The organism is Bordetella genomosp. 4, assembly GCF_002261185.1.
Taxonomy (GTDB): domain Bacteria; phylum Pseudomonadota; class Gammaproteobacteria; order Burkholderiales; family Burkholderiaceae_B; genus Bordetella_A.
In genome coordinates, this window is the sequence record NZ_NEVQ01000012.1 from 456,752 (window position 1) to 501,059 (window position 44,308).

The 44,308-nt window shown below is 58.8% G+C and carries 43 protein-coding genes and 1 pseudogene (1 of these 44 only partly in view); 21 read left to right on the forward strand and 23 right to left on the reverse strand.

The window, feature by feature from the left end:
* The 6 genes in view from CAL20_RS10065 to CAL20_RS10090 are tightly spaced (each overlapping or abutting the next) and all read right to left on the reverse strand, a layout consistent with a single transcriptional unit that may run on beyond the window.
* Positions 1 to 184: the start of an ABC transporter ATP-binding protein gene (locus CAL20_RS10065; RefSeq protein ID WP_094837765.1), read on the reverse strand. It extends 836 nt beyond the left edge of the window; the window shows 184 of its 1,020 coding nt (coding positions 1–184); the start codon lies at positions 182 to 184; its stop codon lies beyond the left edge, outside the window.
* Entirely contained in the window at positions 181 to 1,185 is a 1,005-nt protein-coding gene (locus CAL20_RS10070) for an ABC transporter ATP-binding protein (protein ID WP_373558290.1), read from the reverse strand. Before CAL20_RS10070 ends, CAL20_RS10065 begins: the two co-directional genes overlap by 4 nt.
* On the reverse strand, positions 1,185 to 2,087 hold the full coding sequence (locus CAL20_RS10075) for an ABC transporter permease (RefSeq protein ID WP_094820598.1): 903 nt from the start codon (positions 2,085 to 2,087) through the stop codon (positions 1,185 to 1,187). The genes CAL20_RS10070 and CAL20_RS10075 overlap by 1 nt, the downstream gene beginning before the upstream one ends.
* On the reverse strand, positions 2,084 to 3,064 hold the full coding sequence (locus tag CAL20_RS10080; protein ID WP_094820599.1) for an ABC transporter permease: 981 nt from the start codon (positions 3,062 to 3,064) through the stop codon (positions 2,084 to 2,086). Before CAL20_RS10080 ends, CAL20_RS10075 begins: the two co-directional genes overlap by 4 nt.
* Positions 3,061 to 4,521, reverse strand: coding sequence for a flavin-containing monooxygenase (locus CAL20_RS10085; RefSeq protein ID WP_094820600.1), 1,461 nt, complete (start codon positions 4,519 to 4,521; stop codon positions 3,061 to 3,063). Before CAL20_RS10085 ends, CAL20_RS10080 begins: the two co-directional genes overlap by 4 nt.
* Entirely contained in the window at positions 4,518 to 5,498 is a 981-nt protein-coding gene (locus tag CAL20_RS10090) for a LysR family transcriptional regulator (RefSeq protein WP_094820601.1), read from the reverse strand. The genes CAL20_RS10085 and CAL20_RS10090 overlap by 4 nt, the downstream gene beginning before the upstream one ends.
* Positions 5,499 to 5,760: 262 nt before the next feature.
* On the opposite strand from CAL20_RS10090, the gene CAL20_RS10095 reads away from it, so the two are divergent.
* Entirely contained in the window at positions 5,761 to 5,994 is a 234-nt protein-coding gene (locus CAL20_RS10095) for a putative hemolysin (protein ID WP_094820602.1), read from the forward strand.
* Positions 5,995 to 6,011: 17 nt separating this feature from the next.
* On the opposite strand, the gene CAL20_RS10100 is transcribed toward CAL20_RS10095, so the two are convergent.
* The gene (locus CAL20_RS10100) at positions 6,012 to 6,638 is read right to left on the reverse strand and encodes a DUF2239 family protein (protein ID WP_094820603.1); all 627 of its coding nucleotides are present in this window, start codon (positions 6,636 to 6,638) and stop codon (positions 6,012 to 6,014) included.
* A gap of 165 nt (positions 6,639 to 6,803) precedes the next feature.
* On the opposite strand from CAL20_RS10100, the gene guaB reads away from it, so the two are divergent.
* Positions 6,804 to 8,264 (forward strand): IMP dehydrogenase, encoded by a 1,461-nt coding sequence (gene guaB / locus CAL20_RS10105; protein ID WP_094837767.1) that lies wholly within the window; start codon positions 6,804 to 6,806, stop codon positions 8,262 to 8,264.
* 89 nt (positions 8,265 to 8,353) lie between these two features.
* On the forward strand, positions 8,354 to 9,946 hold the full coding sequence (gene guaA, locus CAL20_RS10110; protein ID WP_094837768.1) for a glutamine-hydrolyzing GMP synthase: 1,593 nt from the start codon (positions 8,354 to 8,356) through the stop codon (positions 9,944 to 9,946).
* Between the two features lie 144 nt (positions 9,947 to 10,090).
* Here guaA and CAL20_RS10115 read toward each other — a convergent pair whose 3' ends face one another.
* Positions 10,091 to 11,020, reverse strand: coding sequence for a LysR family transcriptional regulator (locus CAL20_RS10115; protein WP_094837769.1), 930 nt, complete (start codon positions 11,018 to 11,020; stop codon positions 10,091 to 10,093).
* Between the two features lie 115 nt (positions 11,021 to 11,135).
* Between CAL20_RS10115 and CAL20_RS10120 the strand changes: the two genes are divergently transcribed.
* A complete protein-coding gene (locus CAL20_RS10120) occupies positions 11,136 to 11,900 on the forward strand; it encodes a 3-oxoacyl-ACP reductase family protein (protein WP_094837770.1) in 765 nt (254 codons plus the stop codon).
* Positions 11,901 to 11,996: 96 nt separating this feature from the next.
* Positions 11,997 to 12,611, forward strand: a complete 615-nt coding sequence (locus CAL20_RS10125) for an NADPH-dependent F420 reductase (protein WP_094837771.1) — start codon at positions 11,997 to 11,999, stop codon at positions 12,609 to 12,611.
* A 94-nt stretch (positions 12,612 to 12,705) separates the two neighbouring features.
* Here the strand turns inward: CAL20_RS10125 and CAL20_RS10130 are convergent, their stop codons facing one another.
* A complete protein-coding gene (locus CAL20_RS10130; protein WP_218830703.1) occupies positions 12,706 to 13,449 on the reverse strand; it encodes an SDR family oxidoreductase in 744 nt (247 codons plus the stop codon).
* A gap of 532 nt (positions 13,450 to 13,981) precedes the next feature.
* Here CAL20_RS10130 and CAL20_RS10135 point away from each other — a divergent pair.
* Positions 13,982 to 14,407, forward strand: coding sequence for a winged helix-turn-helix transcriptional regulator (locus CAL20_RS10135; RefSeq protein WP_094837772.1), 426 nt, complete (start codon positions 13,982 to 13,984; stop codon positions 14,405 to 14,407).
* Positions 14,408 to 14,450: 43 nt separating this feature from the next.
* On the forward strand, positions 14,451 to 14,630 hold the full coding sequence (locus CAL20_RS25870) for a zinc-binding dehydrogenase (RefSeq protein WP_373558291.1): 180 nt from the start codon (positions 14,451 to 14,453) through the stop codon (positions 14,628 to 14,630).
* 208 nt (positions 14,631 to 14,838) lie between these two features.
* On the opposite strand, the gene CAL20_RS10145 is transcribed toward CAL20_RS25870, so the two are convergent.
* The 7 genes from CAL20_RS10145 to aceE all read right to left on the reverse strand — a co-directional run bounded on the left by CAL20_RS10145 (position 14,839) and on the right by aceE (position 22,329).
* Positions 14,839 to 15,345, reverse strand: a complete 507-nt coding sequence (locus CAL20_RS10145; RefSeq protein ID WP_094837815.1) for a flavin reductase family protein — start codon at positions 15,343 to 15,345, stop codon at positions 14,839 to 14,841.
* Between the two features lie 104 nt (positions 15,346 to 15,449).
* On the reverse strand, positions 15,450 to 16,478 hold the full coding sequence (locus tag CAL20_RS10150) for a methionine synthase (RefSeq protein ID WP_094837774.1): 1,029 nt from the start codon (positions 16,476 to 16,478) through the stop codon (positions 15,450 to 15,452).
* A 26-nt stretch (positions 16,479 to 16,504) separates the two neighbouring features.
* On the reverse strand, positions 16,505 to 17,491 hold the full coding sequence (locus tag CAL20_RS10155) for a DUF1852 domain-containing protein (RefSeq protein WP_094837775.1): 987 nt from the start codon (positions 17,489 to 17,491) through the stop codon (positions 16,505 to 16,507).
* Between the two features lie 225 nt (positions 17,492 to 17,716).
* Positions 17,717 to 18,229 carry a GNAT family N-acetyltransferase gene (locus CAL20_RS10160; protein ID WP_094837776.1) on the reverse strand — a complete coding sequence of 171 codons (513 nt, stop codon included), beginning with the start codon at positions 18,227 to 18,229 and terminating at the stop codon, positions 17,717 to 17,719.
* Positions 18,226 to 18,552, reverse strand: a complete 327-nt coding sequence (locus CAL20_RS10165) for a hypothetical protein (protein ID WP_094837777.1) — start codon at positions 18,550 to 18,552, stop codon at positions 18,226 to 18,228. Before CAL20_RS10165 ends, CAL20_RS10160 begins: the two co-directional genes overlap by 4 nt.
* Positions 18,553 to 19,048: 496 nt before the next feature.
* Positions 19,049 to 19,525, reverse strand: coding sequence for an NUDIX hydrolase (locus CAL20_RS10170; protein WP_094837778.1), 477 nt, complete (start codon positions 19,523 to 19,525; stop codon positions 19,049 to 19,051).
* A gap of 116 nt (positions 19,526 to 19,641) precedes the next feature.
* Entirely contained in the window at positions 19,642 to 22,329 is a 2,688-nt protein-coding gene (gene aceE, locus CAL20_RS10175) for a pyruvate dehydrogenase (acetyl-transferring), homodimeric type (protein ID WP_094837779.1), read from the reverse strand.
* Positions 22,330 to 22,496: 167 nt separating this feature from the next.
* Here aceE and CAL20_RS10180 point away from each other — a divergent pair, with 167 nt between their 5' ends.
* Entirely contained in the window at positions 22,497 to 22,937 is a 441-nt protein-coding gene (locus tag CAL20_RS10180; RefSeq protein ID WP_094837780.1) for a MarR family winged helix-turn-helix transcriptional regulator, read from the forward strand.
* Positions 22,938 to 22,973: 36 nt separating this feature from the next.
* Here CAL20_RS10180 and CAL20_RS10185 read toward each other — a convergent pair whose 3' ends face one another.
* Entirely contained in the window at positions 22,974 to 24,089 is a 1,116-nt protein-coding gene (locus CAL20_RS10185; protein WP_094837781.1) for a transketolase-like TK C-terminal-containing protein, read from the reverse strand.
* A 103-nt stretch (positions 24,090 to 24,192) separates the two neighbouring features.
* On the opposite strand from CAL20_RS10185, the gene CAL20_RS10190 reads away from it, so the two are divergent.
* From CAL20_RS10190 to CAL20_RS10220, 7 genes are all read left to right on the forward strand, one after another.
* Positions 24,193 to 24,861, forward strand: a complete 669-nt coding sequence (locus CAL20_RS10190; protein ID WP_094837782.1) for a glutathione S-transferase family protein — start codon at positions 24,193 to 24,195, stop codon at positions 24,859 to 24,861.
* A gap of 4 nt (positions 24,862 to 24,865) precedes the next feature.
* Positions 24,866 to 25,189 (forward strand): DMT family transporter, encoded by a 324-nt coding sequence (locus CAL20_RS10195; RefSeq protein ID WP_094837783.1) that lies wholly within the window; start codon positions 24,866 to 24,868, stop codon positions 25,187 to 25,189.
* Positions 25,190 to 25,610: 421 nt separating this feature from the next.
* Positions 25,611 to 26,441: an N-acyl homoserine lactonase family protein gene (locus tag CAL20_RS10200; RefSeq protein ID WP_254923962.1), complete on the forward strand. Its 831-nt coding sequence runs from the start codon at positions 25,611 to 25,613 to the stop codon at positions 26,439 to 26,441.
* Between the two features lie 7 nt (positions 26,442 to 26,448).
* On the forward strand, positions 26,449 to 27,405 hold the full coding sequence (locus tag CAL20_RS10205; RefSeq protein ID WP_094837784.1) for an ABC transporter ATP-binding protein: 957 nt from the start codon (positions 26,449 to 26,451) through the stop codon (positions 27,403 to 27,405).
* On the forward strand, positions 27,402 to 28,115 hold the full coding sequence (locus CAL20_RS10210) for an ABC transporter permease (protein WP_094820619.1): 714 nt from the start codon (positions 27,402 to 27,404) through the stop codon (positions 28,113 to 28,115). Before CAL20_RS10205 ends, CAL20_RS10210 begins: the two co-directional genes overlap by 4 nt.
* Positions 28,112 to 29,488 (forward strand): GldG family protein, encoded by a 1,377-nt coding sequence (locus CAL20_RS10215; RefSeq protein WP_094837785.1) that lies wholly within the window; start codon positions 28,112 to 28,114, stop codon positions 29,486 to 29,488. Before CAL20_RS10210 ends, CAL20_RS10215 begins: the two co-directional genes overlap by 4 nt.
* The gene (locus tag CAL20_RS10220; protein ID WP_094820621.1) at positions 29,485 to 30,042 is read left to right on the forward strand and encodes an electron transporter SenC; all 558 of its coding nucleotides are present in this window, start codon (positions 29,485 to 29,487) and stop codon (positions 30,040 to 30,042) included. The genes CAL20_RS10215 and CAL20_RS10220 overlap by 4 nt, the downstream gene beginning before the upstream one ends.
* 76 nt (positions 30,043 to 30,118) lie before the next feature.
* On the opposite strand, the gene CAL20_RS10225 is transcribed toward CAL20_RS10220, so the two are convergent.
* Positions 30,119 to 30,988: a DMT family transporter gene (locus tag CAL20_RS10225; protein WP_256981407.1), complete on the reverse strand. Its 870-nt coding sequence runs from the start codon at positions 30,986 to 30,988 to the stop codon at positions 30,119 to 30,121.
* 322 nt (positions 30,989 to 31,310) lie between these two features.
* Positions 31,311 to 32,129 (reverse strand): YggS family pyridoxal phosphate-dependent enzyme, encoded by an 819-nt coding sequence (locus CAL20_RS10230; protein WP_254923963.1) that lies wholly within the window; start codon positions 32,127 to 32,129, stop codon positions 31,311 to 31,313.
* Positions 32,130 to 32,306: 177 nt separating this feature from the next.
* On the opposite strand from CAL20_RS10230, the gene CAL20_RS10235 reads away from it, so the two are divergent.
* Both CAL20_RS10235 and CAL20_RS10240 read left to right on the forward strand, forming a co-directional pair.
* Positions 32,307 to 32,777 (forward strand): Rrf2 family transcriptional regulator, encoded by a 471-nt coding sequence (locus tag CAL20_RS10235; protein ID WP_094837788.1) that lies wholly within the window; start codon positions 32,307 to 32,309, stop codon positions 32,775 to 32,777.
* Between the two features lie 105 nt (positions 32,778 to 32,882).
* A complete protein-coding gene (locus CAL20_RS10240) occupies positions 32,883 to 33,770 on the forward strand; it encodes an NAD(P)/FAD-dependent oxidoreductase (RefSeq protein ID WP_094837789.1) in 888 nt (295 codons plus the stop codon).
* A 9-nt stretch (positions 33,771 to 33,779) separates the two neighbouring features.
* Here CAL20_RS10240 and CAL20_RS10245 read toward each other — a convergent pair whose 3' ends face one another.
* From CAL20_RS10245 to CAL20_RS10255, 3 genes are all read right to left on the reverse strand, one after another.
* Positions 33,780 to 34,454: a glutathione S-transferase family protein gene (locus tag CAL20_RS10245; RefSeq protein WP_094837790.1), complete on the reverse strand. Its 675-nt coding sequence runs from the start codon at positions 34,452 to 34,454 to the stop codon at positions 33,780 to 33,782.
* Between the two features lie 81 nt (positions 34,455 to 34,535).
* Positions 34,536 to 34,961: an SRPBCC family protein gene (locus CAL20_RS10250; protein ID WP_094820626.1), complete on the reverse strand. Its 426-nt coding sequence runs from the start codon at positions 34,959 to 34,961 to the stop codon at positions 34,536 to 34,538.
* Positions 34,958 to 35,308: an ArsR/SmtB family transcription factor gene (locus CAL20_RS10255; RefSeq protein ID WP_176456468.1), complete on the reverse strand. Its 351-nt coding sequence runs from the start codon at positions 35,306 to 35,308 to the stop codon at positions 34,958 to 34,960. The genes CAL20_RS10250 and CAL20_RS10255 overlap by 4 nt, the downstream gene beginning before the upstream one ends.
* Before the next feature lie 323 nt (positions 35,309 to 35,631).
* Here CAL20_RS10255 and CAL20_RS10260 point away from each other — a divergent pair, with 323 nt between their 5' ends.
* Entirely contained in the window at positions 35,632 to 36,858 is a 1,227-nt protein-coding gene (locus tag CAL20_RS10260; protein WP_094820627.1) for a DUF3440 domain-containing protein, read from the forward strand.
* 35 nt (positions 36,859 to 36,893) lie between these two features.
* Here the strand turns inward: CAL20_RS10260 and CAL20_RS25595 are convergent, their stop codons facing one another.
* Complete coding sequence (locus tag CAL20_RS25595) at positions 36,894 to 37,214, reverse strand: hypothetical protein (protein ID WP_179266647.1); 321 nt, start codon at positions 37,212 to 37,214, stop codon at positions 36,894 to 36,896.
* 70 nt (positions 37,215 to 37,284) lie between these two features.
* Between CAL20_RS25595 and CAL20_RS10270 the strand changes: the two genes are divergently transcribed.
* From CAL20_RS10270 to CAL20_RS10275, 3 genes and pseudogenes are all read left to right on the forward strand, one after another.
* On the forward strand, positions 37,285 to 37,920 hold the full coding sequence (locus tag CAL20_RS10270; RefSeq protein WP_094837792.1) for an IbrB-like domain-containing protein: 636 nt from the start codon (positions 37,285 to 37,287) through the stop codon (positions 37,918 to 37,920).
* Positions 37,921 to 38,178: 258 nt separating this feature from the next.
* A pseudogene (locus tag CAL20_RS25875) lies at positions 38,179 to 38,262 on the forward strand (ESPR domain-containing protein); the annotation flags it as partial.
* Between the two features lie 21 nt (positions 38,263 to 38,283).
* A partial coding sequence (locus CAL20_RS10275) for a hypothetical protein (RefSeq protein ID WP_143277057.1) occupies positions 38,284 to 44,308 on the forward strand: 6,025 nt, incomplete at its 3' end.

Consider the following 44,308-nt stretch of genomic DNA (forward strand, 5'->3'; position numbering starts at 1 on the left):
CGACGACTTCGCCGGGACGCACGATCAGATCGACGCCATCGACGGCGTGAGTGATCGACGGCGGGCGCGATAGGCGCAGCTTTTGCAATACGCGTTCGGCTTTGCCGATCTTGCGTTCGCCAAAGCGTTTGCTGACCTGGCGCAGTTCAATCATCGGCGTTTGTGCGGTGGGTGCCGTATTCATGCGACCTCCGCAGCGGTGAGGGTCGGGTAAAAGCAGCGCACCAGGCGTTCCGAAACGGGTTGAGTCAAGTCAGGGCGTTCGCCACAGGCCGAGCCCGCACGCGGGCAGCGGGCCGCGAATGCGCAGCCAGCGGGCAGGTCCAGCAGATTCGGCGTCATACCGGGGATCTGGCGCAAGCGTTGGCCACGCAGATTGTTGCCCGGCAAACCGCCGATCAGTCCCGCGGTATAGGGATGTAGCGGAGCGTCGAGCACATCGTCGACACGTCCGTGTTCGACGATGCGACCCGCATACATGACCGCGACCTCATCGGCCAGACCGGCGACGACTGACAGATCATGGGTAATCCAGATCAGGCTCGTGCCATGCAGGCGGGCCAACTTTTGCACTTCTGACAAGATCTGAGCCTGGATGGTGACATCGAGTGCGGTGGTGGGCTCGTCCGCAATGATCAGGTCCGGGCGATGCAACAACGCAATGGCGATGGCAACGCGTTGGCGCATACCGCCAGACAACTGATGCGGATAAGCCCTCAGGCGGTCTTCCGGGCTGGGGATCCCCATCATGCCGAGGGTGTCGCGCGCCAATTCCCGTGCTTGCGCCTTGGACATATTGTTGTGGGCGCGTACTGCTTCGATCATTTGCGCATCGACCCGCAGGACCGGGTTCAGCGTCATCATCGGATCTTGAAAAATCATCGCGATGCGATTGCCCTGCAGCTTGCGCAACTCGCGCGGCGGCAGTTGAGTCAGATCGCGGCCCTGGAACAAGATCTCGCCGCCCACGATACGGCCCGGGGCATCTACGAGCCCCATGATCGAGAAACCCGTCACGGATTTACCCGATCCGGATTCGCCCACCAGGCCGAGAATACGGCCTCGTTCCAGCGTGAACGAGACGCCATCGACCGCGGGCAAAACACCCGCGCGAGTGAAAAAGTGTGTGCGCAGATCGCGCACTTCCAAGGTGGCCGGGCCACCAGCAGAGTGGTGTGCCGCCATCATTTGTGAGTCCTCGGATTCAACACATCGCGCAGGCGATCACCGACCAGATTGATGGCCACGATCGTGATCAGCAGGGCAATGCCGGGATAAAAGCTAATCCAGTAGTCGCCAGACAGCATGTATTGGAAACCATTCGAGATCAACAGCCCCAGCGAAGGTTCCGTCACGGGAACGCCCAGGCCCAGAAAGCTGAGCGTGGCCTCCAGCGTGATGGCGCGCGCGATTTGCAGCGTGCCGATCACAATCAACGGTGGCAGACAGTTGGGCAGAATATGTTTGATCATGATGCGCCAACTGGGGATGTCCAGGCAGCGCGCCGCCTCGACGTATTCGCGGCGGCGCTCGACCAGCGCTTGCCCACGTGCGGTGCGCGCATAGTAGGCCCATTCCAGAATCACCAGCGTCAACACCACGTTGCTGACGCCTTTACCCAGATAGGCCAGGATCATCATGGCCACCAGGATCGAGGGGAACGACAGCAACAGGTCCACGACACGCATGATCAGCGCATCGACGCGCCCACCCGCGTACGCAGCCAGCAGGCCGAGCAGGGTGCCCAGAATGCCAGCGATCAATGCCGAGCCTATGCCCACCATCAGACTGATACGCAGTCCGTACAAAATGCCGGAATACAAATCCCGGCCTTGGCCATCCGTACCCAGCCAATAGGTAAAGGTGCCCATACCGTTTTCCGAGCCGGGCGGCAGGCGCGCGTCCAGGACGTCGAGTTGCAGCAGATCGTAGGGATTCTGCGGGGTAATCCACGGGGCCAGGATGGCGGCCAGGATCAGCAGGGTCGCAACGACCAAGCCGAATACCGCGATCTTGGACGCGAAAAACTCTGCGACGTTACGGCGCCATGGCGATTCTTGGCGCAAGGGGGCGACAGCCGTACTCATTGCGCAGCCTCCGCATCGAGGCGAACTCGAGGATCCAACAGTTTGTACAAAATATCTACGATCAAATTCAGAGTGACAAACAGGCAGACAATCACGACCAGATACGACACGATGACCGGTCGGTCCAGTGCATTGATGCTGTCCAGAATCAGTTTTCCAGCGCCGGGCCACGAGAAAATACTTTCCGTCACGACGGCGAACGCGATGGTGGAGCCGAGCTCCAGGCCGAGCACGGTAACCAGGGGAATGAGCGTGTTGCGCAACACGTGTACACAGACCACGCGGGCAGGCGACAGGCCTTTAGCGCGCGCGAATTTCACGTGGTCCAGCGGCAGCACCTCGCGTACTCCGGCACGTGTCAGTCGAATGACCAGCGAGATTTTGAACAAGGACAGATTGATTGCGGGCAAAATCAGATGGCGCAGTCCGTCGGCAGTGAGCCATGACCACTGCGCGCCCAGGAGTTCCACCGTCGTGCCGCGACCGCTCGCCGGCAGCCAGCCCAGCGAAACGCTGAACGCCATGATCAGCATCAAACCCACCCAAAATGTCGGCAAGGAAAATCCAACGATGCTGCCTGCCATCAGGAACCGCGAGATCGGGTTATCGGGATACAGTCCTGCGAATAAACCGAGCGGCACACCGATCACGACGGCGAGAAAGAGCGCCGCAAATGCCAGCTCCAAGGTTGCCGGCATACGATCCAGAATCAATTCAATGGCCGGGATGTTATAGACAAAGCTATTGCCCAGATTGCCATGCAGGGCTCCGCTCAAAAAGCTCAGATACTGACGCCACAGCGGTTGGTCCAGTCCCATCTGCGCAATGATGCGTGCGCGCTCGACCTGATCGACATCCTGGCCAATCAGGATATCGATCGGATTGCCGATGGCATGCAGGCCGGCAAAGACGATCAACGTCATCAACAGCACGACCACCAGCGCCTGGGCCAAGCGGCGAAAAAGCCAGACAATCATTGAACCGGCTCCTGTACGCCCTGGGCAGGCACCCACTCGTCGCCAAAGACTTCGGGCTCGGCGTAGGCTTGGATATTGGCGTAGTGCGTTTCGACGTCTTCGCGATAAAACAGTCCCGCCATGCCTTGCGCGAGACGTTTTGCGCCGTCGCTGATCGCGGGGATATCGCCGGATACGGTGCCGTGGGTCAACGCGGCCGGGTACGAAAAGCAATGCACGCGGTCCAGGCCGGGACAGCAGCCGGGCGTTTTTTCCTGCAATTCGAATACCGGTCCCAAGTCGGGGGAGTCTGTGAGTTCCTGATCCTCTTCGCCTGCGGCAGGTGTGTAGCGATCGCCCCAGGCGCGGACATGCGGCGCCAGCGCGGCGAATTCCGGACGTACGGTCCAGTCGATACGAAAGCCCGTCGAGAACACGAGGAAGTCCAGTACGAACACGCCTTTGGGCGTGGTGACATGGATCTCATCGCCGATCATCGCCACGTCCAGAATTGGACAGCTCAGATTAAAGCGGGCATTGGGATGACGCGAGACGCGCAGCGTGCTGCCGCGAGGCGGGGGCACTTGTTGTGTATTGATGTAGTGGCGGATCCGCCATTTCCATTCGTCGGGCAAACCCAGGTGTCCGTGGACCAGGCCGGCATTGCCGGAGCCTTTGCCCTTGTTGACGCGCGGGATATCATCGCGACGAATCAACAGATCGACGCTGGCCGCGCCGGCCTCCAGGGCCGTCGCGGCGCTATCCATGGCCGAGGCGCCCGCGCCGATCACGCCGACGCGCTTGCCAGCCAGTGCGGCGTAGTCGGTCGTATCAGAGGAATGCGCCCAGCGGTTGCGCGGCAGTTTATGAGCAAACGCCGGGACATACGCGCCACCCAGGCCATCGCGGCCGGTTGCCAGCACGACGCGGCGGGCCAATATCGTTTGAGGTCCAGCAGGCGAGGCGATGTCCAATTGCACGACGCCATCCGCGCGCGGACGCACGGCCTGTACTTGATGCTGATTGCGGACATCCAGCCCCAGCACGCGACGGTACCACCGCAGATAATCCATCCATTGCAGACGGGGGATCTTGTCCAGAGCCTCCCAGGCCGCGGCGCCGAACTGAGCCTCGAACCAGGCGCGGAAAGTCAGCGCGGGCAGGCCGAGCGCGGGGCCAGTGAGTTGTTTGGGGGAACGCAGCGTTTCCATACGCGCCGTGGTGGCCCAAGGGCCTTCGTATCCTTCGGGTGCGCGATCAAAAATCGGTGCGTCGATTCCCACATGATTCAACGCTGCAGACGCAGCCATGCCCGCCATTCCGCCACCGATGATCGCCACATCCAACACGGATTGGCCGTCGATGGTGCGCGGTGGCATCCAACGCTTGGCAGGTAGCTCTAACCAGGCCAGGTCTTGGCGCAGACGCGCCTCCAATGCGGCAAGGCCCGGCTGCGGGCTGTCGACAGAGAGAGTCATGATGCAGAAGAATCCATAACAGGAGTGGTTTCGCCGTAGATCGAGTGCAGCAATGCGCCATGCTCGCTGGCCTCGTGACGCACAAAACCGGGCAATAGCTGCGCGGCAGTTTCGGCCAGGGCATCAGCAACTGCCTGCACTGCGGGCAGGGAGGGCTGCGATTGCGGCGTGATCACGCCAAAGAAAAACGGGATGTCGATGTCCAGCGTGCGGATGGCCACCCCATCGACGGGCAGGCCGTAGACAGTGATGGGCTCCAGCACCGCCAGACCGAGGCCGGCGCGTACGGCGGCCAGCGCGTTAACGGACGAGTTGGTTTCGATCAGGCCAGGTGCTCTGCGCCCTTGGTTTGCCAAGGCCTGATCCAGACGGCGGCGCAAGCGGTATGGGTTGGCCATGGTGATCAGTCGCCGGCCCATCAGGTCATCGATGGATAAAGAGGTTTGCGCAGCCAGCGGATCATTGGCTGGCAGTGCGACGATACAGGGGACTTGGCCAATCCAGTGCACGGTCAGGCCCCGGTGTTCCAATGGCAAACTGGTCGCGCCGAGTTGAGCTGCGCCGGTCAACACATCGTGCAGCACGCGTTCGGGCGACATGCTGCGCAATTGAACGCGAGAGGTCTCGATGCGGCCTTCGATGGATTTCAGTGCGGCGGGCAACAGACCTGTCGCCAGCGCTGAGGTGGCAGCCAACCGCAGAGGGCGATCGTCGCCGCGGGCGATTTCCTCGGCACGCTGGCGAATCTGCTTCAACCCCACCAGCGCACGTTCGACATCGTCATAAAGCAGGAATCCCTGTTCCGTCGGCGTCACGCGCGGACCGTTGCGGGCAAACAGCGCATAGCCGACTTCGGCCTCCAGTTCCTGGATCGAGCGGGTGATGACCGGCTGCGAACGGCCAAGCAAACGCCCGGCAGCGGTCACGCTGCCGGTGGACATGACGGCCGCAAAGGCCTCCAGTTGCCGTAATTCCATCGTTTTGCTTTATGTCAAAACAGAATTCTGAAGGCAGCAGTATGCGCTCTACAAATAATTAAATGGCATAAGCAAATTCCCTAATGCGGGTTTTCTCCTAGTTGTTAATAATTTCTCGTTATATTAAGCACTTACGCTATTTCTTCTATGCGGCCTCTTGTCCGCTGGCGGAGTTCCGGGGTAAAGCCGACGGACGGCAAGCGCTGGATATAACGTCTTTCTTCTGAATGGTTACACTCAGTTGTCCAGACCAGGAGGCTTAATGAAAAAGATCGGAATTGCCGCAGCCGCATTGGTGGCGGCCGGATGTTCCAGTCCTGATCACGATACAAAGCCGATAGGCATGCCGAACCCGGCCTCTGCTTATTGCGTTCAGCTCGGCGGCCAGCTGACGATCAAAGACCGGCAGGGCGGACAGGTTGGTATCTGCACGCTGCCGGATGGGACGGCAATCGAAGAGTGGGAACTATATCGCCGGGATCATCCACGCCCGTAGGGCACGGGCGGTGGTAATCAGGCTGCTTTAACGCCAAACGCCATCTGCATGGCGTACTGCCGCACGTCGCCCGGCCATGCCGCGGCGTGCTGCGTGAATTGCGCCCGGTCATCGGCGAATAACGCGCGGGTGGCTTCTTCGAAACCAGGCAGATTGCCGGCCATGGACGACATGAAACGATAGGCGGCTTCTTGTCGTTGGCGTTGCTGTGTCGCACCCCCGTCAGCGTGGCGGGCCTGATCGACCAGCTTGCGCAGCGCAACCGACGCACCGCCTGGTTGCTGTGCGAGCCATTCCCAATGGCGTGGCAGCAAGGTGACCTCTCTCGATACGACCCCGAGTTTGGGGCGTCCACGTCCGCGAGCCGCTGCCGTTTCAGCTGGAGATGGCGCATGAGATTCAGTGGCGGGCGAGGGCGGGGCTAGCCGCGCCATGATGTCACCGTTACTGCCGCGCAGATCCACGTCCACGACCTGGCCTGTCGCGTCGTTATAGATCAGTACCGGCCCGGTGGCCTGCTCGTCATGGGCGCGGCGGGCGGCGACCGCGACCTCGGGCAGGGGGCCAGACGCAATACGTCGATGGCCATCAAAGGCGGTGCAGGTCGCCACAGTATCAGCCACAGCGTTGGTTACTGTGTTCATAGATTCTCCTTCCGTCTAGTGGCTTAATTATTAGCCGGGTAAAATTAATAATCAATATTACCCGGGTTAAATATTGCAACCAGAAATTTACGCTATCGACTAGGGAAACCCCCTAGTAAAAAACTGTCTAGCGCGTATAATCTTGCTTTGCGCCCGGAGTTCCCCATGCGTCTCGTTCAAAAAGCGCTCACCTTCGACGATGTGTTGTTGGTGCCTGCGTATTCCGAGGTGTTGCCGCGCGACACCTCTCTGGCTACCCGCCTCACTCGCAATATCACCCTGAACATCCCTCTCGTGTCCGCTGCCATGGATACGGTGACCGAATCGCGTCTCGCTATTGCGATGGCCCAAGAGGGCGGCATAGGGATCATTCACAAAAACCTGTCCGCTGACGCTCAGGCCAAAGAAGTCGCGCGCGTCAAACGCCACGAATTCGGTATCGTCATCGACCCGGTGACCGTCACGCCCGACATGAAAGTGCGTGATGCCATCAGCCTGCAACGTCAGCACGGCATCTCGGGCCTGCCCGTCGTCGAGGGCAAAAAACTCGTCGGCATCGTCACCAACCGTGACCTGCGTTTCGAAGACCGCCTGGATCAGCCCCTGCGTAACATCATGACGCCGCAGGAACGCCTGGTCACCATGCAAGAGGGCGCCACGCTGGACGAGGCTCAGGCCTTGATGCACAAACATCGCCTCGAGCGCGTGCTGATCGTCAACGAGGCCTTTGAATTGCGCGGCTTGGCCACCGTCAAAGACATCGTCAAGAACACCGAACATCCCGTTGCCAACAAAGACAGCCAGGGGCAGTTGCGTGTGGGCGCTGCCGTAGGCGTAGGCGATGGCACCGAAGAACGCGTGGAAAAACTCGTCGCCGCTGGCGTTGACGTCATCATCGTCGACACCGCACACGGTCACTCGCGCGGCGTGCTGGAGCGCGTGCGCTGGGTCAAGGAAAACTTCCCCAAGGTCGAAGTCATCGGCGGCAACATCGCCACCGCTGCCGCTGCGCGCGCCTTGGTCGACCATGGCGCTGACGGCGTCAAGGTCGGCATCGGCCCCGGCTCGATCTGCACCACGCGTATTGTCGCCGGTGTAGGCGTGCCCCAAATCACGGCCATCGCCGACGTGGCCAAGGCGCTCGAAGGCACCGGCGTGCCCTTGATCGCCGACGGCGGCATTCGTTATTCGGGCGATATCGCCAAGGCCCTGTCCGCTGGCGCATTTGCCTGCATGATGGGCGGCATGTTCGCCGGCACCGAAGAAGCCCCCGGCGAAGTCGTCCTGTTCCAAGGCCGCTCGTACAAGTCGTACCGCGGCATGGGCAGCCTGGGTGCCATGTCCGATGGCTCGGCCGACCGCTATTTCCAGGATCCGGCCAACAACGCCGACAAGCTCGTCCCCGAAGGCATCGAAGGCCGCGTCCCCTACAAGGGCAGCGTCCTGGCCATCATCTACCAATTGGTGGGTGGTATCCGTGCCTCGATGGGCTATTGCGGCTGCGCCACCATCGACGACATGCGCACCAAAACGCAATTCGTCGAAATCACCTCGGCAGGGGTGCGTGAATCCCACGTCCACGACGTGCAGATCACCAAAGAGGCCCCCAACTACCGCGCCGACTGATCGAGTCAGTACAATGCAATGCATCGCGCACCGGCAGAACTCCCGCGGTTCTGGCCGGTGCGCTTTTATTTCCAACCGGCAGAGTCTCCATGCACCAGCGCATCCTTATTCTTGACTACGGTTCGCAAGTCACACAACTGATCGCCCGCCGCGTTCGCGAGGCAGGCGTCTATTCTGAAATCCATCCCGGCGATGTCGACGACGCCTTTGTGCGCGAGCAGGCTGCACAGGGTCTGAAAGGCATCATCCTGTCGGGCAGTCACGCCTCGGCCTACGACGAGGGATCGTTGACGGTTCCTCCCGCCGTCTTCGAATTGGGCTTGCCGGTGCTGGGCATTTGCTACGGCATGCAGTCCATGGCCATGCAATTGGGCGGCAAAGTCAGCTTTTCCGACCATCGCGAATTCGGTTATGCCGAGGTCCGCGCCCACGGCCATACCGAACTGTTGAACGGCCTGGCCGATTTCACAACGCCCGAAGGCCACGGCATGCTCAAGGTCTGGATGAGCCACGGCGACAAAGTCACCGAGCTTCCTCCAGGCTTTAAGCTGATGGCTTCGACGCCATCCTGCCCCATCGCCGGCATGGCCGACGAGGACCGCAAGTTCTACGCCGTGCAGTTTCACCCCGAGGTCACGCATACCGTCCAGGGCAAGGCCATGTTGGCTCGCTTTGTGAACGACATCTGCGGCTGCAAGGGTGACTGGAACATGCCCGACTACGTTGCAGAAGCTGTTGCGCGCATTCGCGAACAAGTCGGTAGCGACGAAGTCATCCTGGGCCTGTCGGGGGGCGTGGATTCGTCGGTAGCCGCTGCACTGATCCACAAAGCCATCGGCGATCAACTGACCTGCGTCTTCGTCGATCACGGCCTGTTGCGTCTGGACGAAGGCAAACAGGTCATGAAGACCTTTGCCGAAAACATGGGCGTGAAAATCGTCCATATCGACGCCACCGAGCAGTTCATGAGCAAACTGGCCGGCCAAGCCGACCCCGAAGCCAAACGCAAAATCATCGGCCGCGAATTCGTCGAGGTGTTCCAGGCTGAGGCGGCAAAGCTCAAGAGCGCCAAATGGTTGGCCCAAGGCACCATCTATCCCGACGTGATCGAATCCGCTGGCGCCAAGACCGGCAAGGCTACATCGATCAAATCGCACCACAACGTCGGCGGTTTGCCTGATACGCTGAACCTGCAGTTGTTGGAACCGCTGCGTGAACTGTTCAAGGACGAAGTCCGCGAACTCGGCGTGGCCCTGGGCTTGCCCCCGCAAATGGTCTATCGTCACCCGTTCCCCGGCCCTGGCCTGGGCGTGCGTATCCTGGGTGAGGTCAAGCAAGAATACGCCGACCTGCTGCGCCGTGCCGATGCGATCTTCATCGAAGAGCTGCGCAGCACGATCGATGAGACGAGCGGCAAGAGCTGGTACGACCTGACCTCGCAAGCCTTCGCGGTATTCCTGCCGGTGAAATCGGTAGGCGTGATGGGCGATGGCCGCACGTACGAATACGTGGTCGCACTGCGCGCAGTACAGACCTTCGACTTCATGACCGCCGACTGGGCGCCGCTGCCGCATGCATTGCTGGCCAGAGTGTCGTCGCGGATCATTAATGAAGTCCGTGGGCTGAATCGAGTCGTGTACGACGTATCGAGCAAACCGCCTGCGACGATTGAGTGGGAGTGAATTGACTTCCTTCGAGGACTATCGCCGGCTAGCAAAACAAGTTGACGGTGGAGCTGGATCGGTGGTCACGGTCGATGCAGGACTCAACGCCTGAGCTCGCTACTTAAGGTGCAGGCCTGCTATCGGTGAGGCATTCATACTTTCTTATCCCAAGCTACCGGCAAAACGCCGTGCGTAGTCTTCACGTTTGAATGCCTCGATCACGAAGTCGATGAAGACTCGCGTCTTGCTCGGAAGCAGGTCGCGACTCGCATAGTAGAGCGAGATTGCGCCCGCATCGGCCCACCAGCGCGGCAAAACTCGCACAAGCTCCCCCGACTCCAATCCTGCTAGCACATCAGCGACGGCCAGCATAGCGACACCCAAGCCTAGCTGCGCCGACTCCCTCAGCGCGGCAGGGTCGTTGACCACTAAAGTTTCGCGCATCAATGCGGCAACCTGATCGCCTTGTGCGTCGCGCATGTTCCAGGTACGGATGCGGCCCGACTTGAGTGACCGCATGACGATTCCATCCAGCTCAATCAGCCCGGATGGGTCAGCAGGTGGCGTGCGTCGGGCCAGATAGGCAGGAGATGCGACGGCGATGATGTGCGCTGGTGCCAGTGTCCGGGCGACCATGCCGGGCGCGAGCTCGAAACCACCACCAATAGCGGCGTCGTAGCCTTCGGCGATCAGGTCCACCGCGCGGTTCTCGAAATGCCACTCGGGCTTGATGCGAGGGTAGCGCTGCAAGAAGTCCGGCAGTAGCGGCAGAATGTGGCTCATCCCGAAGGTTGGCGGCAGGCTGATCTTGAGCACACCCGCAGGCTGTCCGTCGTCTGCCGATACCGACGCAATGGCGTTTTGCAAAGACTCCAGATTGCCGCCGATCGCGCTCAGGAATGTCTCTCCCGCCTCGGTCAGTGTCAGCTTGCGGGTTGAACGATGGAACAGCCGTACTTTTAGGTTGCGCTCCAGCATGGCCACGTTCCGGCTTACTGCTGCCGGAGTTAGCGCTAACCGCCGCGCCGCAGCCGAAAAGCTTCCGCTCTCGGCACTACGCACGAATGACTCCAAGTTGGCCAAGGTCTCCATTTGTGAATATTAAACGAATGCTTGAAGATGATCCAAGCCATTTGATACTAATCAACAAGCAATAAAAGCGCGAAAGTCACTCCACCGAATCCTCGGCATTTAAACGGAGTGACCTATGAATGACATAACTTCTACCCAATCGCTTCCGCTGGTCGGCAAGACGGCTTTCGTCACCGGTGGTTCTCGCTCAATCGGAGCGGCCATCACCAAGCAACTCGCTGCCGACGGCGCCCAAGTCGCCTTCACCTACCGCGGTTCGCCTGACTCGGCCAAGCAAACGATCGCGGACATCGAGGCGGTAGGTGGCCGCGCGCTGGCCATCGTAGCCGACGCTGCGGACCCGGACGCCGTGCGCGCGGCCATCACCAAGACGGTCGAGACATTTGGCGGTCTGGACATTCTGGTGAACAACGCCGGAATCGCGTTGGCGAGCCCGATCGACCAGATTACGTTCGAGGACTATCAAGCAATGCTCGCGGTCAACGTCACGGGTGTGTTCGTTGCCACGCAGGAAGCCGTACGCCACATGAGGGAAGGTGGCCGCATCGTGCACATCGGTAGTTCGGCGACGAAATATGCCGGTGTGCCCGGCCTCTCGGTGTACGGACTGACCAAGGGAGCCATCGCTGGCTTGAACCGCAGCTTGGCATACGACCTGGGCCCGCGTGGCATCACCGTCAACACCGTGCACCCCGGGCCCGTAGACACGGACATGAATCCGGTCGATAGCGAGTGGGCCAAGTTGCTCATCCCCGGTATCGCGGTGGGCCGTTACGGCAAGCCGAATGAAATCGCCAGCGTCGTGGCGTTTCTCGCCAGTCCACAGGCCTCCTATGTCACGGGCGCCGACATCCTGGTCGACGGCGGCTTCACGTCTTGAGCGTCTCTGGAGTAGGCCCGTTGGCCCGCTCCACACGACTGCAAAGCCGATCTTCATCATTAGACCCAACTTCATCTTCGGTCGAGGACATTCATCATGAACACTTCGCTTCCTTCCATCGGCATCATCGGTGCAGGTCATATCGGCGCGGCATTCGCGCGCGCGCTGGCACGCTGCAGTATCCCGGCCATCCTGTCCAACAGTCGCGGGCCGGAGAGTCTGCAAGCGCTGGTACAGAGCATTGGCCCCAGCATACGCGCCGGCACACGAGCAGAAGCGGCCGCGCAGGCCATCGTGTTGGTCGCGGTGAACTGGTCGAAGTTGCCAGCTGCCCTGGCCGGGCTGCCGGATTTCGAGGGGCGCATCGTTATCGATGCTAATAATCCGATCGAGGCACCGCTGTTCAAGCCCATCGATCTTCATGGCCGCACATCGAGCCAGTCATTCGCCGATCTGGTGCCGGGCGCGCACGTTGTGAAGGCATTCAATCATCTACGTCCGCAACTGCTCTTCGCTGATCCAGCGGAGCGCGGAGGGCGACGCGTTCTGTTCTTTGCTGGCGACGATGCCCGCGCCAAGGCGCAGGTCAGTGCGTTGATCGATCAGTTGGGCTTCGCGGGTATCGATCTTGGCACGCTGGCCGTGGGTGGGCGCATGACGCAGTTCCCAGGTGGACCACTGCCCTCGCTAGAACTGGTGCAGTTTGGTTGACAGCCGCACCCCAATACACCATCGACGATCATCTATGGGACTGACGTCTGCGTAATCCGATAGGCGGCGACCACCTTATCGGGGGAGACGTGTTTTAGACAATGCCGCCGTTGGCAAACACGGTTTGGCCATTGATCCACCAGCCGTCATTGCTGCACAGCGTGGAAATCACTCGGGCAATATCTTCAGGCTCGCCCAAACGCTTGTGCGGCGTGCGCTGCGCGAAGCCCGCGATTTGCTCATCGGTTTTGCCGTCGGTGAACAAGGTAGTGTTCACTAAGCCCGGCGCAATCGCATTGACTGAAATATTGCGGCCTTCCAGTTCCTTGGCCAGTACGTTGGCAAACAAATCTTGCGCCGCTTTGGAGGCCGCGTATGGGCCGTAAGTCGGGCTGCGCAGTTTGGTGATGCTGGAAGACAAGGCGATGATGCGGCCACCATCTCGCACCCGCTGGGCGGCTTCACGCAACACGTTGAAGCTCCCCTTGATGTTTACCGCCATCATCCGGTCGAAATCGGCATCGCGCATTTGGATGAATGGCGCCAGGCGCATGATGCCGGCGTTGCTCACCACCACATCCACGCCGCCAAATGCTTCCTGGGTGGCCGCAAACAAGCGGCGCACCGCCTCCGGATCACTGACGTCAGCCTGTACGCTGATCGCCTTGCCGCCCGCCTGGGTGATGTGTGCAGCCACCGCCTCGGCCAGCGCTTGGTTGACCAGATAGTTGACCGTCACGCTATAACCGTCTGCGGCCAACTGCTTGGCCGTTGCGGCACCAATGCCACGTGAGGAACCGGTGACCAGCGCCACTTTGCCATTGGCGGGTTTTGGCATGTTGAGATCAGTAACGCCTGACGCGGCCGTTGCCGCAGTTGTGCCCCCGCCCATCAGCATGGCCGCAGGCGCTGCCAATGCCGCTGACCGCAGGAAGCGACGGCGCGAGTGGCCGGTGTGCTCAATCTCAGTGGATGTGTCGATAACGTCGGTTGACATTGCAAACTCCTCGTCGTTTGAAACGGTTGGAAAAATCGGGAAAAGCGCGGTGATCGATATGCGGCTTTCATCGATACGGCCTCGCTCACCGTCGTAGAGCGTTTTAGGCGAAGCCGCCATCATCCGGCCGCTGGTCCACGCGCCTCGCTCACTCGCCAGAATCGAAACGGCCTTGGCAATGTCTTGCGGCTCATCTAAACGCCACGGGCAAGCGATGGACGAGGCGAAGATTAATTTCTATACTCTCTTTTGGGAAGAAGGCACCTGAAAGTGCTATACACACCTTTTGGTAAGAAATAGAACAAACGTCGTCGGGGATAGCCAATTCCCTTCACTGGCGCGCCGCTGAAGCACCGCATTCACAGGAACATGCATGAGCATCGATTTCGTCAAACACGCCCGAGTACGAGCCAAACTGGCCGCAGTGCAGCCCCCGGACCCGCGCATACAGGCCTTGGTGAATGAAGTGATCGCACGGGTGGCCGACAAATGGACAATGATCATCCTCGACGTGCTGGCCGAACACGGCCCGTTGCGCTTCACCCAGTTGGCTGGGAAAGTCAGCGGCATCAGCCAGAAGATGCTGACGCAAACACTGCGCGAGATGGAACGCGAAGGACTGGTGATCCGCACCGTTTTCCCTGTGGTACCGCCAAAAGTGGAATACCAACTGACTGATCTAGGCCTTAGCCTGGGCGCGGCATTTTGCGGCGTGTGGGTCTGGGCTGAGCAGAGCTTGGAAGCTATTGAGCGATCCCGTGCAGCCTACGACCAGCGCAATGGCAAAAGGGGCAGCTAATAGTTGTTCCGCAACTACGACGCAAACCCTGTTTGGCGTGTTCATGGGACCGCTTTTCGAGAGGCCCGCTGTCCGCTCAAGTGTGGACGACCTGTTGCAAGCCGTCGCCACTGGGCGCTTCCGGGCCGTCATCGACCGAACGTTCCCCTTGGCCGAAGCCGCCGCAGCCCACGAATTCGCCGAGACGGCAGAGCCGCTTGGCCGCATCGTCTTGACGCCGTGAAGCGTGTTCGGCCAGTGTAAGTACTGCGGGCGAACTGCGAGCAGGCCAATTCAGACGCGCAGATCCCGTGCATGTTACTTGAGCGATCGCTAACGCGTGTGCGGGTCACCAGTCCCGCACGACTACCGTCCTACCGATGCAAGACGATCTTTGTCATCTGTACGTGCGCGGTGGGTTACACCAGTCCGTCCCAATTCAGTCCGCAAGTTCACTCGGCTGACACTCCCAGGTTGCAATATTTCCCTTTGAAGTACAGCAGTGGGTGCGTGGCAATGGCTTCTTGCCGGTGTAATGATTTCACTTCACCAATCACTATCAAGTGATCGCCCGCAGGATGTTCGGCGTGAATTTCGCAGTCGAACCAGTGCAGGCAGCCGGCAATGATCGGATTGCCCAGTGGCGATGGCCGCCATTCGACATCGTGCCACTTCGCCGCGCCTCGTTGAGCGAACTGATTGGAAATCCTGACCTGCGCATTTGACAGGATATTGACCACGAAACGGCCTGCTTGGCGAATCTTGGGATAGCTGTACGAACTCGCCATGACGTTGAATGACACCAGAGGTGGATTCATGGACACGCTATGGAACGACTGGCAAGTGAAACCAACCGGCTCGTCATCGATGTGCGATGTAATCACCGTGACACCGGATGCGTAGTGCCCGAGCGCTTCGCGAAAGCGAGATGGCTCGATAGCGGTGCTGGCAAGTGACATATGGATTGGGATCCTGAATGCATGGCCATCGACGATGGCGTCCTGATCGATCCTGCGCATGCGGCGCAGGATCGGTGATAGTACTGTGCTGCTTCAGTGCTGCATCAGGCCGAGAGTTCTTTCCGGACGATTTCTGCGCCTGCGCTTAACGCCTGCAGCTTGCCTCTGGCCACGCCGCGAGGCAAGGGGGCCATGCCGCAGTTGGTCGAAGGATAGAGCTTGTCGGCATCGACAAACTGAAGTGCCTTGCGCAGCGTATTGGCGACTTCCTCGGGGGTTTCAATGGTGTTGGTTGCCACGTCAATGGCCCCCACCATCACTTTTTTACCTCGAATGAGCTCAATCAGATCCATGGGCACATGCGAGTTCTGGCATTCCAGCGAGACGATATCGATACCGGATTTTTGCAGCTTGGGGAAAGACTCTTCATACTGCAGCCACTCTGACCCCAGCGTCTTTTTCCAATCGGTATTGGCTTTGATTCCATAGCCGTAGCAGATATGTACGGCCGTTTCGCATTTAAGGCCTTCAATTGCTTTTTCTAACGTGGCAACGCCCCAGTCATTCACCTCGTCAAAGAAAACATTGAATGCGGGTTCATCGAATTGGATGATGTCTACGCCGGCAGCTTCGAGCTCTTTGGCTTCTTGATTGAGAATCTTGGCGAATTCCCAAGCTAGTTTTTCACGGCTCTTGTAGTGGCTATCGTAGAGCGTATCAATCATGGTCATGGGGCCTGGCAGCGCCCATTTGATGGGTTGTTTGGTCTGCTGGCGTAAAAACTTGGCGTCTTCGACAAAAACTGGCTTTTGGCGAGAAACCGCGCCAACAACAGTCGGTACGCTGGCATCATAGCGATCGCGAATTCTGACGGTCTGGCGTTTCTCAAAATCAACGCCGCTCAGGTGCTCAATGAATGTAGTGACGAAGTGCTGGCGCGATTGCTCACCATCGCTGACGATATCGATCCCTGCGTGTTCTTGCTCGTGCAATGACAAACGCAAAGCATCTTGCTTGCCCTCAATCAATGCTTCGTCTTGCAGTTTCCACGGTGACCAGAGAGTCTCTGGTTGAGCCAGCCAGGACGGTTTGGGCAAGCTGCCAGCAGTGGAGGTGGGGAGCAATTTTTTCATGATAGGTAGTCTTTTATTAGGGCAAATCAAAGCGCGTAATTAGCAGCGGACCATTGCTCGAGAATGGGTCCGTAGGGTTTGATGAAATGCTCATCAACGAATTTCCCCTGCTCAATGGCCAGTCGGCTACGCTCTTCTCGATCGTAAACAATTCGAGTCAGTGAATAATCCTGATGCTTCAGGCTCGGCTGGTAGGATTTTCCCGCGGCTGAATTCGCGTTGTAAATTTCAGGGCGGTAAATCTTTTGGAAAGTATCCATCGTGCTGATGGTGCTGATGAGCTCGAGGTTGGTGTAATCACTGAGCAAATCGCCTGAAAAATAAAAAGCCAAAGGTGCGGCACTATTTGGAGGCATGAAATAGCGAACCTTCAGCCCCATCTTGTTGAAATAGTCATCAGTCAAGGAATATTCATCCTGCTGATATTCAACGCCCAGTACAGGGTGCTGATTTTCAGTCCGAATATAGGTCTTGCTGCTCGAAACACTGAGGCATATGACGGGCGGCTTATTGAAATTCTCTTTGTAAGCGTTCGAATTGACAAAGGCCTTGAACAGTTTTCCGTGCAGCTCGCCAAAGTTATCAGGCGTGCTGAATGTGGGTTGATTCTCATTGTGCTGCCGGAGCAGCACGCTAAAATCATAATCTCGCACGTAAGAGGAAAAATTATTTCCTACCATGCCCTCGATACGTTCGTTGATCTTTCGATCGATAATGCTTGCTTTCAATATCTCGATCAAGGGGAGGGCATTGTCAGTGCTTGCCGCATCAATGCTCATTTCAACGGAAATGATCTCAAGCTCGACTGTATAGCGATCGCCTTTTGGATTATCCCAATGCGCTAAAGCATTGAAACGATTGTCAATCATCCTCAAGGTGTTGCGCAGATTCTCCTGGCGACTATCGCCTCTGGCCAGATTGGCAAAGTTGGTCGTGATGCGCGTGTTATCTGCCGGATGGTAGTTTTCGTCGAAGCAAGTACTCTTAATGGTAAATTTAAAATCTTTGTTCATCGCAATCTGGCGTCCTGAATCCTGAGGTGAGACCTCGGCTTTATTTCTTTGCCAGACCGTTTCGGTTTTATTTACTGGCTTTATCACTCAGCAGTTTGTATATTTTCTGCAATCAAGAGCAGTGCGTATTCTATGCTGTGCATTGAGTGAATAATAATGAAATGATTTCATTCCAGTATTAGTCATGCTCATGATCTGATGCGCGGCCAATCGGCTGCCGAAGCGTCAAAGTAGTTTCCTCATGGCGCAACGCTGCGCCATAGGTAACCCTGCACGTTCCTCGGCGTCCAATATGGTCTTGAGCCGAGGTGTGAGATTTTCTTGATTCAGCGTAACGAATCCAAGCCTCTGGTAATAAGGCTCATTCCAAGGAACTTTCCTGAATGTGGTCAAGGTCAGCGCGCTGGCCCCTCGATCGATGGCTAACTGCTGCGCCGCTTGTATCAATTCCCGTCCGATCCCGCGTCCCTGTTGTTCGCGATGGACCGCAATCTGCCACACGTGCAGGGCGTCTGCTGTCATCTCACCGTTCAGAAAGGCCACGATGCTGTGACCGTTCAGTTCTGCGATGAAAGCAACGCCTCCTGCGATCAGAGCACGATGTTGCTCCTCCGACTGAACATCGTCGTCGGCGATCCATTCCAGCCCTGGCCATTGCCGGAATATCTCACCGGAACTGCGTTCGACCTCGGGTAAAACGGGGGCGTCACAGTCGCGTGCGGGCCTGATGCTGATCATATGCGGCGGTTAGCGGAGGAACGCCGCCGCTTTGACCAAACCATTCGCAGCAATAGCAGGATGCACTCCCACGCCAATCCGAGCAGGCCGCCGGCGAGGAACAACAGAGAAATCAACATCAGCCAGCCGGCCACCGTCATGGTGTAAAGCGCGCCGCCTATATCGACTCCCCGTACGATGCACGCTTGCGCGTAGCCCTCATGCAGTTGGCAGCCATTCAGGTCAGCGATGAAGCCAGCAAGCGTGACTGAAATCATGGGGGCAACCCCGATGACAACCAGCAGTATCAGAACGCGTATCCGTGCCGGTATTCTCGTTTTCATTTGATCGTAGGAGCCCCTTGCGCGTGATGCCCAAGGATCTGTGACGCGCCTGGTGTAAGGTCAAAGGTTTCAGCGATGATAGGGTATTTTTTCATAAATCTGATGCCGCCCGAGCTGGATTCTATGGTGGCTCGGCACAACGCAAGATCTCTCTGTCACGCGTCTATAAAGTGCGATTTTCAAAAAGCAGGGTCGGTTTGACTATACCGGTTATGCGGGGAATTACCTTTGAACATGTCCTTCCCTTGGTTAGGGCTGGCAGGCGCAATCGCGTTACTCCTGCTCCTATTCGGGGCCGACGTTCTTCGCAGCGATAACGCTATCTCGCGATGGCGGGACCTGACCTGGCTGTCATGGGCGGGAACGGCGGCTTACCTCACGCATTACATCGAGGAATATGGTAAACGCGGGATTGCTTATCGTCATACCTTGGCTGGCCGAACGCTGGCGCGGAGGCTTTCTGATCCGCCCGTCGGGATCATAAGAACATCGGCAACTATCTCTGCGCGATCTCCTGCGCAAAGACAGCGGCCGCTTGATGTGCCACTTCTGCCACATTCAGGCTCATCGCCAGTTTGCATTCATTCAACTCTTCCAAGGCGAACCACTTTGCCTCGAGCGCGTCGTCGCCGCCCACCGGCGCCCCGGATTGCCATTTGCAGAGCACGGCAATCAGCACGAAATGCTGACGAAGTTGCCCTTTGTCGTCACGGCCGAACACATCGACAGCCGTGAAGACACGGTGCGCTTCGGCGCGGACGCCGGTTTCTTCCAACAGTTCGCGAACGGCGGCGCTTTTGATGGTTTCGCCGATTTTGATTTTTCCACCGGGAAACCCCCAGCTCCCGGCGTCGGGCGGATTGGCCCGGCGCACCAGCAGGATTTTTTCATCGTGGAATACGGCCGCGATGGTCCCTGCGATGGGGCGGGGTACCGGCTGCGCAGAAGACGATGGATAGCTGCTATCTGACATAATGGCCTCGCATAATGAGATAAGCACAGAGGCAAAGCATCAAGCCGCCGGCAACTCAGGCACTGCAGAGCAGGTGCCTCTATGGTTGCCGGCAAGCTGGCCATCACCGTTCGGTATCAGACGGCCGCGGGATCGATTTTCTCGGCATCGATACCATACCGTACCATGGCCTCACGGATCTTTGCACGGGGCAGCCGTCCCTCGTCAACGCATGCCTTGATCGCGGCCAGCACGATGAAGGTTCGGTCCACCTCGAAAAAAGCACGCAGTGACTCGCGGGTATCCGAGCGGCCGAAACCGTCCGTGCCGAGGCTGATAAAGCCGCGATTCTTGACGAAGGGGCGGATCTGGTCGCCGACGATCTTCATATAGTCGGTTGCCAGCACGACAGGGCCGGTACGGTCTCGCAGGCATTGCTGAACATACGGGATGCGCGGCTCGTCTTCCGGATGCAGCATATTCCAACGCTCGGCAGCCATGCCATCACGGCGCAGTTCAGTCAGGCTCGTCGCGCTCCAGACATCGCTGGAAATACCGAAGTCTTGCTCCAGCAGTTCACTCGCTGCAATGACTTCACGCAGAATCGCGCCGCTGCCCATCAGTTGTACATGCGGTCTGCTGGCCGGCTCTGACGCGGAGTCCTGCTTCGCGCCGTCGCGCAACAGGTAAATCCCTCGGAGAATACCGGCCTCGCTTCCTGGCGGCAGTGCGGGGTTCGGGTAGTTTTCGTTGAGCAGGGTGATGTAGTAGTAAATGTCTTCCTGTTCCGCATACATTCGGCGCAACCCGTCCTGGATGATGACTGCCAGTTCATAGGCAAAGGTGGGGTCATACGACACGCAATTCGGTATCACCGACGACAGTACGTGGCTATGGCCATCATCGTGCTGCAAGCCTTCTCCCATGAGCGTAGTGCGGCCCGATGTGGCGCCCAGCAAGAACCCCCGCGTGCGTGCGTCGCCCGCCGCCCACGCCAGATCGCCCACGCGTTGCAGGCCGAACATGGAATAGAAGATATAAAACGGGATGGCCGCCAAACCATGATTGCTGTAGGCCGTTCCCGCGGCGATCCATGATGCAATCGCACCGGATTCGTTAATGCCTTCTTGCAGGATTTGGCCGTCTTTAGCCTCTTTGTAGTAGCTCAGCTGGCCGGCGTCCTGTGGGGTATAGAGTTGTCCCACGTACGAATGGATGCCGATCTGGCGAAACAGGCCTTCCATGCCGAAGGTGCGCGATTCGTCGGGTACGATGGGAACGACGAGCTTGCCCAGATGTGGGTCTTTGAGCAGCGTGGTCAGGATACGCACGAACGACATGGTGGTCGACACACCGCGCTCGCCGCTATCTTTCAGTTGCGTCGCGAAAGCGCTGAGCGGCGGAACCTGCAACGGGGCGACTTGGCTGATACGCGCCGGGACATGACCGCCGAGCGCGGCCCGGCGGCGCGCGAAATAGCGGGCTTCTTCGCTGTCGGGCGCAGGTTTCAGATAGGGCATGTCCTCGAGCTGGTCGTCGGGCACGGGCAGCGAGAATCGATCGCGGAACGCGCGCACGGCATCAGCGCTCATCTTCTTGAGCTGATGGTTGACGTTCTGGCCTTCGCCGGCCTCGCCCATGCCGAAACCCTTGACCGTTTTGACCAGAACGACGGTCGGACGGCCTTTGGTGCCGACGGCCTGTGCGTAGGCGGCATGTACTTTCTCTGGGTCGTGGCCCCCGCGTGTCAATGCCCAGATTTCATCGTCCGACAGGTGCGCGACCAACTCCAGCAGTTGCGGATACTTGCCGAAGAAATGCTCGCGCACATAAGCGCCGTTCTGGGATTTGAATGTCTGGTATTCACCGTCGACACATTCCATCATGCGTTGACGCAGCAGCCCGCTGGTATCGCGCTTGAGCAGATCGTCCCAGCCGCTGCCCCACAACACCTTGACGACGTTCCAGCCCGCGGCCCGGAAGGTGCCTTCGAGTTCTTGAACGATCTTGCTGTTGCCTCTGACTGGGCCGTCCAAGCGTTGCAGATTGCAATTGACGACAAATATCAAGTTGTCCAGGCGTTCCCGCCCGGCGACCGAGATGGCTGCCAGCGATTCGGGCTGGTCCATTTCTCCGTCACCCAGAAAGGCCCACACTTTGCGGCCCTGATGCTCCAGCAGCCCGCGGTACTCGAGATACCGCATGAATCGCGCCTGGTAGGCCGCCGTCAACGGGCCCAATCCCATCGACACAGTGGGGAATTGCCAGAAATCCGGCATCAGGCGTGGGTGGGGGTATGAGGATAGGCCGTCGCGCCCGGCCTCTCGACGGAAATTGTCCAGTTGTTCTTCGGTGATGCGTCCTTCCAGATAGGCGCGCGCATAAATACCCGGTGCGGAATGTCCCTGTATGTAAACCATATCGCCGCCGAAAGTCTCGGTGCGGCCCCGGAAAAAGTGATTGAAACCCACGTCATAGAGCACGGCAGCCGATTGGTATGTGGCAATGTGTCCGCCGACATTGGAATGCTTGCCGGCGCGCAGCACCATGACCATCGCGTTCCAGCGGATGTAGGCGTTCAACCGGTGTTCGATGGTGAGGTCGCCGGGGTAGGCGGACTGTCGGTCTTTCGGGATGGTATTGATGTAGGCGCTCGTGACACGCTCATGCAGGTTGCCGTGTCTGGATGCATCGAATTCAGTGAGCTGGTCGATCAGGTAGTGCGTGCGTGAGCGGCCCTCGACTGCCTCCACGGCCTCCAGCGCTTGCAGCCACTCTTGGGTTTCCAGCGGGTCGACATCGACCAAGGCGAGGGGGGGATTCATAGTGGGCCTCCGGGAAAAAAAGCAATGTGTTAAAGCGGTGCCGGCGTCGGCCAGCCTGGCGTGGTCCAGACACCGATAGACGATTTATGGATTGCAAATGCAATCGTAATCCGTGGGATTCTAAGTCAGCTACAATTGCAAATGCAACTGAAACGAAGGAACCTGCTATGACGAAGGACGGAACGGATCTGTGGTTTTCGTTTGTGCGCACCCATCGCTTGATGATTCGCGAGGTAGAGAGCCGCCTGGCGGCGACCAAGCTGCCGGCCTACGCCTGGTACGACGTATTGTGGGGACTGGAAAGCGGGCCGCAGGGCGCTCGGCGCATGCACGAGCTGGCCGACGCCCTGGCGATAGAGCGTTACAACCTGACGCGGCTGGTAGATCGCCTGGAACAAGAGGGATTGGTCACGCGTACGCGCTCGCCGGAAGACGGCCGCGCCGCGTATGCCAGCATCACAAAAGAAGGGCGCGCGCTACGCAGGAAAATGTGGAAGGTGTACGAAAGCACTGTAGCAGAGGTTTTCTTGAATCAGTTCAGCGCCGATGAGCAGGCAAAGTTTGCCAAAGCACTGGATCGAGCTGCCGCCGTGGCCCGCGGTCAGTGATTCAATGTGCCGCGAGCGTGGCAGAGCCGCCGGATTTCAGGCCAACGAATAGCGTTTCACCGCGTGTTCCGCTAGACGCTTGGGAACGGTGCCCTCATCGCTGAGCGTTTTAAGCGCAAGGGCTGCAATCCATTGAGCGCCGGGAGGTCGCCTCGCTGCTGAGTGACAGTCGTTGCCCATTGCGACAAAACGCGCGGAGACGAATCCGCCAATCTGATTGGCAATGTGTTGCCCATAGCCGGTCACCGCGAGTACAGGTGATTGTCCGGACCCCAGGCAAGCCTGGATATGGGGCGTCCTTTTCGGTGATAGGGGATGGAGCGTGTTCCAGTGTTCGGACTCGTATCCGTCCCGTGCCAGGCGCGTATAGCTGGGACAACTCCAGACCTCGCTCGTGATATTCCACTCGGCTTGCAGCAGGGCGGCTGCCTGGATCACTGTTTCCAAGGCCTTGCCGGCTCCCAGCAGACGGACATCAGGCGCACGCGGACCGGACACGGCATTGATCCGATACATTCCCTTGTACGCATCATGCACATTGGCTTGCGCTGGTATCGGCGCCTGGCAGTCGTCATCGTGCAGCGTCAGATAGCAGAATCCCGGCTCGTTATTTATGTACAGGGCGTGTAGGGCAGAGCGCAGAATCGCGAGCGCTTCTTGGCCTGACGCGGGATCGTAGGGAATGCAGTTCAGGCGGTTGGCAAGCCAGAGGGGGACTGCGGGCTGCACGCTTTTGGGCCATCGTGACGCGGCCGTCTCGGCATCGTTGAACACGATGCCGCGCTCAGCAGCCTCGAATATCGCAGCGCGCAGCCTGGCCACGGACTCGGATCGCAATAGATACAGCAGCGGCACCTCGCTGCGATTGGCACTATCTCGAAACCAGAGCGGCCAGGCGCTGATATTTCCGGCTTGATGGGCCGGTTGCGGCGCTGCCCCCGATTTTCCTGGCGATGCTTTCACGACCCAGACCTTGCCGTTGGTCAGTTTGTTTTGCTCCAGGGCCTGAACGATGGTTTGGACGGCGTGGTAGGGAGATCCGGCGAAACAGTTTCGCTCTACATCTTCCGCAGCAAGTGTTTCGAGGCAGATAGCCGCTGCCTGCCGGGTTTGCTGCGTGACTGCCGCCGGGCGAAGATTTTCCAGACTCATGATTGACCTTTGTTAACAGGCTTCTTGCACGACTCTATATCGTGCCTTACGATTGCAACTGCAACTATTTTAATTGCAATTGCAATCGTAATCGAGGGCCACCATGACACAACCTAGCGATCTTGCTTTCTATACGGCAGACACCCCCAATGGGCAGAAGGTCAGCATTTTTCTCAAAGAGGCCGGGCTGGCTTATGAGCAATTCGACCTGGACCTTGGGCGCGGCGATCAACATCGGCCGGATTTCCTGAAAATCAACCCGAACGGCAAGATTCCGGCCATCGTTGATCGAAAGGCCGGTCTCGCAGTTTTCGAATCAGGCGCCATACTTTCTTATCTTTCATCGAAGACGGGGTGCCTGCTGCCTACGACGCAGGCGGAGAATATCGCCGTGCAGCAATGGCTGCATTTCCAGATTGGCGGTATCGGGCCGATGCTGGGGCAGCTATGGTGGTTTTTGCATGCGTCGAAAACAGATAACACTGAGGCAATACAGCGGTACCGGACGCAATCGCTGCGTCTTTACCAAGTGACGGATACCCGCTTGAGCGGGTCCGCCTTCATCGCCTCGAACAACTACAGCATTGCCGATATTGCTGCGTTCTCTTGGCTCAGAACCTGGGAGGAATTGCATCTGGACATCACGCCTTACCCGCATGTCCGACGGTGGCTCGAGGAGATAGCTGCACGGCCCGCCGTGCAGGCGGGGCTTTTGGCAACCAAGGTGTCTTCCCGCCCCGTCACCGAACTGCCAAATTCGACCGGAGGCTGAGAGCATGGCGTGGACTTATTTGCTTCTCGCCGCAGGCTTAGAAATTGTGATGGGTCTCTGCCTCAAATTAAATGCGGGCTGGACCAAGCCCGGACCGAGCGCCATCGCGGTCATAGCAGGGCTGGGCAGCATCTATTTGCTGGCATTGGCCTTGCGTTCGTTACCCGTCGGGATGGCTTACGCTATCTGGACAGGTATCGGCACGATTGGTCTGGTGCTTGTGGGTGTGCTGGCATTTCAGGACCAGATGAGCTGGCCACGAGCTTTCTTCTTGGGATTGGCGTGCATCGGAATCATCGGATTGCGTTTTTCCGAAGCGGCGGCATGAGAACTCCCGTCACACACGGCTATCGATGCTGCATCGCCGGCCGTGACCCTGAAAGCGCGTTGATGCCTTCGTGGAAATCGGCGCTTTCACACCCATATTCCCGATTCCCTGCGGGGTCGGCGCAACGCAAGGCCGGTCTTTCACGCCGCCGAAGGCGCACTTAATCAAACATAATTTGACAGCCCGATTGCAGCTGGGGCAGAGTGCGATTCATCTTTAGCTTGTTCGTTGTACGCCAGCGCTGGCTAGGGGAAACCCTTGCATTCATCGCCAGTCTGCGATGCTTGTTGCTACCGATTCACCCGGGATACACCGGGAGCGTTTTTGCTGGCCGCGGAGCTCGGAGCCCGGCCTTCTATAAAACCGACGTTCTTGCAGTACCAACGAGGAGACGATGATGAGGAAGGGTTGGAAAGGGCTGATGGCCGCACTGGCCATCTCGGCGGGCGCGGCTGCGCAGGCGGCAGAGACACCGGACATCAAGCTGATGCAGCTATCCGTCGGCAAGATCGAGCTGGACAAGGGTTTCATGACCGCCATGGTCGATGTCGGCACCAAGATCAAGATTCCCGTGCCGGCTTATGTGATTCAGCATCCGCGTGGCCTGGTGTTGTTCGATACCGGCATGAACCAGGCGACCGCCGATGGCAACTGCGCCAATTACTGGGGGCAGGGGCTGTGCGGCGCGTTCAATTCGATCCAGGGGCGCGACGAAGTCATCGACCGCCAGCTCAAGGCCGCTGGTTTTGATGTGAGCGACGTGAAATACGTGGTGTATTCGCACTTCCACCTGGACCACGCCGGCAATATCAAAATGTTCCCCAACGCCAAGCACGTGGTTCAAAAGGCGGAGCTGCGCGCGGCCTGGTGGCCCGAAAAATTCCAGCGCGCCGCCTATGTCATGAAAGACTTCGACACCACGCGCGACTACGACTTCATCCAGGTAGAAGGCGATTTCGACTTGTTTGGCGACGGCTCCATCGTGTTGCTGGACACCAAGGGACATACGCAGGGACACCAGTCGCTGCAGGTCAAGCTGAAAAACACCGGCATGGTGCTGCTGGCTGCCGATGCCATCTACACCGGTGAAAACGAGGCGGGCGTGATTCCGGGAATCACCTGGAATACCAACGACTCGATGCGGGCCATCGATCGGCTCAAACAGATACGCGACGCCAATCAGGGCCAGCTCTGGTATAGCCACGACGCGCAGCAGCACGCGCAGAACGCCAAGACCAAAGTCTTTGACTGAGGCGCGCATGTCAGCGGCGGTCGCGCTGGAGGGCGTTACCAAGTCGTTCGGGTCCCGGCAGGTGCTGCACGGGATCTCGCTCGCCGTGGGCAAAGGCGAGATCGTCGGGTTGCTGGGACCGAACGGCAGCGGCAAGACCACGACATTGCGGCTGATGGCGGGCTACTATGCGCCCGACAGTGGCAGCGTGACGGTTTGCGGCCGCACGCCGGCTGCGGGGCGCGGCAATGCCGATATCGGCTACTTGCCTGAGCGCGTCCCGCTGTACGACACGCTGACGGTGAGCCAGTACTTGGCGTTCGTAGCGGGCGTCAAGTTGCCTCGCGACCGCATCGGGCGCGGCCGGGCAATCGAACGGTCGCTCGATGGTTTCGATTTGCAGGGATTGGCAGGCACACCCATCGGCCGCCTGTCCAAGGGGCAGCGCCAGCGGGTAGGCCTGGCGCAGGCTGTGTTGAACGATCCGCCAGTGCTGCTGCTGGACGAGGCTACTAATGGCCTCGATCCGTTGCAGATCGTCGAGGCGCGCGCCATGATACGGCGTTGTGCAGAGGGACGGGCCGTGGTGTTTAGCAGCCACCTGATGCAGGAAGTCGAGGCGCTGTGCACTCGCATGGTGATTTTGCGCAATGGCCATCTGATAGAGGACACGTCGCTTGGGGGCACGCAGCCCTTGCTCAAATTGAGACTGGATCTGCCGCAGGCCAGGCACGCCGAGCTGCATCAGGCGCTGGCCACTTGCCCCGGGGCTCCACGGGCGCTGGTCACCTTGCTTGCCGAAGGGCTGAGCGATTGGCAGATTGCCTGGGACGAAGCCGAGGGAGAGCAGGCCTGCGATGCGGTGCTGCGGAAGGTGTTGGGCATGGCCCGCCTGCGGGCGGTGCTCGGCGCGCATGATGCGGTGGAAACGCGATTATTGGCGGCCTTGGCGCCCAACGACACAGAGATGCGGAGGCGCGCATGAGCGGGTTTGGCGCGTTGTACCGGAAAGAATTGCGCACGGATTTCGGATCGCCGGTTGCCCTGGCAGTGGTGGCGGTGTTCTGGGCGCTGGCGGGTTATCTGTTCAGCTTCAATCTGTTTTTTGTGAGTACGGGTCAGATGGTGACCTCGTTTCACAACATGACGATCTTGCTGATTTTGGTCATGCCGCTGGTGAGCATGCGGGCATTCGCCGAGGAGGCCCGTCAGGGGACGCTGGAATTGCTGCTGACCTTGCCGTTGTCGGATGCGACGCTGGTTGCCGCCAAGTTCGCAGCCGGACTGACGATGCTGGCGCTGATGCTGGCGGGCACCATGGTGGCCGTGTTGCCGTTGGCCTGGTATGGGCAGCCGGACTATGGCCCCATCGTGGGCGGCTATATCGGCGTGTTCCTGTACGGTGCGCTGTTCCTGGCCATTGGCATCGCAGTGTCCAGCGCTTGCTCGAACCAGATCGTGGCAGCCAGCGCCACCTGGGGCATCCTGGTGCTGCTGTGGTTTATCGATTATCCCGCCGCGCTGGATGCGCTGCCGGCGCTGTCGCCATTGTTCCAGGCCTTGTCGCTGTCAGCCCAGCATGTGGATTTCATCCGGGGGGTGTTGCCTGGGCCGGCCACCGTCATGCTGCTTAGCTTGGCTCTGCTGGCCCTGATGGTGGCCGCGGTAAATCTGAAGCGCTGGAGGCTGCGATGAGCGCTTCTGGCATGCGGCGCGTCGGACGGCGCTGGCTGTTATGGTTGCCGGTCGTGGCGACGGGCGCGGTACTGCTGGCGCTGAACTTGTGGGCTACGCGCAGCCTGGGCCGGCTGGACCTCACCGCGCAACAGGTGTACAGCCTGTCTGAGGAAAGCCTGGAGGCGGCGCGCGCCATCCGTCAACCCATAACAGTGACCTGGTTCTATGACCTGCGCAACAAGAGCATGGTGGATGCCCTGCATCTGTTGCGCCAATACGAGCGCGCCAACCCATTGATCCAGGTGACCGGTGTGGATCCTGCGCTGCGGCCCGCGCAAGCGCGCGCGGCCGGCATCCAGTTTGCGGGCAGCGCGGTGCTGGAATCCGGTGATCGTCGCACCACGATCAATGGTGGAACAGAAACGGACTTCACCAACGGTTTGATCCGTATCAGCCAGAACGGGTCGCAGACGATCTGCTTTACCCAGGGACATGGCGAGGCCACATTGAATAGCCTGAGCTCGCTCGACGATCTGGAAGACCACGATCACGATGAAAACCTGGTGGCACGCGTCGAAGTGCATGAACGCAATGGCCTGGCGTTGGCGCGTAATGCCTTGCGCACCTTAGGTTTCGCTACCGTAGGCGTGAATGCGGGAAGCTTGGCGCAAGCATTGCCGCATTGCACCGTGGTTGTTGTGGCAGGGCCACGCACACCGTTCGGCTCCGGGGACGTCAGCGCGTTGCGCGACTGGACCGTACGCGGCGGCAAGAGCCTGGTGCTGCTGGAACCCGACAGCGCTCACGGGTTGGGAGGTTTGCTGGCGGATTTCGGCGTGGCGCAGGCAGCTGGAGGAATAACCGATTCGGGCAGCCACTATCGCAATGACCCAGGCAGTCCCGCAGTCAGCGACTACACCCGTCACAAGTTGACGCGCGGCCTGCCATTGAGCTTTTTCCCAGGTGCCGCCGCGCTCGAACCGGCAGGAGAGAGCCTGCCGCCGGGCGTCGCGGTTACGCCCTTGGCACAGACATCGCCAGAGGCGCGGCTGCCTGGGCGTGAGCCTCAGCGCTTGACGCTGATGGCTCTGGCCACCGGCAAGGCCGGCCCAGAGGAGGGCGCGGGGCGGCCCATGCTGTTGGTCGCAGGCGACAGCGACTTTGCCACCAACCAGCACTTCGCTGCACTGGGTAACGGCGCGCTGTTCGTCAATGCGGTGACGATGCTGGCTGGCGCGGACCCACTGCTGGATATCCGGCCTCGGCATTATGAGCAGGGACGCGTAGAACTGACCAACCGCCAGATGCAGACGGTGTTTTGGACCAGCACCGTCGCCCTGCCGGCGCTGGCGCTGTTGATCGGCTTGATGATGTGGTGGAGGCGCCGATGACGGCCGCGCGTTCCTGGCTGGCGGTGCTGTTGGCGGGCGTGGCCCTGTCGATATGGCAATGGAATGAGCTGCGCGAGGCGCCGGAGCACCATGACGGACACACCCATCTGCATGACGAGCACGGCAAACCTGCGCGCTTGTACGATTGGAGTGCTGCAGACGTGGCCCAAGTAACACTGTCGACGCCGCAAGCACGAATCACCATGGATCGCGAACCAGGCGGCTGGCGTGGCGCCTCGGCTACCGATTTCGATGCAGCTGCTTTCGTCAAGCTGTTTTCACAACTGCGCAGCGAACGCCAATTGACGCCCATCGAGGGACAACCTTATGGCTTGGCGCCGCCTCATCTGCGCATTGCGCTGCAGGACGCGCAGGGTAATGCGCTGGCGCTGATGGACGTGGGCGACTTGGCGCCAGATGGCTTCAGCCGTTATGTGCAGGTGCCCGGCGAGCCGAACCTGCGCATGGTGCCGGACTACCACGTGCGCGAGCCGTTGGCGGCCATGCAGCGGTCCGCCACCATCGGTCAGGGCAATCCCCTCAAGCCACAATAATTTCGCAGGAGATGCGGCTCTTCTGTGGGCAACTGCGCTTGGTCGATTGCTCGATGGCGGCGAACACTTGGCCTTCTTAATGATCGACCGACGAGGGCGCTCTGAACACGACAACCAATCCGGCCAGAATTGCCACCATGCCCGCCATGGCCAGCGCAGGCATCGCGTTACCCAGAAACAGATAATCAAGAAGCACCGTGATCACTGGCACCAGATAGAACAAACTAGTGACGTTGACCAGGTTGCCGTTGCGTATCATCCGGTAGAGCAGCAGTTGCGCTCCGACCGAGATCCCCAGCCCTAACCACAACAAGGGAATCAAAAAACCCAGGTTGAGTTCTACGTGAACAGGCTGCAACGGGATGAGGCCCAGGCACAGCAGCAACGTTACGGCATACTGCAAGGGCAGTACTTCGGTGGGGGCTTGCTGAATGCGTTTCTGCAGCATGGCACCGAAGGTCATACATAACAGTGCAGCCAGCGCGTAGCCCATGCCCAGCACGGACAATTTTGTCAGGACCAAACTTTGATACACCACTAGCGTCAGGCCGGCCAATGAGAGCGAGAGGCCGAGTAACCTCCAGGTGGAGAGACGCCTTTCGGTCATCAGCAGGGTCAGGATCGGCTGTATACCGAGTAGCGTCGCCAATAGTCCAGGAGTGATGCCATTTGCCATTGCCTGGAAATAGCACACCGAGTAGCCGCCAATCAGTAGCAGTCCCGTTCCCGCAACCTGCCACCGTGTCCCGGGTCTAGGCAGCCAGTGGCAGCTTGGCAAACCGATCAGTAACAGCGCACCGAGCGCCAGACTAAAGCGCAGGATCAGCATGGCAAGCACGGAACCGTGGTCCAGTCCCCAGCGGATGAAAATAGCCGCGCTGCCCCATAGCAGCACGAACGTGGACATGGCGGCGAAACCCGTCCATGTGAAAGATCTAGAAGTCATTGTTTATTCACCTGTCGAACAACGAACAGGCCCCAGCCATCCGCTGGCACTACAGTGTCAGGGCAGCCTTAATGGCATCAAGGTAGGGGCCGCGAGGTGGGCTGGATCAGCCCAGGATCATCGCGAGTGGCGGAGCCACTGCGATATTCGCCGGAGGCGCGACAGGAGAGGGGGGCGGGTTCGTAGCGCGCACGCCGCCGGCCACGATGCTCGTGGTCAGGGCGAGTGAGAGATGGCGCGCAGACGAAACCATGGGTGTCTAGTCAAATCTAGCGATCAGTGGAAAGAATATAGCACGTGCGCGTCCGCAAGATCGAGTGACTCATTGGCTGGACCCATCTTCCACGGTTGATGGCCAGTAGTAAGCGTCTGGTGTGGATCGCGCGCCAAAGATCGCTTGTCCCACGCGCACAACCGTTGCGCCTTCCTCAATGGCGATTTCATAATCGCCGGACATGCCCATCGACAGCTCGTCGAGTGCGATGCCGCTTGGCGCCTCTTGGCGTAGCCTGTCCCGCAGTTCACGCAATCGCACGAAGCATTGGCGGACGCGCTCGGTTTCAGCGGAAAACAATGCAAGCGTCATGAATCCACGCACTCGCAGCGCTGCAAATGCCGGCAGCGCCTTGAGAAATGCGGCCACGTCATCTGGCGGCAGGCCATACTTGCTTGCCTCGCCTGATGTGTTGACTTGCACAAACACATCCAACGCGCGGCCTTCGGTCTGCAAACGCCGATCCAACGCCTCAGCTATACGCAGACTGTCCAATGCCTGAAACTCGGTAGCGAAGCGAGCCACCAGCTTGGCTTTGTTGGTCTGCAAATGGCCGATCACTGACCAATGCAAATCGGTCAGGTCTGCCATGGCCTCCCATTTTCGGTAAGCCTCCTGAGGCTTGTTCTCGCCCAGCAGCCTGCAGCCGGCCGCATAGGCGAGACGGATGCTTGCCTCATCTTTGGTTTTGCTCACAGGCAGCAGACGCACGCCAGCCGGATCGCGCCCGACTCGCTGACACGCCGCAGTAATGCGTGCATAGACGTCGGCCAGATTGCGGCGGAAATCCTCTACCGATTCTGCCTGTGGCCATCGGCCATGCTGGTCGTGCAAAGTGGGGGTTTCTAAAGTGATGTCAGCCTTCACAGTGTAAGCCTCGATTGGTCGACGTGGTTTCAGTGCGTGCAGGCGAGTAAGCCTCACCATTGTGAGATGAGGTTCACCGCACATTCACTTTAGCGCAAGCTTGGGAAAATCCGCCGCGAGTATGATTGATAATGCAGAGTATCTAATAAGTTTGGCTTCGGCCTTGATGCGCTACCCATGAGAACTGATAGCCGCCTTTCCCGCATGCTGCACGTACTGCTGCACATGGCACGTGCCAACGAGCCCATGACATCCGAGCAGATCGCGCGCATGTTGGACACCAATGCCGCCGTTGTCCGTCGCACCATGGCGGGCCTGCGCATGGCCGGTTATGTGCAATCTGACAAGGGCCATCATGGCGGCTGGCGCCTGGCTTGCGGGCTGGACCGTATTACGCTGCTCGATGTGCATCAAGCAGTTGGCGGCCCGCGCATCTTTGCGATTGGCGCCGACCGTGACAATCCCGACTGCGCCGTAGAGCGCGTGGTCAACGCGGCAATTGCGGACGCCTTGCATCAGGCCGAGGTTCTGCTGGTGCAGCGGTTGGGGGCGGTCAGTCTAGCCGACTTGGCGGGGCAGTTCGACGCATTGTGTCGTGCGGCTCCTTCTAATGCGAAAACGAAATCCAGCCATTGGCCACGGCCCTGAGTCGTTGTTCGATTCCTGACTGAACGTGCTTATATCGCCAGAGTTCGAACTTTAATGTATCATTAAAAGATACGTGAAATTGAATGCACATAGGTGAGATTTACGATGGACTACGACGTGATCATCATTGGGGGCAGTTATGCCGGTATGTCAGCCGGCCTGCAGTTAGCACGTGCGCGCCGTAAAGTGTTGGTGATTGATGCTGGACAGCGTCGTAATCGATACGCTACCCATTCGCACGGCTTTCTCACCCAAGACGGCAGGCCTCCTGAACAGATCGCCGCCGCGGGCCGAGCACAGCTCATGCGCTATGCCACCGTGCAGTGGTTGGACGACTGGGTAGAGGTCGCCGAGCCCGTTGACGGCGGGTTTCGAATCGTTGCGCAACGGGGCTCCGCGCATACTGCGCAACGCCTCATCCTCGCCACGGGGGTGCAGGATGAACTACCGGAATTGCCCGGTTTGACACAGCGTTGGGGCAAACACGTGTTCCATTGCCCCTATTGTCACGGCTATGAATTGCAGCAGGGGCATATCGGTGTGCTGGCCGTGTCGGCGATGTCGCTACATCAGGCGCTGATGTTGCCAGATTGGGGCGCGACGACGTTGTTCCTGAATGACGCATTCGAGCCGGATGCCGAGCAACTGGCACATTTGACGGCTCGGAGTGTGCGAGTAGAACGAGGCAGGGTGGCGCGTCTGGACGGTGAGGCTGTTGATGTGGTGATGCAAGACGGACGCGTATTCTCGTTGGCGGGCTTGTTCGTCGCCACGCGCGTGCGTCCGGGCGCATTGGCGGCTCAACTCGGGTGCGAATTGGAAGAAGGTCCGCTAGGTCCCTATGTGAAAGCCGATTTCACACGGGCGACGACGATATCCGGCGTATTTGCTTGCGGCGACTTGGCCCGTCCCGCAGGGTCGGTGGCCCTGGCAGTGGGCGACGGCGCCATGGCGGGGGCTGCCGCACATCGTTCGCTGATGTTCGGTTTGTGATGGCCCGTATCAGCCAGCGGCGGGCCGAGCGCTGGCGCGTGCGGCTTCGTATTCGGCGAACGGTCGCAAGTGATCAGCCAGCGCCTTTCGAAATGCTGGCCGTGCCTCGCAGCGCAACTGATAAGCCTGCAGCGCGGGTCGGTCGCTGACCAGCGAAGTATCGCGCAAGATGCGCAATACGGTGGTCATCATCAAGTCCCCGACGGTAAAGCGGTCTTCCAGATAGTCGCGCTCACCTAGCCACTGCGCCAATTCGTCCAGGCGCTTGCACACCGCCTGCTCCGCGGTCGGGAGGGCCGGCGCCGCCCATGGCTCATTGACATGGAAAATCATCAGCCCGCCAAGGTGCGAGATAGGGGGCTCCACTGTGTTCAACGCCGCCAATGTCCATGCGCGCGCACGTGCGCGGCCTTGCGTGTCGGCGGGCAGCAATGCATCGCTACGCTCGGCGATCTCCAGCACGATGGCTCCGGATTCGAATAGCTTGAGGTCGCCATCTTCGATGGTGGGGACTTGCCCAAAGGGCTGCAATGCCCTGTATTCCGGGCTGGTTTGGTCTTTCACGCCGATCAGCTTCTCTTCGTAGGGGATACCGGCTTCCTCGAGCGCCCAGCGCACGCGTAGATCGCGCACCAAACCCTGCGCAAAAGGGGGTACCCAACGGAATGTAGTAAGAGTGATCATGGGGCGCTCCAAGCGACTTCGGCATTCGTGCCGACCAGAAAAGGGCGTAGCCGCAACGCTACGGGATGGGTGCGATTGGGCTCAGCCTGCGAAATGCCGCACGAGTTTGTCCAACGCGCCGCCCCAGCCCTCTTCGTGACTAGCGCGCGTGGCTTCGTCCTGCAGGCCGCTGTGTGTAAACGTGAGTTCGGTGCCGGTGTCAGTAGCGCGCAATGCAAATTCGACGCGCGACTCGCCACCGTCTTCGTCATCGGACCAGCGCCAACTCATCGCCAGATGATGTGGAGGGTCGACGCGCAGGTATTCGCCACTGCTTTCATGTTCGCTCCCGTCGAGCATGCGAAATCTCACTCGGAAACGGCCGCCGACCCGGACATCGGTTTCGGCGAGAAGCACTGGCCCCCCGTCGGGACCCCACCAGCACGCGATGCCGTCAGATGTGGTCAAAGCATCGAATACCGTAGCGGGCTGTGCCGCGATACGTCTCACAAGAGTCAGGCTGGTCATTTTTCGGGTCTCCGTTGAGCTTCCTGGCTTTCCGCGTAGGCAGCCAGGCGATCGAGGCTATGGGTCCAGAAATGCTCGTAGCGACGTAGCCAATCCATCGCGGCCTGCATGGGGGCAGGCGATAGGCGAACGGTAACGGTGCGTCCCGTCTTGGTGCGGATGATGAGTCCGGCATCGTCAAGGACGTCCAGGTGTTTCATGACGGCTGGCAGCTTGATGGAAAATGGCTGCGCCAACTGGCTGACCGTCGCACTTCCTTCCTGCTCGAGTCGTGCCAGGATGGCGCGGCGGGTCGGGTCTCCCAACGCTGCAAACGTCCGATCCAAGGTCTGATAATAGTTCACCATATGGTGAAGTATTTGCCAAGTGCCGTCGATTGTCAACTCAATCGGCTGTTGGCCGCCACAGAGGCCAGCGACTGAAAGGTCGCCCACGTGAGGCGCGACTCTGCATACTTTTGCCCTGTGCCGTCACGAATCAGTCAAGAATTGTCAATTTTCATTGAAGATTGATATACACAAACGTAAGCATATGTATAGTGATGCATAATTAGTACCTAATGTATTATTTGTAACTTTTTTGGTGTGAAATCATACCGACAAGACGGCTTTCGTGTCTTGTCGTAACAATTTGAACCTTTGGGCGATAGCAACCAGGAGAGGGACGTCGTATGACGGCCAAGCAGTACCAGGACGTGAATGTCTACGAAGCAGCAAAAGATCGTCTACGTATGGTCTTGACGCAATTTCAACGAGTTTGTGTTGCCTTTTCCGGAGGCAAGGATAGCTCGGTACTGCTGCATTTGGCGCTGGAAGTCTCCCGGGAACTGGGCCGCGGAGAAGTGCATGCCGTGTTTATCGACCTCGAAGGTCAGTATGAGTCGACCATCGAGCACGTCAAGGAAATGTTCGATCGGCCCGACGTCCGCGGTTGGTGGATATGTTTACCGATAAATCTGCGTAACGCCTCCAGCCTTCAGGAGCCCTATTGGTGCGCCTGGGAGCCTGGACGTGAGCAGGACTGGATCCGGCCGATGCCTGATCACTGCCGGGTGATCAAGGATCAGGATTATTTCCCCTTTTATCGCTACCGGATGGAGTTCGAAGAATTTTTTCCGGCATTCAACGAGTGGATGTGCCGTGACGGCGTATCCACGGCCATTCTGGTGGGCATTCGGTCCGATGAGTCGCTCAACCGGTATCTGGCTATCAAGCGCCGTGCGGGTGTCAAGAAGTTTGCCTGGACTGCCCCCGGAGACAAAGAGCCGATTGCATGGAGCGCTCGGGATCACCTCCATGGCAAAGCGATTACTTTTTTCCCTATTTACGATTGGCGTTTCAGCGACCTGTGGCGCTATACGGCTGATCAGGGTAATTCATACAACCGTTTGTACGATCGTATGTATCGTGCCGGCGTTCTCTTCTCGCAGATGAGGGTGTGCCAGCCCTATGGAGATGATCAACGCAAAGGGTTGGATCTGTTTCATCAGATCGAGCCGCAGACTTGGTTTCGCGTAGTCGCCCGTGTGGCCGGCGCCAACTGCGGTGCTCGCTATTCGCGCCAGAAGTTCTTGGGCTATCGCGGCGGGATGGGACTGCCGCCGACGTTTTCTACATGGAAACAGTACAGCGAGTTTCTGCTTCACAGCCTGCCGCAAGAAGTACGACAGGTGTATATGCGCCGCATCAAGGCATTCATCGATTGGTGGGTGGCTCGTGACTATCCACTTGCGGCTTGGCCTGATGCAGGCACACCAGCGCTGGAGAATCAGCGCGCCCAGCCTTCCTGGCGCCGGGTGGCCATGTCATTGCTGAAGCAGGACATGGCGCGATCATTGTCGTTTGGCTACGCCAAGCGTGACCTGAAGGAATTGTCTGTGACGGGGAAGAGAGGATGAGTTCGTCACGAGGATATGTGTTTGAAGTGCGCCGTTCATTTGATGACGAGACGGCTTTTTTCGCCAAGATGGGGCGCTTCTTTGCCAGCGCTACGGTACGGCGAGAGTGTGGTGGATATCCGCTGAACGATGGTCCGCGGCATCGGTGGTTCACCGTCCGTCAGGAGAATGATTCCAGGATTCTCGGGTTCGTCAGTATTGAGCATCAGGCTGACGAGGTACGCATCCGGGAAGGTTATCTGCGAGTGGAAGCGCGCGACAAAGGTTTGTTTCGTGAGCTCCGCACTCGTGTTCTCGCATACATCGACGAGCGGGGACTGGCAGCCAAGGTGCAGGTCCTGCAGTCGAATGTGCATCTTCTGACGCCCTACGGGTTCGAAGTCCACAGTGTCAGGGGGCAGTGGGTCACATTGAAGAGAGAGCGATATGTTGAAAGTAGAGCAGCTGATCAGTCGTGCTGCAGCGTTGTTTGATGAGTTGGATGGCCTGCCTTTGCCTGAACGGGTAGAGGCCATAAACGGTATACGCAGGGCGTTGCGCGATCACAGTCCTTTCGCTGGCGAACCTGTTGATTGTGTCCAGTGGGTGCCCGTGAGCCAAGTCGAAGGCAATGACTACAATCCCAACACTGTTGCACCGCCGGAAATGAAACTGCTTGAGTTATCTATCGGCGTGGATGGCTACACCCAGCCAATCGTGGCTCACGAACACCAAGAGAATGAATATGTCGTGGTAGATGGATTCCATCGCCAGCGAATCGCAAAAAAGAATGGGCCCATCCGTAAACGCTTGCATGGCTATCTGCCATTGGTCTGTATTCAATCAGAGCGAAGCAATATTGCAGATCGTATCGGCGCTACGATACGGCACAATCGTGCGCGCGGCGTTCATGCCGTAATGCCGATGACTGATATCGTGGTTCGGTTGCTCAAAGAAGGATGGCACGAAGACGAAGTCGCCCAAAGGTTAGGCATGGACGCAGACGAAGTCCTGCGCTTTAAACAAGTATCGGGACTGCCGGAATTATTTCGCGACAGCGAGTATTCGAAGTCTTGGAAATAGCTTTTTCGTGCTGCAAATCGAGCGCCGCCGACATATCACGCGCACATAATGAAAACACTATGGATTGAGTGAAGTATTGCGTTAGTTTGCGTGATTGTTTCGTTCGTTATGCATATCAGTCAAAAGATAATGAATCACGTGCTTTTATAGAAAATTATACCCGTTCCCTTGCCACAATTACGCTTGGTTATGGACCGTAGTGTCCAGTAAAGATCAACGGAACAGAGCAACGGCATACCAGCCGTAGGGGCGCGGGAAGTGAATCATATCTACAGGTCGATTTGGAACGAAGAAAGCCGCACTTTTGTTGCTGTCCCAGAGACAACAAAAGCTCGGGGCAAACGTAGTTCTGGTGCTCGCCTTTTGGCACGTGGTGCGTTGGCTGTTGCGATGGCCGGCGCGATGGGAGCCGCTCAGGCGGCAGTCACGATTAATGACAGTACTGCGCCAGGCACTTGGGACGGCAATGAGATCGTGTTCTCCGATGGAACAGGTCGCATCGAGTTCAGTGGCGGCGGAACCGTAACGGGATTGACGGATGCCGGCCTCAGCGCATCGAGCTCGGACGCCGTATCTGGCCGACAGCTTTTCCAAACCAACGAACGCGTTGGTGCCGCCGAGACAGCTATCACCGCTGCCCAAGGCAATATCGCGACATTGCAAAGTGACGTCAGTACTGCGCAAGGGAATATCACGACGCTGCAGAACGATGTCAGCACGGCGCAGGGCAATATCACGACGCTGCAAAGCGATGTCAGCACGGCACAGGGCAATATCACGACGCTGCAAAGCGATGTCAGCACGGCACAGGGCAATATCGCAACACTGCAGAGTCAAGTTGGTGATATCGGAACTTCCGTTACTACCGGCAGCGTCACCACTGATAGCCTGAATGTTGCCAACGGCGTCATCGTTGCCAACAGCAGCGGTGTCACCGTCGGGACCGACGTCGATATGGGCGGCAACAAGATTACTAATCTTGCTGACGGCACGATCAGCGCGACCAGCACCGATGCAGTCAGTGGTAAGCAAATCCACAACCTCTTCATCGAGCAAGGTGCGACTGGGGTTCGGTATTTCCACGCCAATTCGGCTGCACCCGATTCGCAGGCCATTGGCCAGGAATCGATTGCGATCGGTCCCAACTCTCAAGCACGCGAAGACAACAGCTTCGCCGCTGGTGTAGGAGCAATTGCCGACGGCGAAAGCGCAATCGCCTTGGGTGACGGCGCTCAGGTTTCCAAACCCGCGAACAACGGTGATCCGACTGCCGCAATCGCCATTGGTAAGAACAGCGATAGCAGCGGTGTAGCAAGTACGGCGATAGGTCTGGAAGCGGCTGCCTCGGGCAGCAATGCCGTTGCGTTGGGAACTGGCGCGGTTGCCGCCGGCGCTAGCGGGCTGGCCTTGGGTAACGGCGCGGTAGCAGATGCTGAGAATAATATCTCGATAGGCAGCGGTGCCGGACAAGGTACGGGACAACACCTGCCGGGCGACCGCTCACATAACATTGCCATCGGCACCGCGTCTGGTCAGAATGTCGCAGGCCAGTTCAACGTGGCAATGGGTGAAGGCGTCGGTAATAACGTAAACGGTGATGATAACGTTGCGTTCGGACGCAACTCCGGTGGATTAGAGGGCGACTCTAATGTCAGCATCGGCTTGAATGCGAATACGGGCGGCACATCGAACCGCTCGGTCAGCATTGGCCAAGACACGGAGGCGCAAACCGAAGGCATTGCGATCGGTTATGCCGCCAGCGCCGGCAACACAGGTGTGGCAATTGGCCGTCAGGCCTCAGCATTGGGGACAGGAACCGCAATCGGGCCCAATGCTCATGCAGATAGCGGTTATGTCGCATTGGGACTGAATTCCTATGCCGCGCAGAGCGATGTTTCCGGTAATAGCCGGTTCACCAATCGAGCGTTTTCAGGCAGTGCGGTTTCTGTCGGTAGCAGCCAGCCAGGCGGCGAGTTTACGCGCCGTATCGTCAATGTCGAAGACGGCGCTAATGATACGGATGCAGTCAACGTCCGTCAGTTGCAGCAAGCGGTTTCCGGCATTGATCTGAGCGATATTGATTTCGCCAACGGCGTCATCACCAATCTGCAGACGCAGATCGATCAGAACATGCAGCACTATGTCAGCATCAATGATGGTGGCGTAGACAAGGGCAACAAGAACAACGATGGTGCCCAGGCTGCAGCCATTGATTCGATTGCTATCGGTCCCGACGCGACGACGAAGAACCAGGATTCGATCGCGATCGGGCATTTGGCAGGCGCAGAAGGCGATTCCGCAGTCGTGCTCGGCCATAACGTCAAGGGCTTGGGAACGAACTCGACCACAATCGGCAATTCGCAATCGGAAGCCCGCGATGAAAGCGGCATCGCCATCGGTACGAACGCTGTTAGCCGGGACGAGAACTCCATCGTTATCGGCCGCGATTCGTATAGCAACCGCCAGGCCAACGGGCCGTCTGTTGAAAACTCGATTGTGATCGGTACTGAATCCAGCTCGACGGCGGTAGAGGGTATTGTTGTCGGTAAAAATTCTGTTGTGAATGCCGCCCGCGGTATTGCTCAGGGTAGTGCTGCAACTGCTACGGCACAGAATGCCATGGCATTTGGTACGACTGCTAGTGCTGCTGGAGAAGATTCGCAGGCGAGTGGTACGGGAGCAAGTGCGTACGCATTGAATGGCATTGCAATGGGAACCAACGCAAGATCCGGTCAGGCTAACCCTGACGTTGAACTCGCGGACAGCAATCATGATTCGATAGCGATAGGAACTTCTTCGATCGCCGAGCGGGATAGCAGCGTCGCCCTGGGGCAAGAAGCTCTGGCGCTCGGTTCGAGATCGACCGCGATTGGCTATCAGGCTCAAGTTGACCCATCGGTCGAGGCGAGTGGAGAAGAGGGATCCGATGGCCTCGCAATCGGGTCATTTTCCCACTCCAGTGGTCCGAAGGCCGGGGCAATCGGACCTTATGCGAACTCGTCGGGTAACGGGAGCTATGCCATTGGCTACATGTCGAATGCGACGGGCGATAGCGCCATAGCGCTTGGCGTGTCCGCGAACTCCATAAGCCAAAACGGTATTGCAATTGGTACAGTTTCCGATGCCTCGGGCGGTTCCGCCATCAGCATCGGCACAGAATCAGAAGCCTCTGGCGAATTCAGCATGACGGTGGGCGGTCGTGCGACGTCTTCGGGTGATTATTCATTGGCTGCCGGTTACGGTTCGAATGCTTTGGGATATGATTCACTCGCAATGGGTGTCCAGAGTACGACCAATGGCCTTAGGTCTACCGCAATAGGTCGCGGGGCATCTACAGCGGTCGGCGCGGTTGATTCGATGGCAATGGGTACCAATGCTGCGGCATCAAGCACAAATGCGGTCGCTGTTGGCACTGGCTCTGCCGCATCCGCCGCAAGCGCACTCGCGCTTGGCCGTGGTGCTGCGGCATCTAACGCAAATGCGGTCGCGCTTGGCAGCGGTGCCGTAACGGCTGCTGCGGTGGCTACTCCCAGCGCGGTTATCGACAAGAATACATACAACTATGCTGGTACGAATCCCGTGGCTACTGTCAGCGTAGGCACGGCTGGCCAAGAACGCACCATCACCAACGTTGCTGCCGGTCGCGTGGACAGTACCAGTACTGACGCTATCAACGGTAGCCAGCTGTATGGCACTAACTTGGCTGTGACCGCCGTCGGCAACGATCTGGATACTGCTGGTCAATCTGTAGCAACGGTCATGGGCGGTAATGCTACTTATGACCCGGCTACGCACCAAGTGACCACGAGCAATATCGGCAATACTGGACAAGATACTGTCCATGATGCCATCGGTTACGCCGCTCAGGGGTGGAACGTCGCAGCCAATGGCGAAGGCACGGGCGCTAATGTGGCTCCGGGCTCGACGGTGGACTTCAGCAATGACGACGGCAACGTCGTGATCAGCCGTAGTGGCACCGATCTGGCTTTCAACCTGGCGAACAACATCGATCTGGGCGCTGCCGGCAGCGTCACCACGGGTAACACCGTGATGAACAATGACGGTCTGGCGGTCAACGATGGTGCTGGTAACAGCACGACGACCACGGTAGCTGGTACGACGGTGAGCAGTAGCGGAGGTGCCTCGACCATGGTGGGAGCAGGTACCGTCGCGGTGGTGGACGAGACTGGAAACAGCACGGCCATCGGTGGCGACCGGATCTCGGTCGGTGGAAGCAATCCGATTGTGATCAGCGGCAGTAGCGGCACGATCGGTGGTTTGACCAACACGACGTTCGATCCGAACAACTACACCAGCGGCCAAGCGGCAACGGAAGACCAGCTGAAGTCGGTCAGTGATGTGGCCAATGCCGGTTGGACGGCGACCGATGCTGCGGGTAACAGCGCGAACATCGGCCCGAACGGTGTGGTGACGTTCGAAGGCGACGACAACCTGAGCGTGGCGCAGACGGGTGTAGATCAGAATGGCGTGATCTCGGTCAGCCTGAACGAGAACATCGATCTGGGCGCAGCCGGCAGCGTTACTACGGGTAAGACCATCATGAACGACGATGGTGTGGTGGTCAACGATGGCGGCAATAGCACGGTGACCTCGACGGCGGGCACGACGGTGGTCAACGCCATGGGCGAGGTGACCACGGTAGGCGCAGGTTCGATTACGGTTGCCACCCCCGGTGGCGGTCAGACGACGATCGGCAGCAACCAGATCAACGTCGGCGGCAGCAATCCGATCGCGATCAATGGCAACACGGGCACGATTGGCGGTCTGACCAACACGACATTCGATCCGGATAATTTCACCAGCGGCCAAGCGGCGACGGAGGACCAACTGAAGTTGGTCAGTGATGTCGCCAATGCCGGTTGGACAGCGACCGATGCCGCGGGTAACAGCGCGAACATCGGCCCGAATGGTGTAGTGACGTTCGAAGGCGACGACAACCTGAGCGTGGCGCAGACGGGTGTAGATCAGAATGGCGTGATCTCGGTCAGCCTGAACGAGAACATCGATCTGGGCGCAGCCGGCAGCGTCACCACGGGCAATACCGTGATGAACAATGACGGTCTGGCGGTCAATGACGGCGCAGGCAATACGACCACGGTCGGTGGCAACCAGATCTCGGTCGCTGGCAGCAACCCGATCGTGATCAGCGGCAATACCGGCACGATTGGTGGTTTGACCAACACGACGTTCGATCCGAACAACTACACCAGCGGCCAGGCTGCAACGGAGGACCAGCTCAAGCAGGTCAACGATGTTGCAAGCGCCGGTTGGAACGCGACCGATGCGGCAGGCAATAGCGCCAACATCGGCCCGAACGGTGAAGTGCGATTCGAAGGTGACAGCAACATCAGTGTTGCTCAAACCGGTGTGGATCAGAACGGTGTGGTAGCGGTCAGCCTGAACGAGAATATTGACCTGGGCAACACCGGCAGCGTCACCACGGGTAATACCGTGATGAACAATGACGGTCTGGCAGTCAACGATGGTGCTGGAAATAGCACGACGACAACGGTGGCCGGTACGACGGTGACCGATGCTGCGGGTGCCACGACCACGGTGGGAGCAGGTACTGTGTCGGTGGTCGACGCGGCTGGTAACAGCACGGCTATCGGCGGCAACCAGATCTCGATCGGTGGCAGCAACCCGATTGTGATCAGCGGCAATACCGGCACGATCGGTGGCTTGACCAACACGACGTTCGATCCGAACAATTACACCAGCGGCCAGGCTGCAACAGAAGACCAGCTGAAGCAGGTCAACGATGTCGCAAGCGCAGGCTGGAACGCGACTGATGCAGCAGGCAATACCGCCAACATCGGCCCGAACGGTGAAGTGCGATTCGAAGGTGACAGCAACATCAGTGTTGCTCAAACCGGTGTGGATCAGAACGGTGTGGTGGCGGTCAGCCTGAACCAGAACATCGACCTGGGCAACACCGGCAGCGTCACCACGGGTAATACCGTGATGAACAATGACGGTCTGGCGGTCAATGACGGTGCAGGCAACGTGACGACGACCACGACGGCGGGCACGACTGTGACCAATGCCGCCGGTGATACGACCACGGTTGGTGCAGGCTCGATGACGGTTGCGGATGCCGCTGGTGTTCAGACGACGATCGGCAGCAACCAGATCAACGTCGGCGGGAGCAATCCGATCGCAATCAGTGGCGACACTGGCACGATCGGTGGTTTGACCAACACGACGTTTGATCCGAACAACTACACCAGCGGTCAGGCTGCAACGGAAGACCAGCTGAAACAGGTCAACGATGTTGCAAGCGCAGGCTGGAACGTGACTGATGCGGCAGGCAATAGCGCCAACATCGGCCCGAACGGTGAAGTGCGATTCGAAGGCGACAGCAACA

Excerpts from the sequence above, each read along its gene's own strand:
- aceE (WP_094837779.1), bottom strand. The coding sequence starts at position 22,329 with ATGAATCCCCCCCTCGCCTTGGTCGATGTCGACCCGCTGGAAACCCAA.
- CAL20_RS25870 (WP_373558291.1), top strand. The coding sequence starts at position 14,451 with ATGGGACCGCTTTTCGAGAGGCCCGCTGTCCGCTCAAGTGTGGACGAC.
- CAL20_RS10180 (WP_094837780.1), top strand. The coding sequence starts at position 22,497 with ATGACGAAGGACGGAACGGATCTGTGGTTTTCGTTTGTGCGCACCCAT.
- CAL20_RS10120 (WP_094837770.1), top strand. The coding sequence starts at position 11,136 with ATGAATGACATAACTTCTACCCAATCGCTTCCGCTGGTCGGCAAGACG.
- guaA (WP_094837768.1), top strand. The coding sequence starts at position 8,354 with ATGCACCAGCGCATCCTTATTCTTGACTACGGTTCGCAAGTCACACAA.
- CAL20_RS10165 (WP_094837777.1), bottom strand. The coding sequence starts at position 18,552 with ATGAAAACGAGAATACCGGCACGGATACGCGTTCTGATACTGCTGGTT.
- CAL20_RS10100 (WP_094820603.1), bottom strand. The coding sequence starts at position 6,638 with ATGAACACAGTAACCAACGCTGTGGCTGATACTGTGGCGACCTGCACC.
- CAL20_RS10075 (WP_094820598.1), bottom strand. The coding sequence starts at position 2,087 with ATGAGTACGGCTGTCGCCCCCTTGCGCCAAGAATCGCCATGGCGCCGT.
- CAL20_RS10200 (WP_254923962.1), top strand. The coding sequence starts at position 25,611 with ATGGCCGCACTGGCCATCTCGGCGGGCGCGGCTGCGCAGGCGGCAGAG.
- CAL20_RS10255 (WP_176456468.1), bottom strand. The coding sequence starts at position 35,308 with ATGGTGAACTATTATCAGACCTTGGATCGGACGTTTGCAGCGTTGGGA.
- CAL20_RS10160 (WP_094837776.1), bottom strand. The coding sequence starts at position 18,229 with ATGATCAGCATCAGGCCCGCACGCGACTGTGACGCCCCCGTTTTACCC.
- CAL20_RS10205 (WP_094837784.1), top strand. The coding sequence starts at position 26,449 with ATGTCAGCGGCGGTCGCGCTGGAGGGCGTTACCAAGTCGTTCGGGTCC.
- CAL20_RS10145 (WP_094837815.1), bottom strand. The coding sequence starts at position 15,345 with ATGTCACTTGCCAGCACCGCTATCGAGCCATCTCGCTTTCGCGAAGCG.
- CAL20_RS10260 (WP_094820627.1), top strand. The coding sequence starts at position 35,632 with ATGACGGCCAAGCAGTACCAGGACGTGAATGTCTACGAAGCAGCAAAA.
- CAL20_RS10250 (WP_094820626.1), bottom strand. The coding sequence starts at position 34,961 with ATGACCAGCCTGACTCTTGTGAGACGTATCGCGGCACAGCCCGCTACG.
- guaB (WP_094837767.1), top strand. The coding sequence starts at position 6,804 with ATGCGTCTCGTTCAAAAAGCGCTCACCTTCGACGATGTGTTGTTGGTG.
- CAL20_RS10125 (WP_094837771.1), top strand. The coding sequence starts at position 11,997 with ATGAACACTTCGCTTCCTTCCATCGGCATCATCGGTGCAGGTCATATC.
- CAL20_RS10085 (WP_094820600.1), bottom strand. The coding sequence starts at position 4,521 with ATGACTCTCTCTGTCGACAGCCCGCAGCCGGGCCTTGCCGCATTGGAG.
- CAL20_RS10070 (WP_373558290.1), bottom strand. The coding sequence starts at position 1,185 with ATGGCGGCACACCACTCTGCTGGTGGCCCGGCCACCTTGGAAGTGCGC.
- CAL20_RS10235 (WP_094837788.1), top strand. The coding sequence starts at position 32,307 with ATGAGAACTGATAGCCGCCTTTCCCGCATGCTGCACGTACTGCTGCAC.
- CAL20_RS10170 (WP_094837778.1), bottom strand. The coding sequence starts at position 19,525 with ATGTCAGATAGCAGCTATCCATCGTCTTCTGCGCAGCCGGTACCCCGC.
- CAL20_RS10240 (WP_094837789.1), top strand. The coding sequence starts at position 32,883 with ATGGACTACGACGTGATCATCATTGGGGGCAGTTATGCCGGTATGTCA.
- CAL20_RS10185 (WP_094837781.1), bottom strand. The coding sequence starts at position 24,089 with ATGAGTCTGGAAAATCTTCGCCCGGCGGCAGTCACGCAGCAAACCCGG.
- CAL20_RS10210 (WP_094820619.1), top strand. The coding sequence starts at position 27,402 with ATGAGCGGGTTTGGCGCGTTGTACCGGAAAGAATTGCGCACGGATTTC.
- CAL20_RS10150 (WP_094837774.1), bottom strand. The coding sequence starts at position 16,478 with ATGAAAAAATTGCTCCCCACCTCCACTGCTGGCAGCTTGCCCAAACCG.
- CAL20_RS10115 (WP_094837769.1), bottom strand. The coding sequence starts at position 11,020 with ATGGAGACCTTGGCCAACTTGGAGTCATTCGTGCGTAGTGCCGAGAGC.
- CAL20_RS10080 (WP_094820599.1), bottom strand. The coding sequence starts at position 3,064 with ATGATTGTCTGGCTTTTTCGCCGCTTGGCCCAGGCGCTGGTGGTCGTG.
- CAL20_RS25595 (WP_179266647.1), bottom strand. The coding sequence starts at position 37,214 with ATGCACATTCGACTGCAGGACCTGCACCTTGGCTGCCAGTCCCCGCTC.
- CAL20_RS10220 (WP_094820621.1), top strand. The coding sequence starts at position 29,485 with ATGACGGCCGCGCGTTCCTGGCTGGCGGTGCTGTTGGCGGGCGTGGCC.
- CAL20_RS10270 (WP_094837792.1), top strand. The coding sequence starts at position 37,285 with ATGTTGAAAGTAGAGCAGCTGATCAGTCGTGCTGCAGCGTTGTTTGAT.
- CAL20_RS10195 (WP_094837783.1), top strand. The coding sequence starts at position 24,866 with ATGGCGTGGACTTATTTGCTTCTCGCCGCAGGCTTAGAAATTGTGATG.
- CAL20_RS10190 (WP_094837782.1), top strand. The coding sequence starts at position 24,193 with ATGACACAACCTAGCGATCTTGCTTTCTATACGGCAGACACCCCCAAT.
- CAL20_RS10155 (WP_094837775.1), bottom strand. The coding sequence starts at position 17,491 with ATGAACAAAGATTTTAAATTTACCATTAAGAGTACTTGCTTCGACGAA.
- CAL20_RS10215 (WP_094837785.1), top strand. The coding sequence starts at position 28,112 with ATGAGCGCTTCTGGCATGCGGCGCGTCGGACGGCGCTGGCTGTTATGG.
- CAL20_RS10225 (WP_256981407.1), bottom strand. The coding sequence starts at position 30,988 with ATGACTTCTAGATCTTTCACATGGACGGGTTTCGCCGCCATGTCCACG.
- CAL20_RS10245 (WP_094837790.1), bottom strand. The coding sequence starts at position 34,454 with ATGATCACTCTTACTACATTCCGTTGGGTACCCCCTTTTGCGCAGGGT.
- CAL20_RS10135 (WP_094837772.1), top strand. The coding sequence starts at position 13,982 with ATGAGCATCGATTTCGTCAAACACGCCCGAGTACGAGCCAAACTGGCC.
- CAL20_RS10090 (WP_094820601.1), bottom strand. The coding sequence starts at position 5,498 with ATGGAATTACGGCAACTGGAGGCCTTTGCGGCCGTCATGTCCACCGGC.
- CAL20_RS10130 (WP_218830703.1), bottom strand. The coding sequence starts at position 13,449 with ATGCCAAAACCCGCCAATGGCAAAGTGGCGCTGGTCACCGGTTCCTCA.
- CAL20_RS10095 (WP_094820602.1), top strand. The coding sequence starts at position 5,761 with ATGAAAAAGATCGGAATTGCCGCAGCCGCATTGGTGGCGGCCGGATGT.